Genomic DNA, 56165 nt, shown 5'->3' with positions numbered 1-56165 from the left:
GCAGGCCCATTCGGAAGAGACGGTGATCGTCGGTGATAACCTGCGCACCGACATTCTGGCCGGCTTCCAGGCCGGCCTGGAAACCATTCTGGTGCTGTCCGGCGTCTCCACGCCAAACGATATTGAAAGCATGCCGTTCCGCCCGACCTATATCTTCCCGTCGGTTGCCGATATCGACCTGTTCTGATCGTCACGACGGCGGGGTTCCCGCCGTCGTATCATGTAACCCCCGCCAGTACGTTGAGTTTTATTTATTTGACACCGATAGCCTGTTTGCGGCTTTATTTTTTCCGCTGCAGGGCGCTGCAAAAACCACCAGTAGCGCGATTTATTTAACGAATCCTCAAAAAATAGCGCTTAAATATAAATATCCGCTAATTTTCACCCCATCACCGATAACTATTTTTCTCCTGAATATGAAAACGCTTGCGCCCGACGTCGTTTTTGGCGCATTTTCATAAACACCCCGTAGCCATCGTCCCGGCTGCGTATAACAGCAAAAACAACATCACAGTCCCAGAAAAGTCGTTTAGGAGAGTTTGTATGTGTTCTATTTTCGGTGTGCTCGATCTGAAGTCCGATCCTGCTGAGCTGCGTAAAAAAGCGCTCGAGCTGTCTCGTTTGATGCGCCACCGCGGCCCGGACTGGTCCGGCATTTACGCCAGCGATAAAGCCATTCTGGCGCATGAGCGTCTGTCGATCGTCGATGTTAATAACGGTGCGCAACCGCTGTATAACGCGGCACATACTCACGTTCTGGCGGTAAACGGCGAAATCTATAACCACCAGGCGCTGCGCGACGCATTGAGCGACCGCTATCAGTTCCAGACCGGCTCCGACTGTGAAGTGATCCTGGCGCTGTATCAGGAAAAAGGCCCGGCGTTCCTCGACGATCTGCAGGGAATGTTCGCCTTCGCGCTGTATGACGCGGAAAAAGACGCCTACCTGATCGGCCGCGATCATATCGGCATTATCCCGCTGTATATGGGCTTTGATGAGCACGGCAACCTGTTCGTCGCCTCGGAAATGAAGGCGTTGGTGCCGGTCTGCCGCACTATTAAAGAATTCCCCGCCGGCAGTTACCTGTGGAGCCAGGACGGCGAGATCCGCCAATACTACCAGCGCGACTGGTTTGACTACGACAGCGTTAAAGACAGCGTCACCGACGCCAATGCGCTGCGCAATGCGTTGGAAGAATCGGTAAAAAGCCACCTGATGTCCGACGTGCCTTACGGCGTGCTGCTGTCCGGCGGCCTGGACTCGTCGGTAATTTCCGCCATCACCAAAAAATACGCCGCGCGCCGCGTGGAAGATCAGGAGCGCAGCGAAGCCTGGTGGCCTCAACTACACTCCTTTGCCGTCGGCCTGCAAGGCTCGCCGGATCTGCGCGCCGCGCAAGAGGTGGCCAACCACCTCGGCACCGTGCACCATGAAATTCACTTCACCGTGCAAGAAGGCCTGGACGCCATCCGCGACGTGATCTATCACATTGAAACCTACGACGTCACCACCATCCGCGCCTCGACGCCGATGTATCTGATGTCGCGCAAGATCAAAGCGATGGGCATCAAGATGGTGCTGTCCGGCGAAGGCGCCGACGAAGTCTTCGGCGGCTACCTCTACTTCCATAAGGCGCCGGACGCGCACGAATTCCACGACGAGACGGTGCGTAAACTGCTGGCGCTGCATATGTTTGACTGCGCGCGCGCCAACAAGGCGATGTCCGCCTGGGGCGTTGAAGCGCGCGTGCCGTTCCTCGACAAGAAATTCCTCGACGTGGCGATGCGCATCAACCCGCAGGATAAAATGTGCGGCAACGGCAAAATGGAAAAGCACATTATTCGCGAGTGTTTTGAGTCCTATCTGCCGGCCAGCGTGGCCTGGCGCCAGAAAGAGCAGTTCTCCGACGGCGTGGGCTACAGCTGGATCGATACGCTAAAAGAGGTGGCTGCACAGCAAATCAGCGACCAACAGCTTGAAAACGCACGTTTCCGTTTCCCGTACAACACGCCGACGTCAAAAGAAGGCTACCTGTACCGTGAGATTTTCGAAGAGCTGTTCCCGCTGCCAAGCGCCGCCGAGTGCGTGCCGGGCGGCCCGTCGGTGGCTTGTTCGTCAGCCAAGGCGATTGAGTGGGACGAATCATTCAAAAAAATGGACGATCCGTCCGGCCGCGCCGTCGGCGTACACCAGTCCGCTTATCAGTAAACGGCTATATATCAACATGACGGCGAACCTGCGGGTTCGCCTTTTTGTTGATGTTTTAAACCATAAATTGAATGAATTGCCGATTTTATCGCCATACTGTTCACAACCCAGACAAACGGCACCCTGCAACGCTTTTTCGGCAAAAAACTTGTTGACGCAAATCGGTCATATACGCATAATGCGCCCCGCAACGCCGATGAAGGTAGCGCGAAAAAAGATGGCTACGTAGCTCAGCTGGTTAGAGCACATCACTCATAATGATGGGGTCACAGGTTCGAATCCCGTCGTAGCCACCATCTTTTTTGCGGGAGTGGCGAAATTGGTAGACGCACCAGATTTAGGTTCTGGCGCCGCAAGGTGTGCGAGTTCAAGTCTCGCCTCCCGCACCACTCTCTTCATCGTCGTCGGCTCTGCTGATGGGGTATCGCCAAGCGGTAAGGCACCGGTTTTTGATACCGGCATTCCCTGGTTCGAATCCAGGTACCCCAGCCATCTTCTCTCTGGGAAGGCGGTCAGCAGGAAAGATTTGTAACGGTTGTTGGGGTATCGCCAAGCGGTAAGGCACCGGTTTTTGATACCGGCATTCCCTGGTTCGAATCCAGGTACCCCAGCCATACAAACAACCTGCAAGTCGATAAAGCAATATTTAGCGCGGCTACGTAGCTCAGCTGGTTAGAGCACATCACTCATAATGATGGGGTCACAGGTTCAAATCCCGTCGTAGCCACCATTGCTAAGTTTGCTTTCAACAATTGGGGTATCGCCAAGCGGTAAGGCACTGGATTCTGATTCCAGCATTCCGAGGTTCGAATCCTCGTACCCCAGCCACATTTAGAAAAGCCCACTTCGGTGGGCTTTTTGCTTTTCTGCTGCTGCCTTTAGCATGCAAACAAAGAAAAAGGCCGGGAGTCCCGACCTTCTATTTATCACGCCGTACGGTGCCTGCCCGACAGCTTATAAGCCCAGCGCATACTTCAGCGCTTTTTGTTTCAGCCCCCCGGCGCGTTCGGCGGCCATCAGCGCCAGATTGCGCGCTACGCCAAGCGGCGCCAGGCGATTGCTGAAGGCGGTATAAAACAGATCCATCCCGCTCTGCATCAGCAGGTTGTCGGCGCGGCGCCGGCGCTGATAGCGCTGCAGCACCGCCTCGCTCGACCATTCCTCACCCCGCTCGCGCGCCTCCAGCAGCACGTTCAGCAACGCGTCGACATCGCGGTAACCCAGGTTAACCCCCTGCCCGGCCAGCGGGTTGATGGTGTGCGCCGCGTCGCCGACCAACGCCAGCCCCGGCAGGACGTAACGCTGGGCATGGCGGCGCACCAGCGGGAACGAGCCGGCGGCATGCGCCTTCACCGCGCCGAGCCGCCCCGGAAACGCCGCGGCAATCTCCTGCTCCAGCTGCGCCATCGGCATGCTTTGCAACTGACGAATGCGTTGCGGGCTGTCGTACCACACCAGCGAGGCCCAGTCGTCATACAGCGGCAGAAAAGCGCGCGGCCCGGAAGGGAAGAACTGCTGCCAGGTGGCATCCTGCTGCGGCGCGCCGGTCTGCACGGTAATCAGCATGCAGGACTGACGATACTGCCAGCCGCTGACGCCGATATCCGCCAATGTGCGCACCTGCGAGTGCGCGCCGTCGGCACCGACCACCAGCCGCGCCGTCAGCGTCTCTCCGTCATCCAGCGTCAGTCGCCATGCACCCTCCCCGCGCTGCAGCGCCTGCAGCCTGGCCGGACAATGCAGCGTCAGCGTGTCGCAGTGCTGCAGCTGCTGCCACAGCGCCAGCTGCAGCAGGCGGTTTTCCACCATAAATCCGAGTTCGGGCAGGCCCAGCTCGGCCGCGTCGAACGCCACCCGCGCCGATTCCCACTCCCAGGTTTCCAGCCGGCGGTACGGCGCCGAGCGCATCTGCGCCAGCGATTGCCAGGCGCCCAGCTGTTTCAACAGAGCGACCGAGGCACAGCCAATGGCGGAAATCCGCAGATCCGGCGCGCTGTGCGGATCAAACGCCGCCGGCGCCTGATGCTCCAGCAGCGCCACGCTAAATCCGGCCTGCGCCAGCCCCAGCGCGGCGGCCGCGCCGACCATGCCGCCGCCGACCACGGCGACGTCGTACTCTGTTTGAGAAGTCTTCATGTTGGTTATGCTTGTTGGTTGGTGAGCGCCGCTCCACCCTGCGCGGCGTGTTGCCCTTAGTGTACCGGATTTTTCATCCGGCTTCAGGTCGCAGGAGCGTTTCCCCGCGCTGGTCACCGCCGCGGCAAGTGTTTACAATGCCCCTCTGCAATGTCGCTATCCCCGTCATAAGAGAGGCGCAGGCTCACGGCAGCCGCGCACGGTACGTTCCCGGGAATTCGCTGCGTTGCCGTCTCCCTGCAGCCTGAATGATTTTGGGTATAATGCAGCTTAATTTCGCTTCGCACTGATAATGGCTATTCGATGACCAAGAAACTACATATCAAAACCTGGGGCTGTCAGATGAATGAATACGATTCATCCAAAATGGCAGACTTACTGGGAAGCACGCACGGTTACCAATGGACCGAAAACGCCGAAGAGGCGGACGTGCTGCTGCTGAATACCTGCTCAATCCGCGAGAAAGCGCAGGAAAAAGTTTTCGCTATGTTGGGCCGCTGGAAGCAGCTAAAAGAAAAGAACCCGGATCTGATTATCGGCGTAGGCGGCTGCGTCGCCTCACAGGAAGGCGACCATATTCGCCAGCGCGCGCCCTGCGTCGACGTGATTTTCGGGCCGCAGACGCTGCACCGCCTGCCGGAGATGATTAACCACGTTCAGGGTACCCGCAGCCCGATCGTCGATATCAGCTTCCCGGAAATCGAGAAATTCGACCGCCTGCCGGAACCACGCGCCGAAGGCCCGACCGCCTTTGTGTCCATCATGGAAGGCTGCAACAAATACTGCACCTTCTGCGTGGTGCCTTACACCCGCGGCGAAGAAGTCAGCCGCCCGAGCGACGACGTGCTGTTTGAAGTTGCACAGCTGGCGGCGCAAGGGGTACGTGAGGTCAACCTGCTGGGCCAGAACGTCAACGCCTACCGCGGCGCCACCTACGACGGCGAGATCTGTACCTTCGCCGAACTGCTGCGCCTGGTGGCGGCCATCGACGGTATTGACCGCATCCGCTTCACCACCAGCCACCCGATCGAGTTCACCGACGATATCATCGCGGTGTATGAGGATACGCCGGAGCTGGTCAGCCACCTGCACCTGCCGGTGCAGAGCGGTTCAGACCGCGTCCTGACCATGATGAAGCGTGCGCATACTGCACTGGAATATAAGGCGATTATCCGCAAGCTGCGCAAGGCCCGGCCAAATATCCAGCTCAGCTCCGACTTTATCATCGGCTTCCCGGGCGAGTCTCAGGCCGATTTCGAGCAGACCATGAACCTGATCGCCGAGGTCAACTTCGACACCAGCTTCAGCTTTATCTACTCATCGCGCCCCGGCACGCCGGCCGCCGACATGGTGGACGACGTCAGCGAAGAAGAGAAAAAACAGCGCCTGTACATTCTGCAGGATCGTCTCAGCCAGCAGGCGCGGCAGTTCAGCCGCCGTATGCTGGGCACCGTGCAGCGCATTCTGGTCGAAGGTACCTCGCGCAAGAATGTGATGGAGCTGGCGGGCCGCACCGAGTGCAACCGAGTGGTCAACTTCGAAGGCACGCCGGACATGATCGCCCAGTTTGTCGACGTAGAAATTACCGAAGTACTGGCAAACTCGCTGCGCGGCGTCGTGGTGCGAACCGAACAGCAGATGGATCTGCGCGTGCACGAATCTCCGCAGTCGGTGATTGCCCGCACCCGCAAGGAAGACGAGCTGGGCGTCGGCACTTATCAGCCTTAATCGCCCAATGCGGTAACGGTAACCTGGCCGGGCGTTTGCCCGGCTATTTTATTGTGCATGCCGATAAGAAAGGGCGCCGCTTTCTCACCGCTCACGCGGCGAAGTGGGCCGCATTTTTCATCATTTCCCCTTGAATTCCTGCGCTGGCGCACAGATAGATCAGGGGTAAACTTGCGCGCTTGCCGCGCACCATGAATAATTCATCGTATATCCGTCTTACTTCGGCTTCGCTGCCGGAGACGTTATTCAGGATATATGTGACTCAGGCTTTGCCCTGAACGCGCGCGTCCCGTACGCGCAACGTGACATCAACAGGCCCGATGTGACCTAGAGGAATAGTTTGAACGTCGCAACACAAGAAATTCTGTTAGAGCCCGCAGACAATCAGCGTTTGCTCAGCCTGTGCGGCCCGTTTGATGACAATATCAAACAGCTCGAGCGCCGGCTGGGGATTGAAATCAGCCGCCGTGACAACCGGTTTAAACTGGTCGGTAAAAACCCCTGCGTGGTGGCCGCTGCGGATATTCTGCGTCATCTGTATGTGGATACGGCGCCGATCCGCGGCGTGATCCCCGATATCGACCCGGAACAGATTCATCTGGCGATCAAAGAAAGCCGCGTGCTGGAACAGGTCGCCGACAGCGTGCCGGATTACGGCAAAGCGGTGAACATCAAAACCAAGCGCGGTATGGTGAAACCGCGTACGCCGAATCAGGCGCAGTACATCGCCAATATTCTCGACCACGACATCACCTTCGGCATCGGCCCGGCCGGCACCGGTAAAACCTACCTGGCGGTGGCCGCCGCCGTCGATGCACTGGAGCGTCAAGAAGTGCGCCGCATTCTGCTGACGCGCCCGGCGGTCGAAGCCGGCGAGAAGCTCGGCTTCCTGCCGGGGGATCTCAGTCAGAAGGTCGACCCTTACCTGCGCCCGCTGTACGACGCCCTGTTTGAAATGCTGGGCTTTGAGCGCGTTGAAAAGCTGATCGAACGCAACGTGATCGAAGTCGCGCCGCTGGCCTATATGCGCGGCCGTACGCTGAACGATGCCTTTATCATTCTGGATGAGAGTCAGAACACCACCATCGAACAGATGAAGATGTTCCTGACGCGCATCGGCTTCAACTCCAAAGCGGTAATTACCGGCGACGTGACGCAGATCGACCTGCCGCGCAACCAGAAATCCGGCCTGCGCCACGCGGTGGAAGTGCTGTCCGCGGTGGAAGAGATCAGCTTCAACTTCTTCCACAGCGAAGACGTGGTGCGTCACCCGGTGGTGGCGCGCGTGGTCATCGCCTATGAAGCCTGGGAAGCCGAAGAGCAAAAGCGCAAAGAAGCGCTCGCCGAACAGCGCAAGCGCGAGGCGCAGCTGGCCTCCGAGCAGGAGACGCCATGAGCCAGGTGATTCTCGATTTACAGATTGCCTGTGAAAACGCCGCCGGCCTGCCGGAAGAAGCCGCTTTCCAGCGCTGGCTGGAGAGCGTGCTGCCGCAGTTTCAGCCCGAGTCAGAAGTCACCATCCGTCTGGTGGACGAAGCGGAAAGTCACGATCTGAATCTGACCTACCGCGGCAAAGATAAGCCGACCAATGTGCTCTCCTTCCCGTTTGAAGCGCCGCCGGGCATCGAACTGCCGCTGCTGGGCGATCTGATCATCTGCCGGCAGGTGGTTGAACAGGAAGCGAACGAACAGGGCAAGGCCCTGGAGGCGCACTGGGCGCATATGGTTGTTCACGGCTGCCTTCATCTGCTAGGGTATGACCACATCGACGATGATGAAGCCGAAGAAATGGAATCTTTGGAAACCGACATCATGCAGGGGCTGGGCTATCCCGACCCCTATCTGGCGGAAAAAGATCCCACTTAACGTTAGCTGCTTACCCCACAGCCTCGTGCGCGAGGCTGTCGCTAACCCCTTACTCTGACATGAGTGATATTAACTAAAACGCCATGAGCGACGACAATTCACAAAGCAACGACAGCCCCAGTAGCAAGAAGGGTTTTTTTACTCTGCTCCTTAACCAGTTATTCCACGGCGAACCGAAAAACCGTGACGATCTGGTCGAACTGATCCGCGACTCCGAACAAAACGATCTGATCGACCCCGATACCCGCGACATGCTGGAAGGGGTGATGGATATCGCCGAGCAACGGGTGCGCGATATCATGATCCCCCGCTCCCAGATGGTCACGCTCAAGCGCAACCAGCCGCTGGAGGAGTGTCTGGACGTGATCATCGAGTCCGCCCACTCGCGCTTCCCGGTGATCAGCGAAGACAAAGACCATATTGAAGGCATTCTGATGGCCAAGGATCTGCTGCCGTTTATGCGCGCAGCGTCCGAGCCGTTCAGTATCGACCGGGTGCTGCGCCCGGCGGTGGTGGTGCCGGAAAGCAAGCGGGTCGACCGCATGCTGAAGGAGTTCCGCTCCCAGCGTTACCACATGGCGATCGTCATCGACGAGTTCGGCGGCGTTTCCGGCCTGGTAACCATTGAAGACATTCTGGAACTGATTGTCGGTGAAATCGAAGACGAGTATGACGATGAGGAAGATCGTGATATCCGCCAGCTCAGCCGCCATATGTACACCGTGCGCGCGCTGACCGCGATTGAAGACTTCAACGAGGCCTTCGATACCCACTTCAGCGATGATGAGGTCGATACCATCGGCGGCCTGATCATGCAGGCCTTCGGCCATCTGCCAACCCGCGGGGAAACCATTGAAATCGAAGGTTACCTGTTTAAAGTTGCCATGGCCGACAGTCGACGTATCATCCAGGTTCATGTAAAAATTCCGGACAACGCTCCGCAACCGAAACTGGAAGACTAAATTTCACATGGCCAACGCCTCTTTATTCGATCGCCAGCGGGTTCGCGCCCTGCTGGCGCTGTTGACCGGCGCCTGCGGCACGCTGGCGTTTTCTCCTTATGATATCTGGCCGGCGGCCATCGTTTCCCTGTGCGGACTGCTGGCGGTCACGCTTAACCGCAGCGTGCGGCAGTCGGCGCTGCTCGGCTTTATCTGGGGGATGGGGCTGTTCGGCAGCGGCATCAACTGGGTGTACGTCAGCATCGCCGACTTCGGCGGGATGCCGTTCGCCGTCAATATCTTCCTGGTGGCGCTGCTTGCCGCCTACCTTTCCCTGTACACCGGGCTGTTTGCCGGCCTGCTGACGCGCCTCTGGCCGCAAACCCACTGGCTGCGGCTGGCGGTCGCCGCCCCGGCGCTGTGGCAGGTCACCGAGTTCCTGCGCGGCTGGGTGCTGACCGGCTTCCCCTGGCTGCAGTTCGGCTACAGCCAGATCAACGGCCCGCTGAAAGGCCTGGCGCCGCTGCTGGGCGTCGACAGCATCACCTTTGTGCTGATGTCGCTGAGCGGCCTGCTGGTGTACGCCGCCGCACGGCGCCGCATCCTGCCGGCGGCGATCGCCGTCGCCATGCTGCTGCTGCCGTGGCCGCTGCGTCAGCTGCACTGGTTTACCCCGCAGCCCGACAAGGCGGTCAGCGTCGCCATGGTGCAGGGCAACATTGCCCAGTCGCTGAAGTGGGATCCGCAGGCGCTGGTCAGCACACTGCAGGCCTATCTGGACGCCACCCGTCCTTACGTGGGCAAAGCGTCGATGATTATCTGGCCGGAGTCGGCCATTCCCGACGTGGAAAGCAACCAGAACGGTTTTCTGACCATGATGGACAATCTGGTGCGCGCCAAACACAGCAGCCTGATCACCGGCATTGTGGACGCCCGCGCCACCCGGCAGGGCACGGAATACTTTAACAGCGTGATTGTTCTGGGTGAAAAAGAGCCGTACCGCTACCCGGCCGCCGACCGCTACAACAAACACCACCTGGTGCCGTTCGGCGAATTCGTGCCGCTGGAAACGCTGCTGCGACCGCTGGCGCCGTTCTTCGATTTACCCATGTCCTCCTTCAGCCGTGGCAATTATGTCCAGTCGCCGCTCAAGGTGCAGGGCTACGATCTGACGGCGGCGATTTGCTATGAAATCGTGCTGGGCCAGCAGGTGCGCGACAACTTCCGTCCGAATACCAACTTCCTGCTGACCATCTCCAACGACGCCTGGTTCGGCCACTCTATCGGCCCGTGGCAGCACTTCCAGATGGCACGCATGCGCGCCCTGGAGCTGGGCCGGCCGCTGCTGCGCAGCACCAATAACGGCGTCACCGCCGCGGTTGGACCAACCGGCGACGTCATCGCCGAGCTTCCGCAGTTCACCCGCCAGGTGCTGGAGGTGAAGGTGACCCCGACCACCGGCATCACGCCGTACGCCCGCTTCGGCGGCCTGCCGCTGTGGGTGATTACCGCCCTGCTGGGCGGCCTGGCGCTGTTGTTCGGCCTGCGCCGCCGTTAATCTGCCTCACGGGGGATGCCGCCGGGCGTCCCCCCTTTCTTCAGCCCTTCCCCTCTCTCCTGGCATGCTCCTTGCTTTGTTTATTCTGCCTGCGCGTCGGCGTTACCTGAGATGACGCGGCCTGGCAAATCCGCCGCACCATAACGGTGCCGCCGGATTTTATTGCATCTATTTGGTGCGCGTGATGTCTCAAATTACGAAACATATTGGTTTCATTTTGTTCACAATCGGCTATTTTCTAACGGTAATCTGTTCTAAGACTATCTTTATAATGTGAGCAATAAACAACCATTTTCACTCTGACGCGCTTTCGTCAGAACCACCACAACAGCAAGGAGTTGGACCATGCACATGCGTAAACTGGCGTTATCGTTACTGCTGATTGGGATGGCAGGCAGCGTAGCCCACGCGGAAGAATTGACCGGTACGCTGAAGAAAATCAAAGACAACGGCGTGATCGTTGTCGGTCACCGTGAATCTTCAGTTCCTTTCTCCTATTACGACAACCAGCAGAAAGTGGTGGGCTATTCTCAGACCTACTCAAACCAAATCATCGACGCCATCAAGAAAAAGCTCAACGCTCCCGACCTGAAGGTGAAGCTGCTGCCTATCACCTCGCAAAACCGTATTCCTTTGCTGCAAAACGGCACCTATGACTTCGAGTGCGGTTCCACTACCAACAACGTCGAGCGCCAGAAACAGGCCGCCTTCTCCGATACCATCTTTATCGTCGGCACCCGCCTGCTGGCGAAAAAAGGCTCCGACGTGAAAGACTTCAAAGATCTGGCCGGCAAACCGGTGGTGGTCACCTCCGGCACCACCTCTGAAGTGCTGCTGCACAAGCTGAACGATAAGGATCAGATGAAAATGCGCATCATCAGCGCCAAAGATCACGGCGACTCTTTCCGCACGCTGGAAAGCGGCCGCGCGGTGGCGTTTATGATGGATGATGCCCTGCTGGCCGGCGAACGCGCCAAAGCCAAGAAGCCGGACCAATGGGAGATCATCGGCACGCCGCAGTCGAAAGAGGCTTACGGCTGTATGATGCGTAAAGACGATGCCGACTTCAAAAAGCTGGTTGATGACACCATCGCCCAGGCGCAAACCTCCGGTGAAGCCGCCAAATGGTTTGATAAGTGGTTCAAACAGCCTATCCCGCCAAAAAATCTGAATATGAACTTTGAACTGTCTGACGATATGAAGCAGCTGTTCAAAGCCCCTAACGATAAGGTTCTGAACTAATAACAACAAAGCGGGCACGGCGGCAACGCCGAACCCGCCCCGTTGACGGCGGGACAGACAGGTATACGGCAGGTCGTTCCCCTGCCGTATTTTCCCCCGACGCCGGACTGCCTAACTGAGCCAGACTAACTGGCCGCGGCGCCCGACGTCAGACAGCCGTCAATGTTTCATACCCCCACACGTTACCGCCCCGGTAACGCGAATGGTGACGGGTAGATCGGCTTATCGGAGTTTTTTATGTCAATAGATTGGAACTGGGGGATCTTCCTGCAGCAGGCGCCGTTCGGCAATACCACCTACCTGGGCTGGATCTGGTCCGGCTTTCAGGTGACGGTCGCCCTCTCCGTCTGCGCATGGATCATCGCTTTCTTTGTCGGTTCGCTGTTCGGTATTCTGCGCACCGTTCCCAACCGTTTCCTGTCCGGTATCGGCACCGTCTACGTTGAGCTGTTCCGCAACGTACCGCTGATCGTGCAGTTCTTTACCTGGTATCTGGTGGTGCCGGAACTGTTGCCGCCCGATCTCGGCATGTGGTTTAAAACCGAGCTTGACCCGAACGTACAGTTTTTTGTCTCCTCCATGCTGTGCCTGGGGCTGTTTACCGCCGCCCGCGTCTGCGAGCAGGTGCGCGCCGCGATTCAATCCCTGCCGCGCGGGCAACAGGCCGCCGGACTGGCGATGGGGCTGACGCTGCCGCAAACCTACCGCTACGTGCTGCTGCCGAACGCCTACCGGGTGATCGTACCGCCGATGACCTCGGAAATGCTGAACCTGGTGAAAAACTCGGCCATCGCTTCAACCATCGGCCTGGTGGATATGGCCGCACAGGCCGGCAAACTGCTGGACTACTCCGCTCACGCCTATGAATCATTTACCGCAATTACGCTGGCCTATATCGGCATCAACGCCGTCATTATGCTGATCATGCGCATGGTAGAACGTAAAGTGCAGTTGCCTGGCAATATGGGGAGTAAATAATGTACGAATTTGACTGGGCATCGATTGTGCCAAGCTTCCCCTATCTGCTGCAGGGCATGGTGATCACCCTGAAAATCACCGTGACGGCGGTTATTTTCGGCATCATCTGGGGAACGCTGCTGGCGGTCATGCGCTTATCGCCGTTTAAGCCGATAAGCTGGTTCGCCACGCTCTATGTCAACCTGTTCCGCTCAGTGCCGCTGGTGATGGTGCTGCTGTGGTTCTATCTGGTCGTGCCTAGCTTATTACAAAAGGTTCTTGGGCTGTCGCCGCAAACCGATATTCGTCTGATTTCGGCTATGGTAGCCTTTTCGCTGTTCGAGGCCGCCTACTACTCGGAGATTATCCGCGCGGGGATCCAAAGCGTATCGCGCGGCCAGTCCTCTGCCGCATTAGCGCTGGGCATGAGCCACTGGCAGTCGATGCAGCTGGTGATTTTGCCGCAGGCGTTCCGCGCCATGGTGCCGCTGCTGCTGACGCAGGGCATCGTACTGTTCCAGGATACCTCGCTGGTTTACGTGCTGAGCCTGGCTGACTTCTTCCGTACCGCGTCGACCATCGGCGAACGTGACGGCACGCAGGTGGAAATGATCCTGTTCGCCGGCTTTGTCTATTTTGTCATCAGCATTGCCGCCTCGGCGCTGGTAAGCTATTTGAAGAAAAGGACTGTTTGATGATTTCCCTGAAAAATGTTTCCAAGTGGTACGGTCACTTTCAAGTGCTGACCGACTGCTCCACAGAAGTAAAAAAAGGCGAGGTCGTCGTGGTCTGCGGTCCTTCAGGCTCAGGCAAGTCGACCTTGATCAAAACCGTTAACGGGCTGGAGCCGATCCAGCAGGGAGAAATCCGCGTCAACGACACCCAGGTGAACCTGAAATCCACCAATCTGGCGCAGCTGCGCGCCAAAGTCGGCATGGTATTTCAACATTTTGAGCTGTTCCCGCACCTGTCGATCATCGAAAACCTGATCCTGGCGCAGGTAAAAGTCCTGAAGCGCGACAAGGCGGCAGCACGTGAAAAAGGCCAGGCGCTGCTCAAACGCGTCGGGCTGACCGCCCACGCGGATAAATATCCGGCGCAGCTTTCCGGCGGCCAGCAGCAGCGCGTGGCGATTGCCCGCGCGCTGTGTATGGACCCAATCGCCATGCTGTTTGACGAACCGACGTCAGCGCTGGATCCGGAGATGATTAACGAAGTTCTGGACGTAATGGTGGAACTGGCGCAGGAAGGCATGACCATGATGGTGGTCACCCACGAAATGGGTTTCGCCCGTAAAGTAGCCAACCGGGTTATCTTTATGGATGAAGGAAAAATTGTTGAGGATCGTGATAAGGACGAGTTCTTTAACAACCCGCAATCCGATCGCGCCAAAGACTTCCTGGCGAAAATTCTGCACTGATCTCCCCCCATGCGCCCCGTCCGGGGCGCATTAAAAGTCCTTGTATCCCGCCTGGTTTGATCCGATGCTCGGAGTAAATCCAAAAGAGCAGAGAGAACACGATGCCACGCCCTATTATTATCGATTGCGACCCCGGACTTGATGACGCCATTGCGCTGGCGATGGCGCTGCGCGCGCCGCAGCTGGACATCAAGGCCATCACCACCTCCGCCGGCAACCAGACGCCGGAGAAAACCCTGCATAACGCCCTCGGCCTGCTGACGCTGATGCAGCGGGAAGATATCCCGGTCGCCGCCGGCGCCGCCAAACCGCTGCTGCGCGAGCTGGTGATCGCAGAGCACGTACACGGTAGCACCGGTATGGGCAACACCCATTTACCGACGCCGGGCATCAAACCGGCGCCACACACCGCGGTTGAACTGATCGCCAGCCTGCTGCGCACCAGCCCGGAACCGATCACGCTGGTGGTTACCGGGCCGATGACCAATATCGCCCTGCTGCTGGCGCAGTACCCCGACCTCAAGCCCCGCATCGAGCGCATCGTCTTTATGGGCGGCGCGCTTCACGGCGGCAACGCCACGCCGGTGGCCGAATTTAATATCTACGTCGATCCGGAAGCGGCGGAAATGGTGTTGCAGTCCGGCGTGCCGTTGACCATGGCGGGCCTCAACGTCACCCATCAGGCGTTTGTGCTGCCTCAGGAGGCAGAGCGCATCCGCGCCATCGCCAACCCGGTGGCACAGGCGGTAGCCGAGATGCTCGACTTCTACCTGCCGATATACCTCAACCACCCGCGCGGGCTGCCGGGCGCCGCGATGCACGACCCGTGCACCATCGCCTGGCTGCTGGCGCCAGAGCTGTTTGACAGCCGCGAACGCTGGGTCGGCGTGGAAACCAAAGGCGAATATACCCTGGGACAAACCGTGGTGGACGATCTGCAACAAACCGGCAAAACGCCCAACGTGCAGGTGCTGACCAATATCGATCGGGCCGGCTTTATTGATCTATTGCTAGACTGTCTGACGCGTTATTAATTCCTCTCGCATGACGAAGAAATAAATAGCGCTATTTAACCGGGCCAAAGATACGGCCCGGCTTGCTATTTCCGTCATAGTGATAAAAAAGTAACGCGTTCCGCTATTGACGCTATGGAGTAAAAATAGTTTTATCCGCTTTTATTCTGGACAGGGAGTCCTAGGAATGGAGCAAACAACAGAGATACAGGAAGGCATTAGCCGACCATTGACGCTCGGCGAGATAATATTGGCCCGTTCAATATTTGGCAACTCAATTATTTATAATACCGTGAGAGTTCACTGCGACAGCTACCTCCCCTTTGGCTTGCAGGCAAGCCATACGGCGATGGCGCCAAATGGTGAATTATGGTTTCGGCAAGCCTTGTATCGCCCAGATTTTTCAGCTGCGCCAATAAACAGACAACACATGTTTATCCACGAACTCGTACACGTATGGCAATATCAGCATGGTATGTGGGTACGAAGCCGTGGGTTTTTCAGCTGGATTGCGGATTACACTTACCGCCTGGATGGCAAAAGAAGGCTTAAGGACTATCCTATGGAACAGCAAGCCTCTATCATCGCGGATTATTTTTACCTTAAGAATCGTGGTTATAATGAGTGGCTATCAAAAATTGGTGATAATATAAACTTCCGTGGGGTCACCGATAAATATATTGTTCATAAGTATAAACACACCCTATCTGATTTTTTTAAACAACGGTGATAACGATGAAAAATTCATTATTTGTTTTTATTTTAACCTTCTTTCTCTGCGGGTGCTTCCACCTCGGCGATCCGCGAGCAAAGCTCTATAACGCCTCAGCAATGGTCGTTGCCAATAATATTTGCGTGTTAACTCAGCCCGAGGGAGATGAAAAAATGGTCTCCCTCAGTATTGATGAAGTAGGTAATAAGGATAACATATTCAATAAATTTTATGATGGTGACGGCTTGGCAGTTGCATCTGACAAATGCATACCGACATACAACTATCCGTTTAGAGCCGGCCATACTTACAATGTTTCCATTACCCTGCGTTCGCAAGATAAAAAGAGCAAAGGCATCGTGCCAACAGCGCGTTTATACGACGTCAGCTTCACCTTAACGGGTAAGGATGACGAGCTGGTTATAAGCTCTATAAATTAATTCGGCACCGATAAGGCGTAAGCGATGGAAAAATATAATTTTATCAACTTATTATCACAATGATAACCATGAGAAAAACGCTCACGCCGCTCACCCTTGCTTCACTCCTTAGCGGCTGTTTTCACCTCGGTGATCCACGTGTAAAGCTCTATAATGCATCCGCAGTAGTCGTCGCCAATCACGTCTGCGTATTCATTCAACCCGAGGTGGATGAAAAAATGATCACACTGAATATCGAGGAAATAGGTAACAAAGAAAACGGGTTCAACAAAGTTTTTGATGATTACGGATTAAAAGTTTCATCTGGTAAATGTATACCGACCTACAACTATCCGTTTAAAGCCGGCCATACTTACACCATTTCCATCACCCTGCAATCACGAGATAAAGAGAGGAAAGGTATCGTACCCTCAGGACGCGCATACGGCGTCGGCTTCACTTTAACAGACAAGAATGGTGAGCTGGTTGTCAGTTCTATCAATTAACTTTACGTGGATAAAGAGGTAATAGCACAGAATAAACTCCGCCAAAATAGATAAAACGCCATGGGGTGAGCAGCCCTTTGCCGCTGCGCGCTTGGTTATAGCACATGCAACGTAACGAGTTCAGCGATTGACGTAACCGTTGGGAAATACCTCTTTCTCGAAAACCTTATATCACAATGATAACTATGAAAAAGATACCTATACTGCTTACCCTTGCTTCACTCCTTAGCGGCTGTTTCCACCTTGGCGATCCACGCGCGAAAAGCTATAAAGCATCCGTGGTGGTCGTTGCCAATCACATCTGCGTGTTAATTCAGCCCGAAGGGGATGAAAAAATGGTCTCCCTGAGTATTGATGAACCCGGTAACGAAGAAAGCATATTTAACAAATATTATGATGGCGACGGCTTAACGGTTTCAGCCGATAAATGCATACCGTCATACAACTATCCGTTTAGAGCCGGTCATACTTACACCCTTTCCATCACCCTACGTTCGCAAGATAAAAAGAGAAAAGGCATCGTGCCGGCAGCCCGCTTATACGGCGTTAGCTTCACTTTAAAAGAGAGGGATGGTGAACTGGTTATAAGCTCTATCAATTAAATCCATACAGATAATAAAAAGGACTTTAATCACCGCGATATCGTTACTCTCCGGCTGCATGCACCTCAACGATCCCAGGCCAAAGCACTATAAAGCGCCAGTCACTACCGTGGCAAACAAGGTGTGCGTGATTGTTCAGCCCGAAGCGGATGAACAAATCGTAACGATACGTATTAATGAAGTCGGCAGCGATAACAATACGTTAGGAAAATACGGGCTGGCGGTGAGCGCGTCAGCAGGACGATGCGTTACTGATTTCAATTACGCATTTGCAGCGGGAAAAGCCTATAACTTTATGGTTATCCTGGAATCACCTGAGAAAAAGAAACGGGGCGTTAAACCCTCTGCCCGGATATACGGCGCGAGTTTTTCGCTATGGCGTCTCAACGGCAAGCTGCAAACCACGCCGCTTTATTAGAGGTGTTGCCAGAGCGGCCCTTCAACCTACGGGCCGCTGACGCTATCAAGGCTCAAACGGCCGGCGCTGAAACTGGTCATGCCCGCACTTCGGACAGCGCGGCAGCACTTCCGGCGTGTAAAACGCCAGATGGTGGTGGCACTGCTCACACACCAGATTACCCAGCCCGACCACCTCGCCGCTGTGGTACACGCCGTGATGGCTGACATCCTTAAACACTTCGCGCCACTCCAGCTGGGTTTTATCGGTGATGTCCGCCAGCTCCTGCCACAGGCTTTCTTTGATCACCCGCATAAACACGCTGTCGGTGAACTCCTCGCGGCTTTCCTGATAGCTGCGGGCAAACTCTTCCAGGTCGCGCCGCACCGCCTGCTTCAGCTGCGCCACTTCATCGCGCGTCAGCTCTCCGGCTTCATCCAGCCTTTTTTCGGCGCTGGCGACCAGTTGGTCAATGTCTCGTTCGCCATTTTTCAAGCGTTCGGTCAGCGACGCCAACAGTTCGCGGTAATACTGAGCAACCTTGTTCATAGCTTCTCCTCAATGAACCCAGTGACAGGATTTCCCCTTAAGCCATCTTTTCTTATTTTAGCCGTAAACGGCTGATGTCTCTTGGCTAATGGCGGGATTTTCGCGACCGGTGTCCGGATGTCGCTTTCTTTTTGCGAAATACGCGCCAACGGCGGCGCTTGGAGTTGTTGCCAACAGGTCTTATCAGCTATGCTATGCGGATCTAAATACTAAACAAAATGCTACGGACGTAGCTGCTTTCTTAACAGGACCACCAGCCGCCATGCAAGAGCAATACCGCCCCGAAGAGATAGAATCGAACGTACAGAGCCACTGGCAAGAAAAACAGACGTTTAAAGTGACCGAAGACGCCAGCAAGGAGAAATACTACTGCCTCTCCATGCTGCCTTACCCTTCCGGTCGCCTACACATGGGCCATGTGCGTAACTACACCATCGGCGACGTGATCTCCCGTTACCAGCGCATGCTGGGTAAAAACGTGCTGCAGCCTATCGGCTGGGACGCCTTCGGCCTGCCGGCGGAAGGCGCCGCGGTAAAAAACAACACCGCGCCGGCGCCGTGGACCTACGACAACATCGAATATATGAAGAACCAGCTGAAACTGCTGGGCTTCGGCTACGACTGGGATCGCGAAATCGCCACCTGCAAGCCTGACTACTACCGTTGGGAACAGTGGTTCTTCACCAAGCTGTATGAAAAAGGCCTGGTTTACAAGAAAACCTCGGCGGTGAACTGGTGCCCGAACGATATGACGGTGCTGGCCAACGAGCAGGTGATCGACGGCTGCTGCTGGCGCTGCGATACCAAAGTCGAGCGCAAAGAGATCCCACAGTGGTTTATCAAAATCACCGATTACGCCGACCAGCTGCTGAATGACCTGGACCAGCTCGAAGACTGGCCTGAGCAGGTCAAGACCATGCAGCGTAACTGGATTGGCCGCTCCGAAGGGGTGGAAATCACCTTCGACGTCGACGGCAGCGACGAAAACGTCACCGTCTACACCACCCGCCCGGACACCTTTATGGGCGCCACCTACGTCGCAGTCGCCGCCGGCCACCCGCTGGCGCAGCAGGGCGCGCTGAATAATCCGGCGCTGGGCGAATTCATCGAAGAATGCCGCAACACCAAAGTGGCGGAAGCCGATATGGCGACCATGGAGAAAAAAGGCATGGCCACCGGCCTGTATGCCATCCATCCGCTGAGCGGCGAAAAACTGCCGATCTGGGTCGCCAACTTCGTGCTGATGGAATACGGCACCGGCGCAGTGATGGCGGTACCGGCGCACGACCAGCGCGACTGGGAGTTCGCCACCAAATACAGCCTGCCGATCAAAGCGGTGATCCTGAACCTTGACGGCAGCCAGCCGGACATCAGCAGCGAAGCCATGACGGAAAAAGGCGCGCTGTTCAATTCCGGCGAATTTGACGGCCTGGATCACGACGCCGGCTTTAACGCCATCGCCGATAAACTGGTAGAAAAAGGCGTCGGCCAGCGCAAGGTCAACTACCGCCTGCGCGACTGGGGCGTATCCCGTCAGCGCTACTGGGGCGCGCCAATCCCGATGGTGACGCTGGAAGACGGCACCGTGATGCCGACGCCGGAAGATCAACTGCCGGTGCTGCTGCCGGAAGACGTCGTGATGGACGGCATCACCAGCCCGATCAAAGCCGACGCCGAGTGGGCGAAAACCACCGTCAACGGCCAGCCGGCGCTGCGTGAAACCGACACCTTCGATACCTTTATGGAATCGTCCTGGTATTACGCGCGCTATACCTGCCCGCAGTACGATCAGGGCATGCTGGATCCGGCCGCGGCCAACTACTGGCTGCCGGTCGATCAATATATCGGCGGCATCGAACACGCCATCATGCACCTGATGTACTTCCGCTTCTTCCACAAGCTGATGCGCGACGCGGGTCTGGTGGATTCTGACGAGCCGGCGAAACGCCTGCTGTGCCAGGGCATGGTGCTGGCGGATGCCTTCTACTACACCGGCAACAATGGCGAGCGCAACTGGGTTTCTCCGGTAGACGCCACCATCGAGCGCGATGAAAAAGGCCGTATTACCAAAGCGACCGATCCGCAAGGCCGTGAACTGGTCTATGCTGGCATGAGCAAAATGTCGAAGTCGAAGAACAACGGCATCGACCCGCAGGAAATGGTGGAAAAATACGGCGCCGATACCGTGCGTCTGTTTATGATGTTCGCGTCACCGGCGGAAATGACGCTGGAATGGCAGGAATCCGGCGTAGAAGGCGCAAACCGCTTCCTGAAGCGCGTGTGGAAACTGGCCTATGACCACGTGGAAAAAGGCGCGGTACAGCCGCTTGACGCGGCAGACCTGAACGACGCGCAGAAAGCGCTGCGTCGCGACGTCCACAAAACCATTGCCAAAGTCACCGACGATATCGGCCGTCGTCAGACCTTCAACACCGCGATCGCCGCCGTGATGGAGCTGATGAACAAGCTGGGCCGTGCGCCGCAGGACAGCGAACAGGATCGCGCTCTGCTGCAGGAAGCCCTGCTGGCGGTGGTGCGCATGCTGTATCCGTTCACCCCGCACGTCTGCTTCAGCCTGTGGCAGGCGCTAGGCGGCGCAGGTGATATCGACGTCGCGCCATGGCCGGTTGCCGATGACGCCGCAATGGTGGAAGATTCCAAACTGGTGGTGGTACAGGTTAACGGCAAGGTACGCGCTAAAATTACCGTGCCGGCCGATGCCAGCGAAGAACAAGTGCGTGAACGCGCCGCCGAAGAGCATCTGGTGGCTAAATATCTGGACGGAGTCACAATTCGTAAAGTGATCTACGTTCCTGGCAAATTGCTTAACCTGGTTGTGGGTTAACACAAGGAGGGGTTGTGCGACTTCGTATTACAACGTTGTTGCTGGGGCTGGTGGTGCTGATCACCGCCGGCTGCGGTTATCACCTGCGTGGCACCACGCAGGTACCATCAGAGATGAAAACGCTGATGCTGGACAGCTATGACCCATACGGTCCGCTGACCCGCGCGGTACGCGCACAGCTGCGCGCCAACGGCGTAACCATTGTGAAAGACGCGACGCGTAAAGATGTGCCGTCGCTGCGCATCGTCAGTTCCTCACAGGGGCAGGATACCGTGTCTATCTTCCAGGACGGTAAGACCGCCGAGTACCAGATGGTGATGACGGTGGATGCGCAGGTGTTGATTCCGGGCCACGATATTTATCCGCTCAAGGCCAAAGTCTTCCGTTCGTTCTTCGATAACCCGCTGACCGCGCTGGCGAAAGACTCCGAGCAGGAGATCATCCTGCAGGAAATGCGCGAGCAGGCGGCGCAACAGCTGGTGCGTAAGCTGCTGACGGTGCATGCTGCGGAAGAAGAAGCCCAGCAGCAGGCCGCGGCGGCCGATAAAAACGCGGAAAGCCGCCCAGCGCAATGACCCGTCTCTATCCTGAACAACTTGCCGCGCAGCTCCGAGAGGGGCTGCGCGCTTGTTATCTACTGTGCGGTAATGAGCCGCTGCTGCTGCAGGAAAGCCAGGACCTGATTCGTCAGGCGGCAGTGCAGCAACAGTTCAGCGAACATTACAGCATCTCCCTTGACGCCCATACCGACTGGGACGCCATCTTCAGTATCTGTCAGTCGATGAGCCTGTTCGCCAGCCGGCAAACGCTGTTGCTGATCCTGCCGGAAAACGGCCCGACCGCCCCGATCGGCGAACAGCTGGTCAAACTGGCGGCGTTGCTGCACGAGGATATCATTCTGATGCTGCGCGGCCCGCGGCTGACCAAAGCGCAGGAAAACAGCGCCTGGTTCAAGGCGCTGGGCACAAACGGCGTCTACGTCACCTGCCAGACGCCGGAACAGGCGCAGTTGCCGCGCTGGGTCGCCAAGCGCGCCAAAGCGATGCAGCTGGAACTGGACGAGCCGGCCAATCAGCTGCTGTGCTACTGCTACGAAGGTAACCTGCTGGCGCTGGCGCAGGCGCTGGAGCGTCTGGCCCTGCTGCATCCGGACGGTAAACTGACGCTGCCGCGCGTTGAGCAGGCGGTCAATGACGCCGCGCACTTTTCCCCGTATCACTGGCTCGATGCCCTGCTGGCCGGCAAAAGCAAGCGCGCCTGGCATATTCTGCAGCAGCTGCGTCAGGAAGATGTCGAACCGGTGATCCTGCTGCGCACGCTGCAGCGCGAACTGATGCAACTGCTCACCCTGCAGCGCCGGATGGCGACAACGCCGCTGCGTACGCTGTTCGACCAGCATAAGGTGTGGCAAAACCGCCGTAACCTGGTGACCCAGGCGCTGCAGCGCCTGTCGGCCGCGCAGCTGCAGCAGGCGGTACGGCTGCTGGCGCATATTGAGGTCACCCTCAAGCAGGATTACGGCCAGTCGGTCTGGCCGGAACTGGAATCCCTGTCGATGTTGATCTGCGGTAAACCGCTGGCTACGAGTTTTTCCGATGTCTACTAACACACCCGCAGCCGCCGGGCTGCACGCGCTGTTCGGCGGTACGTTCGATCCCATCCATTACGGCCACCTGCGGCCGGTCGAGGCGCTGGCCCGGGAAGTGGGGCTGGACCAGGTTGCCCTGCTGCCGAACCATGTGCCCCCGCACCGCCCGCAGCCGGAAGCCAATGCCCGGCAGCGGCTGAAAATGGTAGAGCTGGCGATCGCTGGCAACCCGCTGTTTGCCGTTGACGACCGCGAGTTGCACCGCACCACGCCGTCGTATACCGTCGAAACGCTGGAGGCGATTCGTCAGGAACGTGGCCCGGCTCAGCCGCTGGCGTTTATTATCGGCCAGGACTCGCTGCTGAGCCTGCATAAATGGCAACGCTGGCAAGACCTGCTCAGCCTGTGCCACCTGCTGGTGCTGGCCCGCCCGGGTTACAACGACCATATGGAAACACCGACGCTACAGCGCTGGCTGGAAGCCCACCGCGTCAGCGATCCGGCAGCGCTCCGCAGCCGGCCGCACGGTTCGCTGTATCTGGCGGATACGCCACTGCTGGAAATTTCCGCCACCGAAATTCGTGAGCGCCGCCACCAGGGCGCCAGCTGTGATGACTTACTGCCGCGTTCGGTGCAGCGTTATATCGAATTACAGGGTTTATATCGTTAGCGATAGGCGCATGATATACTGCGCCGCTATTTTTCAAGCTCACCATCCCAGGGGGAACCTTTGCAAGGTAAAGCGCTCCAAGACTTCGTTATCGACAAGATCGACGATCTTAAAGGCCAGGATATTATCGCTCTGAACGTTCAGGGTAAATCCAGCATCACCGACTGTATGATCATCTGCACCGGCACATCTACGCGTCACGTAATGTCGATCGCCGACCACGTGGTGCAAGAGTCCCGCGCCGCAGGTATGGATCTGCACGGCATGAAAGGCCAGGAGGCCTCCGACTGGATCGTTGTCGATCTGGGCGAAGTTATCGTGCACGTCATGCAGGAAGAAAGCCGCCGGCTGTATGAACTGGAAAAACTCTGGAGCTAAGCGGTGAAATTGCAACTGGTCGCAGTTGGCACCAAAATGCCGGACTGGGTGCAGACCGGCTTTATGGATTATCTGCACCGCTTTCCGAAAGATATGCCGTTTGAACTGACCGAAGTCCCGGCGGGCAAGCGCGGCAAAAATGCCGATATCAAACGCATTCTGGAAAAGGAAGGCGAACAAATGCTGGCGGCCGTCGGCAAAGGTAATAGAATTGTTACGCTGGATATCCCCGGTAAACCGTGGGATACGCCGCAGCTGGCGCAGCAGTTGGAACGCTGGAAGCAGGACGGCCGCAACGTCAGCCTGCTGATCGGCGGGCCTGAAGGGCTGGCTCCGGCATGCAAAGCCGCGGCGGAGCAGAGCTGGTCGCTCTCGCCGCTGACGCTGCCGCATCCGTTAGTGCGCGTTCTGGTGGCGGAAAGCCTGTACCGCGCCTGGAGCATTACCACCAATCATCCTTACCACCGGGAGTAAACCGGTGGTGATCGTGACAGAGTGAAATAAAGCAGCGGGATGAAAATAGAACGTAACCCTTTTCGCGACTATTCGGCTGAATCAGCCCTGTTTGTACGCCGCGCCCTGGTGGCGTTTTTGGTCATTCTGGTGCTGATCTGCATCCTGATTGCCAATATGTATAATTTACAAATTGTTCGCTTTGAGGATTACCGCACCCGCTCTAACGAAAACCGCATCAAACTGGTGCCCATCCCGCCCAGCCGCGGTATTATTTACGATCGCAATGGCACGCCACTGGCGCTCAACCGCACCATCTATCAGCTTGAGCTGATGCCGGAAAAAGTCGATAACCTGGAGGCCACGCTGCAGGCGCTGCGCCCGGTGGTCGATCTGACCGATGACGATATCGCCAACTTTAGAAAAGAGCGTAAACGCTCGCGCCGTTTCGTCTCTATCCCGGTGAAAACCGCGCTGACCGAAGTGCAGGTGGCGCGCTTCGCCGTCAACCAGTTCCGCTTCCCCGGCGTTGAGGTCAAAGGCTACCAGCGCCGTTACTATCCTTACGGTTCGGCCCTGACCCACGTTATCGGTTATGTATCGAAAATCAACGACCGCGACGTCGCACGCCTGAACAAAGAAGAGAAGCTGGCCAACTATGCCGCCACCCATGATATCGGTAAGCTGGGCATCGAACGCTATTATGAAGATACGCTGCACGGCAAAACCGGCTATGAAGAGGTCGAGGTCAACAACCGCGGCCGGGTGATCCGCCAGTTGCATGAGCAGCAGCCCTCCGCCGGCCAGGATATTTATCTGACGCTGGATCTCAACCTGCAGCGTTATATCGAACAACTGCTGGTCGGCAGCCGCGCCGCCGTGGTGGTCAGCGATCCGCGTACCGGCGCAATTCTGGCGATGGTATCCAACCCAAGCTACGACCCGAACATGTTTGTCGACGGCATTTCCAATAAGGAATATCAGGGGTTACTGAACGACCCGAACCGGCCGCTGATCAACCGCGCCACACAGGGCGTCTATCCGCCGGCTTCGACGGTAAAACCCTATATCGCCGTATCGGCACTGAGCGCCGGCGTCATCACCAAAAACACCATTGTGTTCGACCCGGGCTGGTGGCAGTTGCCCGGTTCGGAAAAGCGCTACCGCGACTGGAAAAAATGGGGGCACGGCCGTCTGAACGTCACCAAGGCGCTGGAAGAATCCGCCGATACCTATTTCTATCAGGTGGCTTATGATATGGGCATTGACCGCCTGTCCAGCTGGCTGACAAAATTCGGCTACGGCCAATATACCGGCATCGATCTGTCCGAAGAGCGTTCCGGCCTGATGCCGACCCGTGAATGGAAACTCAAACGCTATAAAAAACCGTGGTATCAGGGCGACACCATTCCGGTGGGCATTGGTCAGGGGTACTGGACCGCCACGCCGATCCAAATGGCAAAAGCGCAAAATACGCTGATTAATGACGGCGTGGTAAAAACGCCGCACCTGCTGCACAGCAAAAAAATAAACGGTTCACTGGTGCCGTTCCGCCAGGAAGCTCAGGCACCAATCGGAGATATCCACTCCGGCTTCTGGGAAATTGCCAAAGACGGTATGTACGGGGTTGCCAATCGCGCCAACGGCACGGCGCGCAAATTTTTTGCCGGCGCCCCTTATAAAATCGCGGCGAAATCGGGTACCGCACAGGTATTTGGTTACGAAACCTATAACGCCCACAAACTTGCGGAACATCTGCGCGACCATAAGCTGATGACCGCGTTCGCCCCTTATGACAACCCGACGGTGTCGGTGGCGATCATCCTGGAAAACGGCGGCGCCGGCCCGGCGGTCGGCACCATAACCCGCCAGATTCTCGATCATATCCTGTTGGGCGACAACAATACGCAATTACCGGACGCGCCGCCGGCGGCGCCCGGCTCAGAAGGTGACTAACAGACCATGACCGAAAGCCAAAAAAAGGGCTCGATCTGGACCAAGATCCATATAGACCCGACGTTTCTGCTGCTGATTCTCGCCCTGCTGGTGTACAGCGCCTTCGTGATGTGGAGCGCCAGCGGCCAGGATCTCGGCATGATGGAGCGCAAGATCGGCCAAATCGTGATGGGGTTGATCGTGATGGCCGTGATGGCGCAAATCCCGCCGCGCGTCTATGAAAGCTGGGCGCCCTACCTGTATATCTTCTGCGTCATCCTGCTGATACTGGTCGACGCCTTCGGCCAGATCAGTAAAGGCGCACAGCGCTGGCTTGATCTCGGCTTTGTGCGCTTTCAGCCGTCGGAAATTGCCAAGATCGCCGTGCCGCTGATGGTGGCGCGCTTTATGAACCGCGACGTCTGTCCGCCGTCGCTGAAAAATACCGGCATTGCGCTGGTGCTTATCTTCCTGCCGACCCTGCTGGTCGCCGCACAACCCGATCTGGGCACCTCGATTCTGATCGCCGCATCCGGCCTGTTTGTGCTGTTCCTCTCCGGCATGAGCTGGAAGCTGATCGCCATCGCCGCGCTGCTGCTGGCGGCATTTATTCCGATTCTATGGTTCTTCCTGATGCACGGCTATCAGCGCGACCGCGTGATGATGCTGCTCGACCCGGAAAGCGATCCGCTGGGGGCGGGCTACCACATTATTCAGTCGAAAATCGCTATCGGCTCCGGCGGCCTGTCCGGCAAAGGCTGGCTGCACGGCACCCAGTCGCAGCTTGAGTTCCTGCCGGAGCGCCATACCGACTTTATCTTCGCGGTGCTGGCCGAGGAACTGGGGCTGGTCGGCGTGCTGGTGCTGCTGGCGCTGTACCTGCTGGTGATTATCCGCGGCCTGATGATCGCCGCCAAAGCCCAGACCACCTTCGGCCGGGTGATGGTCGGCGGTCTGATGCTGATTTTGTTCGTTTATGTATTTGTTAACATTGGCATGGTGAGTGGAATTTTACCGGTAGTTGGCGTACCTTTGCCTCTGGTCAGTTACGGCGGATCGGCGCTGATCGTACTTATGGCTGGGTTCGGCATCATCATGTCGATTCACACGCACCGTAAAATGCTGTCTAAGAGTTTATAAGAGGTGAGTAATGCGTAAGGAATGGCTTTGGATCGGCGCGGCAGCGGTATTACTTTCCGCCTGTGCCACCACTGATGAGCAGCAGGCGCCGCCCGCCGCGCCCTATAACGGCCCGGTGGTCGAAATCAGCGGCGTGGAGCCTCATTATGAACCTTATAACCCAGGCACGCTGCAGGATTATAAAGTGAACGGCGACAGCTACCGCATCGTCAAAAACCCGCAGAATTTCTCACAGACCGGGCTGGCAAGCTGGTACGGCGAAGAGTCCAGCGGCAACCGCACCGCCATCGGCGAAACGTTTGATCCCTATGCCCTGAGCGCGGCGCACCCGACGCTGCCGATCCCAAGCTACGTGCGCGTCACCAACCTGGCCAACGGCCGTCAGCTGGTGGTGCGCGTCAACGATCGCGGCCCTTACGTGAAAGGGCGCATTATCGACCTGTCGAAAGCCGCCGCCGACCGCCTGAATCTGTCGAACAATACGCGGGTGAAAGTTGATTTTATCAACGTCGCTCCGGACGGTACGCTGAGCGGGCCAGGCACCGTCGGCACCACCGTCGCCAAACAGAGCTATGCCCTGCCCGCGCGGCCGAATCTGAGCAGCGGCGCCATGGGTACCCCGGTGCAACAAGACGCGCCGGCGCTGAACAACAACAATGTACGCGCCATTGATAACAGCAGCCTGACCAACGGCCAGGCCACTGCCGAAACCGGCAGCAACGGCGGCCTGATCGGCACGGCCCCCGGCGACGTTCAGGCCGGCAACAGCGCCGCGGCGTCCTCGTCGGCGCCGGTAGCCGCTGCAGCGTCCGCCACGGCCGGCGCCGCAACCGCCGCTTCCGCGTCAACCGCCGGCTATGTTGTTCAGGTGGGGGCGTTAAGCGACGCCGCACGCGCGCAGGCATGGCAGCAGAAACTCAGCCAGCAGTTCGGCGTGCCGGGCAGCGTATCCGTCAACGGCGCCGTACATCGCGTACAGCTCGGCCCGTTCAGCGATCGTCAGCAGGCGCTGGCGCTGCAGCAGCGGCTGGTCGCGGAAGCGCAACAACAATCATTTGTCACCGCCGCACCTTAAGCATGGCGTCCTGCAGGCTCGCGCCGATCCGCAGTTTTAGTTGAAATACGTTCTCGCAGCTAAAAATGTAAAAACCGCGATCGGTCAGAGGATTGGCTAATGCCTGCCGGGATCCCATCTGCTATAGTGAGGCACGTTTTTAACTTACTTTCACGGATGTTGTAGTCCAGATCATGAAAAATGTAACTTCTTTTCGCTTAATCAAGGGCATCGCGCTCAGCACCGTTATCGCCATGGGCGCCGCCAGCAGCGCGCAGGCCGAAGACGCTAATCTCAAAACCATGATCCCGGGTGTTCCGCAAATTGATGCGGAATCTTACATCCTGATTGATTACAACTCCGGTAAGGTACTGGCGGAATCCAATGCGGATGCGCGTCGCGACCCGGCCAGCCTGACCAAAATGATGACCAGCTACGTCATCGGCCAGGCGCTGAAAGCCGGTAAGATCGGCCAGGACGATCTGGTCACCGTCGGGCAAGACGCCTGGGCGACCGGCAACCCGGTGTTCAAAGGTTCTTCACTGATGTTCCTGAAGCCGGGCGATCGCGTACCGGTCTCCAAACTGACGCGCGGCATCAACCTGCAGTCCGGCAACGACGCCTGCGTGGCGATGGCTGACTACGTGGCAGGCAGCCAGGATTCGTTCGTCAACCTGATGAACAACTACGTTCAGCAGTTAGGTCTGAAAAATACCCACTTCAAGACCGTACACGGTCTGGATGCCGACGGGCAGTTCAGCTCCGCGCGCGATATGGCGCTGATCGGCCAGGCGCTGATCCGCGACGTACCGGATGAGTACGCCATCTATAAAGAAAAAGAGTTCACCTTTAATAACATTCGTCAGGTCAACCGTAACGGCCTGCTGTGGGATAAAAGCCTGAACGTCGACGGCATCAAAACCGGCCATACCAACGCTGCAGGCTACAACCTGGTGGCCTCCGCCACCGAAGGCCAGATGCGTCTGATCTCCGCCGTGCTGGGCGGCCATACCTATAAAGGCCGTGAAACCGAAAGTAAAAAACTGCTGACCTGGGGCTTCCGTTTCTTTGAAACCGTCGCACCGCTGAAGGCAGGTAAAGAGTTCGCCTCTGAGCCGGTATGGTTCGGCGACGCCGACCGCGTTGAGCTGGGCGTCGACAAAGACGTTTACCTGACCATTCCGCGCGGCCGGATGAAAGATCTGAAAGCCAGCTACGTGCTCAACACGCCGGAAATCCACGCGCCGCTGACCAAAAATCAGGTCGTGGGCAGCATCAACTTCCAGCTGGACGGCAAAACCATCGACCAGCGTCCGCTGGTGGTGCTGAATGAAGTGAAAGAAGGCGGCATCTTCGGTCGTCTGGTGGACTACATCAAGCTGATGTTCCACCACTGGTTCGGCTAACGCTTGAAACCGGCAAAAACGCCCCCATATGGTAAATAACACTAACTCCCGCTCCGGCGGGAGTTATAATTTAGAAAAGATGTCACGCTGGAGCGCCCGCACATGCAAAAAACGAAACTGAACGAACTGCTCGAATTTCCTTGCTCATTTACTTACAAGGTGATGGGGCTGGCACAGCCTGAGCTGGTTGACCAGGTAGTTGAAGTGGTGCAGCGCCACGCGCCCGGTGATTATAATCCGCAGATTAAACCGAGCAGCAAAGGTAACTACCACTCCGTCTCCATTACCATCAACGCCACCCATATCGACCAGGTGGAGAAGCTGTATGAAGAGCTGGGCAACATTGAGATTGTCCGTATGGTGCTGTAATCGCCACAGACACTACGACTGACCAACCCGGGTCCGACGCCAGTCCGCCCGGGTTGCGCATTTTTGGGGCGCTAAACGCTGGTCGTCGGCCGGAGCGCCCGATATAATGACCGCACCACTTCTGTAACCTGACGATGCCCGTGCAACACGATAAGATCATAGTCCGTCAGCTGGGGCTGCAGCCCTATGAGCCAGTCTCCCAGGCCATGCACAACTTCACCGATCGCCGCAGCGAAAACACCACGGACGAACTGTGGCTGGTACAGCACTCCCCGGTCTTCACCCAAGGCCAGGCCGGCAAAGCGGAACACGTGCTGATGCCCGGCGATATCCCGGTTATTCAAAGCGATCGCGGCGGCCAGGTCACCTACCATGGCCCCGGCCAGCAGGTGATGTACGTGATGGTCGATCTCAAGCGCAATAAAATCGGCGTCCGCCAACTGGTCAGCGCGATTGAAGACACCGTGGTGCATACCCTCACCCACTTCCATATTGATTCACGCGCGCGCCCTGACGCACCCGGCGTATACGTCGGCGACCAGAAAATCTGCTCGCTGGGGCTGCGCATCCGCAAAGGCAGCTCCTTCCACGGTCTGGCGCTCAATGTGGCAATGGATCTTGGCCCGTTCCAGCGCATCAACCCCTGCGGTTATGCCGGCATGCAGATGACCCAGGTCAGCGCGCTGGCGCCCGCTGTGTCGCTGGAGGACGTGGCGCCGGTTCTGGTGCAGGAGTTTGTCCGCCAGCTCGGCTATCGGCAGGTTGAAACGGGCAGTTGGGCTTTAGGTGATTATCTGTAGCGCTGCCCGCCCTCTTTCCCTGACCGCACGGGATGCACCCGCTTAACTACGGCAAAGCCGTAAGAACGCGTATAATGGCGCACACGCCCCAGCGCGATACAGGGGCTGAATGGATCGCGGTAAAAGTGGTATAGTATCGCCAAGTTTTTACCTACTTCTTACTACGGCTTTTTAATTTATTGATCTTAAAAGATAAAAACAAAAGTCGAGTTTCGTAACTGGAACCTGCACGACTATGAGTAAACCAATTCAGATGGAACGCGGCGTCAAATACCGCGATGCAGACAAAATGGCGTTGATCCCGGTCAAAACGGTGGTCACCGAACGGCAGGAGCTGTTACGTAAACCCGAGTGGATGAAAATCAAACTGCCCGCCGACTCAACGCGGATTCAGGGCATCAAGGCCGCAATGCGTAAGAATGGTCTGCATTCGGTCTGTGAAGAAGCCTCCTGCCCTAACCTGTCTGAATGTTTTAACCACGGTACCGCCACCTTTATGATCCTCGGCGCTATCTGTACCCGTCGCTGCCCGTTCTGCGACGTGGCTCATGGCCGTCCTGTTGCTCCCGACGCCAACGAACCGGAAAAACTGGCGCAAACCATCGCCGATATGGCGCTGCGCTATGTGGTGATCACCTCCGTTGACCGCGACGACCTGCGCGACGGCGGCGCCCAGCATTTTGCCGACTGCATCAGCGCCATTCGCGCTAAAAATCCGGACATCAAAATCGAAACCCTGGTGCCGGACTTCCGCGGCCGTATGGATCGCGCGCTGGATATCCTGACGGCGACGCCGCCGGACGTCTTCAACCACAACCTGGAAAACGTGCCGCGTGTTTACCGTCAGGTGCGCCCGGGCGCCAACTATGAGTGGTCACTGAAGCTGTTGGAGCGCTTTAAAGAAGCACACCCGGATATTCCGACCAAGTCGGGCCTGATGGTCGGTCTGGGGGAAACCAACGAAGAAATTATTGAAGTGATGCGTGATTTGCGCCGTCACGGCGTCACCATGCTGACGCTGGGTCAATACCTGCAGCCAAGCCGCCACCACCTGCCGGTACAGCGCTATGTCAGCCCGGCGGAGTTTGAAGAGATGAAAGAAGAAGCGCTGGCGATGGGCTTTACCCACGCGGCGTGCGGTCCGTTTGTCCGCTCTTCTTATCACGCCGACCTGCAGGCGAAAGGTATGGAAGTCAAATAATGCCGTAGCAGGGTAACGTTTTGTTACGCTTTGGCTGACTGACAGCACAAAAAAACGGATGCCCTACGGCATCCGTTTTTTATGCGGCCTCAGACGTCTTTCTTCTCGACGTTCTGCTGGCCTGCGGCACTGCTGTCCGCCGTATTCTGCACCGGCGGGGTATCATCACCCACCGCCTTTTTAAAGCCCTTCAGCGCCGCGCCCAAGTCAGCGCCCAGCGTACGCAGTTTGCTGGTACCGAACAATAAGACGATCAATACCGCAATCACCAACAGTTTGGTAATACTGATTCCTTCCATATTCACCTTCTTTAATACATATATGCCGCAGGACGCAGCGAAAGAGATAAACCTTGCCTGCGCCTAGTTATCCGCTTTCTGACAAATAAAACAACGGCAAGCTGTAACAGAGTAAGATCGCCGATCGTCGGCGTAATTTGCCGCCGGGGCTACAAAACCCCCTGCGCAACGTGTAACATCAACACCATCGATAGTTACAACTTATCGACCACGGAGATGACATTCCTCCAGCCCCGATAAGGGATAAACCGCCTGACCGGCTGATGATGTCTACGTAACCTCAGAGTGAGGTGCGTAGCGTTGCGCCCGTACCCTTCTGAGCATCCTACTCTTCTGTTTGAAAGGGCTTTCTGACCATGTTGAATTCTTTACTGGCCGTATTTATCGGCGGCGGCTTAGGCAGCGTACTGCGCTGGAGCATCAGTTTGCGGCTCAATCCGCTGCACCCGGCAATTCCGCTGGGCACCCTGACCGTCAACCTGCTGGGTGGCTTTATTATCGGCCTGGCGATGGCGCTGATGGCCCGCGCCAGCGCTATCGATCCCACCTGGCGCCTGCTGCTCACGACCGGTTTCTGCGGCGGCCTGACCACCTTTTCCACCTTCTCGCTGGAAGTGGTTTCCCTGCTGCAGGACGGGCGCTTTCTGTGGGCGCTGACCAACGCCATGCTGAACCTGGCCGGCTCACTGCTGATGACCATGCTGGCGTACCTGCTGGTCGCCTGGATCACCGGGCAGTAACCCGCGCTTAATGTTTTCTTAATCTTGCATGCGGATAATCCTCATCCAGTGTTATAAAAACCGGATGAGGATCGCTATGTGGAATATGCCGAAAACCGCCGCTGAAGTTGCCGCCGCCGCGCTGTGCGTCGCCACGGTTGCCTCGTTTATCCACCTTTATCTGTTCAGCTAAACGGGCCGCCGTCGGCCCGCGTAAAGACTTTCACAAATAATTACGCCTGCGCTACAATTGAGAATGAACGTTCGCACTCAAACTGCGTTTCTTCCCTTGTCAGTGATAGGATCGGGACATGTCATCCCCAACAGAAAGCAGGCAGGCGAAAGCCGAACTGCGCCGTAACCAAATCGTCGCAGCCGCGAAAGTCTGCTTTCGTCAATATGGCTTTCATGCCGCCAGCATGGCGGAGATCGCCCAGCGTTCAGCCTTGAGCGTCGGGCAGATTTACCGCTACTTCGTCAATAAAGACGCCATTATCGCCGAAATTGTTGACCGCATTATTAACGATAAAATGCGGCGTCTTGAGGATCTTAGCGACCACATCAACCTGATTGCCGGTACGCTCGCCACGCGGACGCTGTATCAATTACCTGGGCAGAGCGAAGACGACCACCTGCTGATGCTGGAAGTGACCGCCGAAGCCACGCGCAACCCGGCGGTGGCCGCCATGCTGAGCGATGCCGAAGCGCGCCTGTTCCGCCACGTCTGCCGTAATCTGCAACAGCTCTATCCGTCGTTCAGCGACGAAGAAATCGCCGCGCGCGTCGAATTTATCGCCGTGCTCAGCGAAGGCACCGGTTATCGCCTGCTTACCACGCAAAAAGCCGACCCCAAACTGCTGGAAGGTTTATACCAGCAGGCTATCTCCCATCTGTTCCGTGAGTCCGCCACACCTAATGAGTAAACAACACGCCCGTCAACGATTAGTTTATGCCGCCGTGCTTGGCCTTCTGGCCGCACTGGGGCCATTGTGCATCGATCTTTACCTGCCGGCGCTGCCGCAAATGACCGCCGAGCTCAACACTTCAACCGCCACGGCGCAGCTGAGCCTGACCGCCGGCCTGCTGGGGCTTGGACTTGGCCAACTGATCTTCGGCCCTTACAGTGACAAGCTGGGACGTATCCGTCCCTTACTGCTGTCACTGCTAATTTTACTGGCAGCCTCGCTGTGGTGCGCCTTGGCCACCAGCATCGACCAACTGTTGATCGCCCGCCTGCTGCAAGGGCTGGCCGGTTCCGGCGGCGCCGTAATCTCCCGCGCCATCGCCCGTGACATGTATTCAGGCCATGAGTTAACGCGCTTTTTTGCGCTGCTGATGCTGGTGAACGGGCTGGCGCCAATCGTCGCGCCGGTGCTGGGCGGCGCGCTGCTGAAATTTATGGACTGGCGCGGCATTTTTGACGCGCTGGCGCTGATCGCCCTGTTGCTCTTCACCCTGTCCCTGCTGAAGCTCAAAGAGTCGCTGCCACAGGAGCGGCGCAGCCAGGGCGGCTTGCTGTCGATGCTGTTGTCGCTGGGTGGCCTGTTGCGCCAACGGCAATTTATGGGGTTGTGCCTGACGCAGGGCTTCGTGATGGCCGGGATGTTTGCCTATATCGGCGCATCGCCTTTCGTCCTGCAGCAAATCTACGGTCTCAGCCCGCAGATGTTCAGCCTGTGCTTTGCGATGAACGGCATCGGGCTGGTAATTTCTGCCCAGACGGCAGCGCGTCTGAGCCGACGCTTCGGTGAACTGCGGGTTCTAAAATGCGGGCTGACGCTGGCGGCCAGCGCCTCACTGCTGCTGTTGCTGGCCGGCTGGCTGCATGCGCCGTTGCCGCTGTTGCTGGCGCCGCTGTTCTTCGCCATTGCCGCCGTCGGCAGCGTCGGCCCGACGGCTTCCTCGCTGGCAATGCAGAGCCAGGGCGACAAAGCCGGCAGCGCTTCAGCGCTGATCGGCGTCTGTATGTTCGCGCTCGGCGCCTGCAGCGTTCCGCTCACCGGGTTGGGCGGCACCTCCAGCGTCTCGATGGCACTGACGATTTTCGGCTGCTATTTCATCGCCATTGTGCTGTTCACCCTGCTGGTGCCGAAAGCCCGCCGCTGATCGATAGCCATAAAAAACCCGCTCATCAGGAGCGGGTTTTCAGCAAAGCGGCTAGTGTCGCTTAAAGCGCGGTAACGTTAGCTGCAGATGGGCCTTTAGCGCCATTGGTGATTTCAAATTCTACCTGCTGGCCTTCAGCGAGCGTTTTGAAACCATTGCTAACTATGGCAGAAAAGTGAACGAAAACGTCCTTGCTACCATCTTCCGGAGTAATGAAACCGAAACCTTTAGATTCATTAAACCACTTAACGCTACCTTTAATCTTAGACATCAAACTTACCTTTAACGTGAATGTAAGACACAAATCGTGTGTCAGATACAGTACAGCAACTGCCCGGCTTTTTGTCCACTGCTCAGATCACATAATGCGGATAAAAAGTGCAATAGCCGGCATCTGGCGGCGTAAAGTGTCCGTTCCACCCATAAAATACGCAATTTCCAGGATTATCCGCTCAGATCCCCGCCGAATAGCGATTCACGCTACACGTTGCCGCACAACCGCCGCCTGGAAACCGAATGGCTATGAAATATAACCAGATAATCTTTTTGCTTCCGCCGCCGCTGGGCTAGGGTTAAGCATAACCGCAGCTAACCGAGAGAAGCCTATGCCCTGTCAACTGGCCGAACAAATCATCACCTACCGCCGTGAACTGCATCAGCACCCCGAACTGTCCAATCAGGAATTCGCCACTACCGAACGTATTACCCGCTGGCTGCAACAGGCCGATATACGCATCCTGCCGCTGGCGCTATCCACCGGCGTCGTGGCCGAAATCGGCAGCGGCGACGGGCCGCTAATCGCCCTGCGCGGCGATATTGACGCCCTGCCGATTGCAGAGCTCGCCGATGTCCCCTTCGCCTCACGTCAGCATGGGGTGATGCACGCCTGCGGGCACGATTTCCACACCGCGGTGATGCTTGGCGCCGCCCACCTGCTTAAAGCGCGTGAGTCCTCGCTCCCGGGCCGGGTGCGTATCTTTTTCCAGCCGGCGGAAGAAACCTGCGACGGCGCGCAGCAGCTGATTGACGCCGGCGCGCTGGACGGCGTCGCGGCCGTGTTCGGCCTGCACAACGCCCCGGAATTGCCTACCGGAACCTTCGCCACCCGCGCCGGTCCCTTCTACGCCAACGTCGATCGCTTTCAGATCCGTATCACCGGCAAAGGCGCGCACGCCGCCAAACCGGAACAGGGTATTGATACCATCGTCACCGCCAGCCATATCGTGAACGCCCTGCAAACCCTGCCGAGCCGCAGTTTCAGCTCGCTGGAGGCGGTAGTGGTCAGCGTGACGCGCATCGAGGGCGGGAATACCTGGAATGTGCTGCCGCAGACGGTGGAGCTGGAAGGCACGGTGCGCACCCACAACGGTGACGTGCGCCGTCAGGTACCGGATAAAATTCGCCAGGTGATCGACGGCGTCGCCGCCTCGCTCGGCGCACAGGCCGAACTGTGCTGGCACCCCGGACCGCCGGCGCTGGTCAATCACGCCCACTGGGCGGACTTCAGCAAAACGGTGGCGGCGGAGTACGGCTATCAGGTCGAAGAAGCCGAACTGCAGATGGGCGGTGAAGATTTCGCTATTTATCTGCATCACGTTCCCGGCACTTTTGTCAGCATCGGCTCAGCCAGCGAGTTCGGCCTGCATCATCCGCGCTTTACACCCGATGAACAGGCTATTTTCCCGGCGTCGCAATACTTTGAACGCCTGGCGGAGCGCGCCTTACAGCAACTGGCGCAGGTGCCGCAACGGGCCGTCAGCCTGGCCTGAAGCCTACGTTACCCGCTTTTCGCCGCGGCAGCGCGGCGAATGCCTGACACCACCATTCGGGCGCAGCGACGCTACCCTGTTGCTGTACCGCATTACGCGCTATCATAAGCGTTGTATTGAACGAATTAACGAGAATGATGATGAACGGCAAGATAACGACTTTTTTTGCAGAGAAAGGCTTCGGCTTTATTACCGATGAAAATGGTGAAAATCGCTATTTCCACGTGGTAAAAGTGCAAAACCCCGATCTGATTAAGAAAAACGCTGCGGTAACGTTTGAGCCGACCAATAACGCCAAAGGGCCCTCCGCCTATGCGGTAAAAGTGCTGGCTCCAAGCAAATACATCATCATTGCCAATGAACGTATAAAAATCAGCAGCATCAAATCCTTCCACACCTTCACCAAAGAAGTACCGGTGCAGAACCAAGTGGACAAAGAAAACACCGTATTATCGGTTGGGCTGCTGATGAACCGTATCCGCCCGCAGACGGAGAGCGCCCCGGAGATGCAGACGCTGCGCATGCTGTCGGTGGTCACCTTCCAGAACGTGACCCATACCTTCTCCGAACATGAGATCGATCTGGACGACACGCTACAGGCGCTCCAGGGCCTGTAAACGCCATATGCGTGAGCCTCTACCCAGGCTCACGCCGCCGCTACTCTTTAAACCAGATGTGATCGACGCTGCTGCCGCTCACCACATTAAAAGACTCAACCCGGTTACGCCCCAGCGACTTGGCGCGATACAGTGCGATATCGGCCATATTCATCAGTTGCTCCCAGGATTTAACCTCCTTCATCGCCAAGCTGGCTACGCCGACGCTGATGGTGACCTTCAGCGCCTTATGACCGCTCTTCACCTCGCTCTTTTCCACCTGCTGGCGCAGAAACTCCCCTAACGCTACCGCCTGAGCCGCCAGCGCGCGCGGCAATACGACGGCAAACTCTTCACCGCCCAGCCGTCCCAGAGGCTGATCGTGGCGCAGTTCACGCCGCAATACGTGGGTAACATGGGTCAATACCCTGTCGCCGACAATATGCCCATGGGTATCATTAATCAGCTTGAAGTGGTCAATATCAATCAGCAGCAGCGATACCGCTTCTTTAGAGCGCCGCTTGTGTTCCAGCAATTCCCTCGCCTTACGCGTCAGCGCGCTACGCGTCAGCGTTCCGGTGAGAAAGTCATGATTGCCGCTATGTTCCAGGCGGCGCACCAGTTTGCGATTAGCCACCATCGAGCTGGAGAGAATCAGTGGCCCCATCACCAACATGGCGATCCCCAGACGCGCCGACATCAGGGTATCCAGTAATGCGCCGCGGGACGTCGGCGTTTCGTACAGCATCACATTGGCGGAAATGGTGCAGATCTCCACCACGCCGGTCAGCAAGGTCAACAGCGTGACGGTAAACAATTGATAGCGCACCGCGCACCACAACAGCGCCGGGATCGGGAACGCGATAGCGCCGGGGCCGCCGATATAGATGCTAAACAGCAACGACCCCAGCAGCGCCAATAGCGGCAGACCATCACTCAGGTTCCAGTGATACTGCATACGCAGCAGCGTTTTTAAGCGCGGCGCCGCCAGCAGAACGGGTAAAATCAGCAAAGTTGTGGAGAACTGTTCGCTAAACCATGCCAGCCAGGCGGTCAGCACCGTATTATTGTACAGGCTGTCATTACGCAGTATCGACAGTGTCGACGCCACGACGGCCCCGGCCAGACCGGCGGCAAACAGATACAAAATGGCCTGTGGATTCCCCATGCGCCGCTGAGACTGCGGCAACAGCCGCATCACGCAGTAGCCCGTCGCCACCAGCGACATATTGCACAGGTTGAGCCATAGCGCCAGCATCCAGCCTTCACCGGTGGTCAAATCCGCGGCAATCATGGCGATATAGGTCACCAGCCAGCCTGCCGGGCTGGCATAGGCCGGCTTACGCAATAACACGCCCAACAAAATGGCGTTAACCGGCCAGAATAAGGAGAGAGAATCAAGAGGACGGGAAAAAATGCCAACGAGAGAAAGAAAGAAAACCAGCAAAAAAAGATTAACGAGACGCACTGCGCCCGGCAGTCCATGCTTAGAAAGCATTCTGGCGTTCATAGCCTGAACCACGCAAACATCATGACCAGAACAGTTGTATGCATATCATTCCATGCCCCAGCAAAATAAGGAGAATATATAAACCAGATTGCAACGGGAAAAACCAGACGGTGCAAAGATAAAAACACATTAACCTTTATTTAACAGAATCATCCTATATCTGTCGGCGTCTAGGTCCGCTTCCCGCAGAGCAGCCTCTTTGGTTAATAGCATAGCGCAACCTACTGTATTGCGGAATAAACATATAACCACAAAAATAGTGCAAGATAATATCTTGCAAATAAACAGAAGCATCCATTCCCATTATTTTATCGGGCAAATAATCGCCTGCAATACGTTCCCCGACGCCATGGAGGCCTGCCATCAATATGACGGCTTTCACGCTGACGCCCTGATTCCGGCGAAACAGGCCCACACCACAAACAAAAAAAATCCCGCACAAGGCGGGATAAACTCAATGGGGATGGGTAATACACTACAGGAAAGGAATAACACACAACATCATCGGGTGAGTTAACACTATCAACTTGAGTGTATAGATTTGTCATCCTTGGGTAAGTTTGCTCAGGTAGATGTAACGCTGGATGGAAATAATAGACATCACAGCCGCCCCGCTTCCCTCTGGCTACCGTTGGCGATACTGCTCATCGCTGACCTGTTCCAGCCACGCCACCGGACTGCCGTCGAGCGATTCAGCAATGGCAATATGCGTCATGGCGGTATCAGCCGTAGCGCCATGCCAGTGTTTTACGCCCTGCGGGATCCATACGATATCTCCCTGATTCATTTCCTGCACCTTACCGCCCCACTCCTGCACCCAGCCACGCCCTTGCGTCACGATTAACGTTTGACCCAGCGGGTGCGTATGCCAGGCGGTGCGCGCCCCCGGCTCAAAGGTTACGGTAGCGCCGCCAACGCGGGCATCATCGCTGCCCTGGAAAGGCGCGTCGATGCGCACCTGGCCGGTAAAATAGTTCGTCGGGCCAGCCTGAGAGGGCTGAGCACCGCTGCGTTGTACTTTGACCTTATCCTCATCTTCCGCGGCAACAGAAACCGCCGGTGCGAGCATGGACAGCATCATGGTTGAAGCAGCAAGAAATTTCATAACGTCCCCTTAATCGTGCAAATATTTGCGGTGCTTTAACGGTAACGGGATTCTTTTAGCTGAAAAAGTGGGTAAATGCGCAAGGAGATATGAGTAATATTCATTAATAGACTGCACCCTCAGCACCGGAGCACTACAATGATCGCTACCCCGGAATGATCCAACGCTGACCGCAGAGATGTTAGGAGAAAACGTTAACGATTTAATCGCCTTCCTGATGGTGGCGCAGGAACGCAGCTTCACCCGCGCCGCTGCCAGGCTGGGCGTATCTCAATCAGCCCTCAGCCATGCCGTCCGCGGTCTGGAAGAGCGGCTTGAGGCATTACGCTACCCGTCTCCGGCAACAGGTAGATAGCGCTTAGCCCGTACGCGCTCTCAATCATTAATGACATGCTGGCGAGATCCGCCGGTAGCATCAAAGCGCTGTTTGAAGTCAGTACACTGATGCTTGGGCTGCACGGCCCCGACCCGCAAAGCGGAATATCACTAAATACATAATGGTTCCTGAATTGTGAGAAACGGATCGGACGCCGCGTGTGATAACCCAAATACCCTATACCGTGTAGCCCCCTGCACATCTCCTCTCCCGTGCATCACGATGCCATTCGGAGTATTATTGCCTCCTCACTGTCGCCATGGCGGCAATGTGGCCTATATATATCGTCAGAAGTTATGACCTTCTGGTGTCGTGTAGAATTTTTGGTTGAGATCAAAGGACTGCGGATAAATGCGATTCTTCATCGGTTTTCTTATCATCATGAGCCCGATACTGTGGCTTACTGATGCGCTTGGCAAGTTTGCCATTATTGCCTGGTTGGCAAACAGCGTAATTCTTACCTGTATCGTCAAATATATCGTGAACAGCAAACCCAAAGAGTATGACGAGGATCAGGATGTGTTCTAAGATCTGCCATGCAGCGGTGGCTTAATAAAAAATTGATGGGAGCAAACATATATCACTAAGATGTCTCGCCATACCTACCCATAAACAACCTAATCCGCTTATCATATTCACTACAGGGAATCCTCTGAGTTCTTTCATATCCATATCGAATTCTCCGGCCCGGGCATGACATAATAGCATGAGAATAATACTCACATTTTAATCATCCTCGCTACAATACCCGCTTATGACGACGCCTCATTCGCTCCTTCCCCTGTAAGAGGTGGGCGAGCCGACTAACCCGACCTTGGGAAGAAAAGATGTGAAACTTACCGTAGCCAGCGATGATTGTCATACACGCCAAGAAAATACTCATAATGAGAAAAACCCTTTTTCATTTATGCTTAAGTAAGCAATAGTTCGATTAATTTTTAATATACCTAACACCATATTATTTACTAATTAATGCCCCCCCCTAAAAACCTGTACATGTCAAATATTCAATTACTCCAATACAAAACAAAAAAGAAAAAACTTAAACAGACTTAAGAAAGATCCCTTTACAATAAGAAAAAAACATTTAATCTCTATGAAAATCAAACAATGAAAAATTTCTTATGGAATAATATAAAAACCAAGGTTAACATACGTCGCACTTAAGAATTGATGTTACTTTCACATAATAGTCACATCAAATAACGGATGACAAAAAATAATTTATATTTTTTGGGGTAGGGATATGCCTTTATTTTTAATAAATATAGAGTTAGCCTTTTACTTTTCGGCATCTTTATTTTTTATGTTTATTTCGTTTTTGTCTGCAACATGCCGGTCAATATCACTTGATAGGATCAATGCCTTTTTAGTGGCCATCATGATGGTTCTTTTTTATGGTCTGCGAACGGAGGGAACATCAGACATAAAAATGTACCTTGATTTCTTTGACAGAATGAGTGACTTTGAAGACTTCCCGTGGAGTTATGGGTTTTACATAATCGCCAAAACAATAAAATTAATAAATCCTTCTCATGAGTTCTACATTTTCTTCACGTCATTGTTTTTTGTTTGTGCAGTTTTAATATGCACATTTAAGTACTTAAAAAATGAACCGTACAAATCACTATTAATGCTTTCTTTTTTTAATGGCTGGTACATGTTAGACTTGGCAACAAACACCATAAGGCAAGGTATGGCGCTCCCATTTGTCATGCTTTCTTTTTACTTCTTAATCCACAAAAAAAGATCTCTTTTTTTAACATTCGCAGCATTAGGAATAAGTATACACTGGGGTGCATTGACCCCTCTGTGTTTTGGTGTTTTTTCCTATTGTATAGCTAAAAGAAGGCTTCTGCTTAAGTCTATCACAATAGCTGTCCTCCTTTTTTATACGAGTTCTTATTTCATAAACCTCGACATTGCCCGAGTCCTAGTAGAGAAAACACCCATCGACACTCTCCAAAATTTTTTTGTCGGCGTAAACCTGAAAAGCAAGGCCTATGCGTACCTTAACTCAGAAATAATCGGCGCTCAATTTTATCAACTACCGATTATTACACGACTAAAATATACGACAGAGTCATTCATCCCACTGGTTGTCAATGCCATATTTTTCCTTACCCGTAAAAAAGACGATCCGTTTTTTTATCAGAATAAATTATATCTCCCCGTGTATACGCTCTTCTTGCTACTTACCGCATATGGAGTGAGCATTATATCTATGGTGTGGTTCTTCAGGAACTTCTACTGGGGACCAATGCTCTCAATGATCAGCCTGATGATGATTATTTCTTACTATAAAAGATCAAAAAACCATAATGCATACGTATTTATTCTCACATCGTGTGTCCTGATTGTAGGCTTGCTCGCAAATTGGCCATCAGCACTTCTACAGATGTCATACCCCGCATAGCCGTCAAAAGGTTATATTTACTGTTCGCACCTCTCACCGTGCTATAAAATAGTAATAACCTGTACTCTGAAACGGATCGCATGATCTTTGAATCAATGCCGGGAATACCCGGCATCTTCACTAGTTAACCTAGTTACTATTTCTCCGCAATCTTTCGCAGATATTCGTTATTCTTAAAGGCAATAATAATCATCTCGAATGCGACGCGGACAAATACGCCGCCAATCAGGATGCCAAGCAGGCCACTAAACACCCCGCTGTACGCCATGACGCCAATACCGCTGATTATCACGCCTAACAGCGTTAACCAATAAACCACGGTGATAATTTTTGGAGTAAGCATCGAATCAAAGAATAAAACATTTCTCATTAATAACCCACCTTGCTTTTATATATACTATTCCATAGTTTCTACACTGTGTAGCTGTTCCATTCTGTCATATTAATCAGGCGTGCGGCTAGTCATATATACGCGTTGATAGGGGCTAAATCACATTTATGACATGCGGCAGGGGAATGCAATTATCGTTACTGGGACGGGGAAATATTTTTATAAAATAATAACGCCCTTGATTTATCCATATTAAGATCAATCAAGCATAAACGGAATGAAGGAAAGATGACCGTTTTGTTGCAGAAAAAAGCCCAAATCTGAAATGGCACGCCCTGTAGGACTCGAACCTACGACCTACGGCTTAGAAGGCCGTTGCTCTATCCAGCTGAGCTAAGGGCGCATTGAAGAGATGCGGCAACCCGGGGTTGCGGCTTGGATTATACGGCCCGAAGAGAGTGAGTCAATGCCTTTTCATTGTGTCGCCGCCGCCAGGACGTTTTATGCTGCTTTTTCCACCACCGTCGTGCGCTAACATCATGATCTCTGAGCGCTAATCAGGTGTTTTACTGATATGAAAACGTGCATATTGCATGGCCTCGTCCCTTTTTTCCTTCACCGTTATCGCGACATTAACACGATTCAGCGCCTGACAGCGCGCTCAGCTTCTGACAAAATAGCACCATCCCCCGCTTTTTCTTAAATGATGGATTTCCACACCGATGGCAGCAAAGATTATTGATGGTAAAACGATTGCGCAGCAGGTTAGAAGCGAAGTGGCTGAGCAAGTTAAACAACGTCTGGCCGCAGGAAAACGCGCGCCGGGTCTGGCGGTTGTGCTGGTGGGCGAAAACCCGGCCTCACAGATTTATGTCGCCAGTAAGCGCCGTGCCTGCGAAGAAGTCGGCTTTGTTTCCCGCTCTTACGATCTGCCGGCCTCCACCAGCGAAGCAGAGCTGCTCAAGCTGATCGACCAGCTGAACGCCGACGCGGAAATCGACGGTATTCTGGTGCAGCTGCCGCTGCCTGCCGGCATTGATAACGTCAAGGTGCTGGAACGCATCCATCCGGACAAAGACGTCGACGGCTTCCACCCGTACAACGTCGGCCGCCTGTGCCAGCGCGCGCCGAAGCTGCGCCCGTGCACCCCGCGCGGCATCGTCACCCTGCTGGAGCGCTATAATATCGATACCTACGGCCTGAACGCGGTAGTGGTCGGCGCATCCAACATCGTCGGACGCCCGATGAGCATGGAACTGCTGCTGGCCGGCTGCACCACCACCGTGACGCACCGTTTTACCAAAAACCTGCGCCATCACGTGGAAAATGCCGACCTGCTGGTGGTGGCCGTCGGTAAACCGGGCTTTATCCCGGGCGACTGGATCAAACCGGGCGCCATCGTGATTGATGTCGGCATCAACCGTCTGGAAAGCGGTAAAGTGGTCGGCGACGTCGACTTCGAAGCCGCCAGCGAACGCGCCGCCTATATTACGCCGGTTCCCGGCGGCGTCGGCCCGATGACCGTCGCCACGCTGATTCAAAACACCTTGCAGGCCTGCGAGGAATATCATGACGTTCAACCTAAATAAGTAAGGCAGTATGGAAATTTTTAATCTGGATAACCACCCGCACGTCGAACTCTGCGATTTGCTGAAGTTTCAGGGCTGGTGCGAAAGCGGCGGCGCGGCGAAAGAAGTCATTGCCGATGGTCTGGTCAAGGTTGATGGCCAGCAGGAAACCCGCAAACGCTGCAAAATCGTTGCCGGACAGCAGGTCAGCTTTGCCGGCCGGACGGTCACCGTTCAGGCTTAATCGCCGCGATTAAAAAACCGGGTTGCACACGCGCAACCCGGCTTTCTCAGGTTCCCCTTTTCGTCCCCCTCGTATGCAGCCTCCTGCCGTCTATTTCTCGATCATCGTCAAAGAATTACTTTTTCCTCTGGCTGAATGTAAAAATTAAGTTGCACGCCCTACCGAGTTGCCAGACGATGAGTAGAACGTTCTACTAGAACGTTCTACTTACAATAACAGCGCCATTTTCAGCGCATCCAGGGTCTCACATCGGGGGAAAACAGCATGAGTCTGTTCTCAGGGTTTGTTAAATCGTTATCCAAACTGTCCATGATTGGCCGCGCGCTGATGCTGCCGATCTCACTGTTGCCGGCCGCCGGCCTGCTGCTGGCATTCGGCGACAAATTCCATCTGCCGCTGATGATGAACGCCGGCGGGGTGATTTTCGATAACCTGCCGATGCTGTTCGCCATCGGCTCGGCGGTGGGGCTGGCGTCAGAATCAGGCATTGCCGCACTGTCCGCCGCCGTGTCGGTGTTCGTTACCAATATCACCATCGGTACGCTACTCGGCATCACGCCGGAGATGGCCGCCCAGGGCGGAAAATATGCGTTGGTGGTCGGCATTCCCACCCTGCAGATGGGCGTGTTCGGCGGCCTGATCTGCGGCATTCTCGCCGCCTGGTGCTATAACCGCTTCCACGCTATGCAACTGCCGGAATTTCTCGGCTTCTTCTCCGGCAAACGCTTTGTGGCCATCGCCACCGCTTTTTTGTCGTTCATCATGGGCCTGCTGCTGCCCTACGTCTGGCAGCATATTCAGTCGGGCATTGATGCGCTCTCGGTGGTGGTCAACGGCGATAATCAGGCGGCCTCCACCTTTATCTTCGGGCTGGTGGAGCGAGCGCTGATCCCGCTTGGCCTGCACCATATCTGGTATCCCTCCTTTTGGTATTCGTTTGGCGACTACACCACCGCCGCCGGTCAGGTGATCCACGGCGATCAGACCATCTGGTTCAAAATGTTGGAAGAAGGTGTGAAATCCTTCAGCAGCGACAGCTATCAGGACGCCGGTAAATTTATGCAGGGCGAATTCCCGCTGATGCTGTTCGCCCTGCCGGCGGCCTGCCTGGCGATGTATCATGAAGCCCAGACGGCCAACAAAAAAATCGCCGCCGGCATTCTGTTTTCCGCCGCGCTGACCTGCTTTTTGACCGGCATCACCGAGCCGGTGGAGTTCACCTTTATCTTCGTGGCGCCGATTTTGTACGTCTTTAACGCCATCATGGCCGGCCTGGCGTATATGACCATGTATCTGCTGCATGCGCATATCGCCAAGTCGTTCTCGGCCGGCTTTATCGACTACCTGTCATTCGGCATTCTGCCTTCGTTCAACGGATATCAGACCCACTTCCTCAGCGCCGTTATCGTCGGTATTCCGATGGCGCTGATCTACTACTTCACCTTCCGCTTTGTCATCCGCCGCTTCGACGTCAAAACGCCGGGCCGCACCAACGTAACCGCCAATGCGGATGACAAGACCGACACCGAGCTGGCAACGGAAATCATCGGCCTGCTGGGCGGCGCACAGAATATTGACTCCGTCGGTTCCTGCATCACCCGCCTGCGTCTTGAGGTGGCGGACAGCAAAGCGGTGGATAAAGACGGCCTGAACGGCCTCGGGGCGCGCGGCGTGGTGTTCGTCGGCGATAGCGGTATTCAGGTGATTTTTGGCGCGCGGGCGCAATTTATTGCCCAAACCATGTCGACGATGATTGGCAAATAAGCGGAAGATGGTAGGCTGTAAACGTCTCCGTCATCGTTCGGAGACGTTGTTTTATCTCGCTGATTACGGCGGATTTTTCCGGGAGCAGGTTTGAAGAAAGTCAGCATTATCGACGTGGCAAAACAGGCGGGAGTTTCCGTCTCGACGGTGTCGCTGGTTCTGCGCCAGAAGGGCAAAATCTCCGACGCCACCATCGCCAGGGTGCAGGCCGCTATCCGCCAGTTGGGCTACGTGCACAACGTGGCGGCAGCCAATTTGCGCGCCAGCACCTCAAACCTGATTGGCCTGATCCTGCGGGATTTCAGCGACAGCTTCTCCATCAAGGTGATGGCCAGCATCGTGCAGGAACTGGAAGCCCAGGGCTATATGGTGTTTCTCGGCCAGCCGCAGGATGAACAGGCGCACCTGGAACGCTGTCTGCTCTCTTTCAAGCAGCAGGGAGTGGCCGGAGTGATTTATCTGGCGTCCGATGCCGCCCGCCCGCAGCTGCCCGCGCTTATCCGCCAGTGTCCGCTGCCGCTGGTGGCGGTTTCGCAATCGCTGCTGGAGGAGGAGTGTAACCTGGTGATGCGCGATAACCGCCAGGCCGCGGGGTTGGCCACCCGCTATCTGATCGAACGCGGGCACCGCAGCATCGGCTATATTGGCGGCCGGCAGGATTCACTGATTCGCCAGCAGCGGCTACTGGGATTTCATGGCATGCTTGCCCAGCACGGCATCGCCTGCAAAGAAGAGTCCGCCCCCGCCTGCAGCGACGATACCCGCGCCGCCAGCCAGGCCACCCGTCGTTTGCTCGAGCAAAACAATACCATCACCGCCCTGCTCTGCCACTCGCCGGACGCCATGATCGGCTGTATCAACGGTATTCATCAGGTAGGCCGCACCATCGGCAAGGATGTGTTTCTGACGCAGCAGGTGGCGCTGATTGGCTTTGAAGATATGCTGCACGTCAACCTGACCTCGCCGTCGTTTACCTACGTCTCCTCCGCCAGCGAAGAAACCGGCCGTCAGGCCGCCGCGCTGATGCTGCGCCAGCTGAAGGAGCCGGCGTTACAGACCCAGCGCATCACGCTGTCCGGCCAGTTGGTCAGCCGGGAGTCGGCATAAAAAAAGCCGGGGAGTGAAACACTCGCCCGGCCTGAGAACCGCTTTATAGCGCTTACTTACGGCGCCAGGTGGTGCCCTGCGGGCCGTCTTCCAGCACGATACCCATTTCGTTCAGCCGATCGCGGGCTGAGTCCGCCAGCGCCCAATCTTTCGATTTACGCGCGTCGTTACGCTGCTTAATCAGCGCTTCAATCTCTGCCACTTCACCGTCATCGGCCTGCGCGCCGCTCTGCAGGAACGCTTCCGGCTCCTGCTGCAGCAGGCCCAGCACTTTCGCCAGTTTGCGCAGCTCGGCCGCCATGGCGTTGGCCGCCGCCATATCTTCGCTTTTCAGGCGGTTGACTTCGCGCGCCAGATCGAACAGCGCCGAATAGGCTTCCGGCGTATTGAAGTCATCGTCCATCGCCTCGCGGAAACGTGCCTCAAAGGCTTCGCCGCCGGCAGGCTGTGCCGCCGGGTCGGTGCCGCGCAGCGCGGTATACAGACGCTCCAGCGAAGCGCGCGCCTGTTTCAGGTTCTCTTCGCTGTAGTTCAGCTGGCTGCGGTAGTGGCCGGACATCAGGAAGTAACGCACGGTTTCCGCATCGTAATACCCCAACACGTCGCGAATGGTGAAGAAGTTGTTCAGCGACTTGGACATTTTCTCGCGGTCGATCATCACCATGCCGGAGTGCATCCAGTAGTTGACGTACGGGCCGTCGTGAGCGCAGCTGGACTGGGCGATTTCGTTTTCATGGTGCGGGAACATCAGATCCGAACCGCCGCCGTGAATATCAAAATGGGTGCCAAGCTGTTTGCAGTTCATCGCCGAGCACTCGATGTGCCAGCCCGGACGGCCTGCGCCCCACGGTGATTCCCAGCTCGGTTCGCCCGGCTTGGACATTTTCCACAGCACGAAGTCCATCGGGTTGCGTTTAACGTCGTCAACCTCTACCCGCGCGCCGGCCTGCAACTGTTCCAGATCCTGGCGCGACAGCAGACCGTAATCCGCATCGCTGTCGATAGAGAACATCACGTCGCCGTTGCTGGCCACGTAGGCGTGATCGCGATCCAGCAGGCGCTGGGTAATCTCGATAATCTCGGCGATATGCTGCGTGGCGCGCGGCTCCTGATCCGGACGTTCAATCAGCAGCGCGTCAAAATCGGCGTGCATCTCCGCCAGCATGCGGCCGGTCAGTTGATCGCAGGTTTCGCCGTTTTCCGCCGCCCGGCGGATGATTTTGTCGTCCACGTCGGTCACGTTGCGTACGTAGTTCAGATCGTAACCGAGGTAGCGCAGGTAGCGCGCCACTACGTCAAAGGCGACAAAGGTGCGGCCGTGGCCGATATGACACAGATCGTAAATGGTTACCCCGCACACATACATACCGACCTTTCCGGCATGAATTGGTTTGAATTCCTCTTTTTGACGACTCAGGGTATTAAAAATCTTTAGCATCGGGACATTCCGTGGTGTGCGTTGTAACAATATTAATAACAGGGATCCGCGTATTGAACCCCGAAGACCGCAGTAATGCAAGGTTAAGGCCAAGGAATGCTGACATCCTCGGCAGAAAACCCGGCGCCGCGCGCCGCCTTCCGCTGTTATCTTATAACAAAAATCAACGGGCAGACAGCGCAAGCCAAGCCCGCTGCTGACTCGCTAATAGAGATATGTTATAAGGTCGGTCTGATTGTTTACAGTCCGCTGTAACATCTCACTTCACCTTGTTAGGATTAAAACTATGGTTACTTTCCACACCAATCACGGCGACATCGTCATCAAGACCTTTGCCGACAAAGCACCGGTCACCGTTGAAAACTTCCTGAACTACTGCCGCGCAGGTTTCTACGACAACACCATTTTCCACCGTGTTATCAATGGCTTTATGATTCAAGGCGGTGGTTTTGAACCTGGCATGAACCAGAAAAGCACCCAGGCGCCAATCAAAAACGAAGCCAACAACGGCCTGCAGAACACCCGCGGCACGCTGGCAATGGCACGCACCAACGATCCGCACTCCGCCACCGCACAGTTCTTCATCAACGTGGTTGATAACGACTTCCTGAACTTCCGCGGCGAAAACGCGCAGGGCTGGGGCTACTGCGTATTTGCTGAAGTAGTCGAAGGCATGGACGTGGTCGACAAGATCAAAGGCGTGAAAACCGGCCGCAGCGGCATGCACCAGGACGTACCGGTCGAAGACGTGGTCGTCACCAGCGTTACCGTCAGCGAGTAATTGCGACGGCATGCACACGCTGTTTATCGCAGATCTGCATTTATGCGCACAGGAACCGGCAATTACTGCCGGTTTTCTGCATTTTTTGCAGCGCGACGCCGTTCACGCGGACGCGTTATATATCCTTGGCGACCTGTTTGAAGCCTGGATCGGCGACGACGATCCTGAACCGCTGCACGCCGAGATCGCCGCCGCGCTGAAGGCGCTGCAGCAGGCCGGCGTCCCCTGCTATTTCATCCACGGCAACCGCGACTTCCTGCTGGGCAAACGCTTCGCCCGCGCCAGCGGCATGACCCTGCTGCCGGAAGAGCAGGTGCTGGAACTGTACGGCCGCCGCATCCTGATCCTGCACGGCGACACGCTGTGCACCGACGATCGTGACTACCAGCACTTCCGCCGCCGCGTACATAATCCGCTGATTCAGAAACTGTTTCTGGCGCTACCGCTGCGCTGGCGTCTGAAAATCGCCGCCGGTATGCGCGCCCGCAGCCAGCAAAGCAATCAGCACAAAACGCTGGATATTATGGACGTGAATCCGCAGGCGGTTGAGCAGACGATGGCGCGCCACAACGTGCGCTGGATGATCCACGGCCATACGCATCGTCCCGCCATCCACGAACTTTCGCTGCACGGCGCAGCGGCGCATCGCGCGGTATTGGGCGCCTGGCACCAGGAAGGCTCAATGATCAAAGTCAGCCGTGACGACGTCGAGCTGATCGCCTTCCCATTCTGATACAGCGCTAACTTCCTGACTTCAGGCGCGAGTGGAAAAATTCGCGCTTTTCACGGTGAAAACCGGCCACGCAACCGTTTTCCTTACTGTGCACCCGTGGTATGCTCTACGCCCTCAAATGGCTTGCCGCCTCAGGCAATTGGCCAACGCTTGTACAATGACAGGAGCCTTACACCCATGGGAGCCAACGCCGCTTCAGCCACCACCGCTGGCGCTAAAATCGCAATTGTAATGGGATCGAAAAGTGACTGGGCCACCATGCAATTTGCGGCCGATGTCCTGACCACGCTTGATGTCCCGTTCCATGTTGAAGTCGTCTCCGCTCACCGCACGCCGGATAAACTGTTCAGCTTCGCCGAACAGGCCGACGCTAACGGTTTCGATGTGATCATCGCCGGCGCTGGCGGCGCGGCGCACCTGCCGGGTATGCTGGCGGCGAAAACGCTGGTGCCGGTGCTGGGTGTGCCGGTGCAGAGCGCGGCGCTGAGCGGCGTGGACAGCCTGTATTCCATCGTCCAGATGCCGCGCGGCATTCCGGTGGGCACGCTGGCGATTGGCAAGGCAGGCGCAGCCAATGCCGCGCTGCTGGCGGCGCAGATCCTGGCGCGCCACGATGGCGCCCTGGCGCAGCGGCTGGCCGACTGGCGTCAGGCGCAGACCGACGAGGTGCTGGGCAATCCGGATCCGCGGGAGGAAGCATGAAGCCGGTTTGCGTACTGGGCAATGGCCAGTTGGGCCGCATGCTGCGCCAGGCCGGCGAACCGCTGGGGATCGCCGTCTATCCGGTTGGTCTGGATGCCGAACCGGAAGCGGTGCCGTATCAAAACAGCGTGATTACCGCCGAGATCGAACGTTGGCCGGAAACCGCGCTGACGCGCGAACTGGCGACCCACGGCAGCTTCGTCAACCGTGATATCTTCCCGCGTCTGGCCGACCGCCTGACGCAAAAGCAACTGCTTGACCAGCTGAATCTGGCGACCGCACCGTGGCAACTGCTGGCTGACGCGGCCGAATGGCCGCAGGTGTTCGCCAAACTGGGTGAACTGGCGATCGTCAAACGCCGTGTCGGCGGCTACGATGGCCGCGGCCAGTGGCGCCTGCGCCCCGGCCAGGAAGCCGAACTGCCGGCCGACGCTTATGGCGAGTGCATCGTCGAGCAGGGCATCAATTTCTCCGGCGAAGTGTCATTGGTGGGCGCACGCGGGCACGATGGCCAATGCGTGTTTTATCCGTTGACCCATAATCTGCACGAAGAGGGCATTCTGCGCACCAGCGTGGCGCTGCCGACGCCAAACCCGGCGCTGCAGCAGCAGGCGGAACAGATGCTGTCAGCGATCCTCAACGCCCTGGACTATGTCGGCGTGATGGCGATGGAGTGCTTTATCGTCGGCGATCGGCTGCTGATCAACGAGCTGGCGCCACGGGTGCACAACAGCGGCCACTGGACGCAAAACGGCGCCTCCATCAGCCAGTTCGAGCTGCATCTGCGCGCCATTCTCGGCCTGCCGCTACCGACGCCGGTGGTCAATACTCCGTCGGTGATGGTGAACCTGATCGGCACCGACGTGGACAGCGCCTGGCTGGGACTGCCGCTGGTGCATCTGCACTGGTATGACAAAGAGGTGCGCGCCGGCCGCAAAGTCGGGCACCTGAACCTCAACGATCCCAACGCCGGTACGTTGCGGCAGGCGTTGCAGCAGCTGGAACCGCTGCTGCCCGTCGAGTACCAAAGCGGCCTGAATTGGGCACAGCAGAAACTGGCGTAATCCGCGCTGCGGCAAAAAAAGGGTTCGGCACTGCCGAACCCTTTGTTATTGGTGCTAACCGTCATAGCGGCGGAACAGCGCCTGCCCGCGCAGCAACCGCACGCCCAGCCAACCGCCGCACAGCGACAACAGCAGCGCGCTGAGCAGCGGCAGCGCCCACCACAGCACCGGCGTCGGCTGCCACGGGAAGTCAAACACCCGGCTCTGCAGCTGCCACAGCGCGGCTTCGGCTCCCAGCGCTGCCGCAAACCCCGCGGCCAGCCCCAACAGCGCAAACTCGCACCACAGCGTACGCCGCAACAGGCGCTTGCTCGCTCCCAGCGTGCGGTACACCACCAGTTCCTGACGACGTTGGCGCATGCCCACCTGCACCTGAGCCAACAGCAATAAGCCGCCGCACAACACCACCAGAATCACCATCACCTCCAGCGCGCGGCTGACCTGCTGCAGCACGCCGCCAACCTGATGCAAAATGGCGCCGATGTCCAACAGGCTGAGCGTCGGGAACTGCCGGTTCAGCTGGGTCAGCATGCTGCCGTCACCGCCGTAGCGGAAACTGGTCAGCCAGGTCTGCGGCTGGCCGTCCAGCGCCCCCGGCGGGAAGATAAAGTAGAAATTAGGCCGCAGGCTCTCCCAATCCACCTGCCGCAGGCTGGTGACTTTCGCCTGGAATGACTGGGTATCGCCGCTGAAGGTCAGCGTGTCGCCCAGTTTCACCTTCAGCCGCTCCGCAATGCCGGCATCCATCGATACTTCGCCGCGCTGCGGCGGCCACTGGCCTGCGGTCAGCGGATTGTGCTGCGGCCGCTGCGCCAGCCAGGTCAGATTCAGCTCACGGTTGACCGCCTCGCCGCCGGGATCGTCCTCACGCACCAGCTCGGTCGCCGCCTGCTGATTAATCTCCGTCAGGCGTACGCGCACAATCGGATAGAAAGTTTCCGGCGCGATCTGATGCTGCTGCAGGAAACTGCGTACCTGCGGCACCTGCTGCGCCGTCATATTCATCAGAAAGTAGTTCGGCGCCTCCGGCGGCAGCTGTTGCTGCCAGCGCTCCAGCAGATCGCCGCGCAGCACCAGCAACAGCGCCAACAGCATAAACGACATGGAAAAGGCCGCCAGTTGGCTGACGGTAACCCACGGCTGGTGCAGCAGCCGGTTGACCGCCAGCCGCAACGCCAGGTTGCGCAGCCTGATGCGGCGCAGCAGCGCGATGCAGCCCCAACCGATCGCGCCGAGCAGCAACGCCAGCACCACCGTGCCGGCCAATACTGACCACAGCAGCGTACTGCCCCCCATCAACAGGCTCAGCAACGCCACCACGATCAACAGCGCCGCCGGCAGGAAGTAACGCAGCGGCCAGACGTTGGCCACCACGTCGCGCCGCAGCACGCGCAGCGGCTGGGTCGCCAGCAGTTGCCGGTAAGGGCGCAGCCCCACCAGCAAGGAGATCATCACCAGCGCACCCAGCGCCCACAGCCACGGCCAGCCGCCAGCGGCCGGCAGCGCCTTGGGCAGCACCGGCGCTAACAGCCGGATCAGCAATGCCTCAAACGCCAGCCCCAGCAGGCTGCCCCACAGCGCCGCCAGCAGCAGCACCGCCAGCCATTGGCCGACAATCAGCCGGCGCAGCGCCTTGCGGCCGGCGCCCAGCGTTTTCAGCACCGCCATCAAATCGTGACGGCTGCGGCAATAGTGGCTCATCGCCACCGCCACCGCAGCAACGGCCAGCAACAGCGTCAGCAATGCCGACAGCAGCAGAAACTGCTGCGAACGCTGCAGCGATTTGCCCAGCGCGCCGCCGGCGTTCTCCGTATCAAACCAGCGCTGATCGGCCTTCAGCTGCGGCGTCAGCGTCGCCGCATAACGGTCCAGGTCCGCCTCGGCGCCGGCAAACATATAGCGATAGGTCAGGCGGCTGCCGGGTTGCACCGCGCCGGTTTTCTCAACGTCCGCCATATTGATCAGAATACGCGGCGCGGTCTGGAAAGGATTAAACCCGGAGTCCGGCTCCTGCAGTATTTCCCCGGCGATGCGCAGCGTGGCGTCGCCGACGTCCAGTTCATCGCCCACTTTGACGCCCAGCAGCGCCAGCAGCCGCGGCGCCACCAGCACCGTGCCCGGCTGTGGCTTGACGTTCGCCGGGCGCGTTTCCAGCTTGCCGTACAGCGGATAAGCCAGATCGGTCGCCTTAACGTTGGCCAACTGCGGCCGATCGCCGGCGTAGGTCATGGTGGTAAAAGAGAGCTGGCGGCTTATCTGCAGGTTTTGCCGGCTGGCGTCAAGCAGCCAGCCTTCCGGCACCGGATGCGCGCTGCGCAGCACCCGGTCACCGGCGATAAAATCGCGGCTCTGTTGGCTCAGGCCTTTTTCCATCCGGTCGCTGATGCTGCCGAGCGCCAGCACGCAGGCCACCGCCAGCGTCAGCGCCAGCCAGACAATCAGCAGCGACGGCGAACGCCATTCCCGCCAAAACCAGCGCCAAATCATGCTTCCTCCCACAGCTTGCCGTCACGCAAGCGCAGCCGGCGCTGGCAGCGCGCCGCCAGCGTTTCATCGTGGGTCACCAGAATCAGGGTGGTGGCGTAATCGCGATTGAGGGAAAACAACAGATCGGCGATGCGCTCGCCGGTCTGCCGGTCGAGGTTGCCGGTCGGCTCATCGGCAAACAGCACGCGCGGCCGGCCGCTGAAGGCGCGCGCCAGCGCCACCCGCTGCTGCTCGCCGCCGGACAGCTGCGCCGGCAGGTGATCCAGCCGCTGCCCCAGGCCAAGCTGCTCCAGCAGCTGCACCGCCTGTTCGCGGCTGCGGCGATCGCTCTCGCCGCGCAGCAACGCCGGCAGCTGCACATTTTCCAACGCGTTCAGCGTCGGCACCAGCATAAAGGACTGAAAAACAAAACCGACGTTGCTGGCGCGCAGCGCAGCGCGCCCTTCTTCATCCAGCGCGCTCAGCGACTTGCCCAGCAGATGCACCTCGCCGTCGCTGCCGTCATCCAGCCCGGCCAGGATCCCGAGCAGCGTCGACTTGCCGGAACCGGACTCGCCGATCAGGGCAAGAGTCTGCGCAGGTTTGACAACCAGCTCGACTCCGGTAAGGATGGTGAGCTGATGCTCACCCTGACCAACGTGCTTACTAAGATGATGAACTTCAAGAACGTTTTCCGCTGGCATTTTCCCATCCTTCTGCTGTTGGGTTTATTCTGTTTACGTGCGGCGGCTGCCGATACGTTATTGATTCTTGGCGACAGTTTAAGCGCCGGCTACCGCCTGCCGGTGGCGCAAGCCTGGCCGACGCGGCTGGCCGAACAGTGGCGGAAACAGCCCGACAGACCCGAAGTGATCAACGCCAGCATCAGCGGTGATACCGCCGCTCAGGGACTGGCGCGCCTGCCGGCACTGCTGAAACAGCATCAGCCGCGCTGGGTACTGATTGAGCTCGGCGCCA

General features: G+C 56.9%; 56 protein-coding genes, 7 tRNA genes, 1 pseudogene and 1 riboswitch (2 of these 65 running past the window's edge). Of the genes and pseudogenes, 53 read left to right on the top strand and 11 right to left on the bottom strand.

All coding sequences use genetic code 11. The features are described from left to right. The 8 genes from TAN611_RS05940 to TAN611_RS05905 form a co-directional block, all read left to right on the top strand. A protein-coding gene (locus TAN611_RS05940; RefSeq protein WP_015671317.1) for an HAD-IIA family hydrolase crosses the window boundary here: on the top strand, positions 1-187 show its 3' end. The gene continues 566 nt to the left of window position 1, outside the view; the window shows 187 of its 753 coding nt (coding positions 567-753); the start codon falls outside the window, past its left edge; it ends in the stop codon at positions 185-187. 356 nt (positions 188-543) lie between these two features. Further along, a complete protein-coding gene (asnB, locus tag TAN611_RS05935; RefSeq protein WP_105230122.1) occupies positions 544-2208 on the top strand; it encodes an asparagine synthase B in 1665 nt (554 codons plus the stop codon). A 219-nt stretch (positions 2209-2427) separates the two neighbouring features. After that, a tRNA-Met gene (locus TAN611_RS05930) sits at positions 2428-2504 on the top strand. Between the two features lie 8 nt (positions 2505-2512). After that, positions 2513-2597: transfer RNA gene (locus tag TAN611_RS05925), tRNA-Leu, on the top strand. 28 nt (positions 2598-2625) lie between these two features. Next, positions 2626-2700: transfer RNA gene (locus TAN611_RS05920), tRNA-Gln, on the top strand. A 47-nt stretch (positions 2701-2747) separates the two neighbouring features. Then, positions 2748-2822, top strand: a tRNA-Gln gene (locus tag TAN611_RS05915). Between the two features lie 39 nt (positions 2823-2861). Then, positions 2862-2938 (top strand) — tRNA-Met (locus tag TAN611_RS05910). Between the two features lie 23 nt (positions 2939-2961). Further along, positions 2962-3036 (top strand) — tRNA-Gln (locus TAN611_RS05905). Positions 3037-3162: 126 nt separating this feature from the next. Here the strand turns inward: TAN611_RS05905 and ubiF are convergent. Then, a complete protein-coding gene (gene ubiF, locus TAN611_RS05900; protein WP_203067383.1) occupies positions 3163-4344 on the bottom strand; it encodes a 3-demethoxyubiquinol 3-hydroxylase in 1182 nt (393 codons plus the stop codon). A 303-nt stretch (positions 4345-4647) separates the two neighbouring features. Here ubiF and miaB point away from each other — a divergent pair, with 303 nt between their 5' ends. The 15 genes from miaB to TAN611_RS05825 all read left to right on the top strand — a co-directional run bounded on the left by miaB (position 4648) and on the right by TAN611_RS05825 (position 17726). Next, complete coding sequence (gene miaB / locus TAN611_RS05895) at positions 4648-6072, top strand: tRNA (N6-isopentenyl adenosine(37)-C2)-methylthiotransferase MiaB (RefSeq protein WP_105230120.1); 1425 nt, start codon at positions 4648-4650, stop codon at positions 6070-6072. 340 nt (positions 6073-6412) lie between these two features. Continuing rightward, a complete protein-coding gene (locus TAN611_RS05890) occupies positions 6413-7468 on the top strand; it encodes a PhoH family protein (RefSeq protein ID WP_015671312.1) in 1056 nt (351 codons plus the stop codon). Beyond that, the gene (gene ybeY, locus TAN611_RS05885; protein WP_105230119.1) at positions 7465-7938 is read left to right on the top strand and encodes an rRNA maturation RNase YbeY; all 474 of its coding nucleotides are present in this window, start codon (positions 7465-7467) and stop codon (positions 7936-7938) included. The genes TAN611_RS05890 and ybeY overlap by 4 nt, the downstream gene beginning before the upstream one ends. A gap of 83 nt (positions 7939-8021) precedes the next feature. Further along, positions 8022-8900 carry a CNNM family magnesium/cobalt transport protein CorC gene (gene corC / locus TAN611_RS05880; RefSeq protein WP_105230118.1) on the top strand — a complete coding sequence of 293 codons (879 nt, stop codon included), beginning with the start codon at positions 8022-8024 and terminating at the stop codon, positions 8898-8900. A 7-nt stretch (positions 8901-8907) separates the two neighbouring features. Beyond that, a complete protein-coding gene (gene lnt, locus TAN611_RS05875) occupies positions 8908-10437 on the top strand; it encodes an apolipoprotein N-acyltransferase (protein ID WP_203067382.1) in 1530 nt (509 codons plus the stop codon). Between the two features lie 345 nt (positions 10438-10782). Beyond that, entirely contained in the window at positions 10783-11679 is an 897-nt protein-coding gene (locus tag TAN611_RS05870; protein WP_105230116.1) for an amino acid ABC transporter substrate-binding protein, read from the top strand. A gap of 237 nt (positions 11680-11916) precedes the next feature. After that, positions 11917-12657: an amino acid ABC transporter permease gene (locus TAN611_RS05865; RefSeq protein WP_015671307.1), complete on the top strand. Its 741-nt coding sequence runs from the start codon at positions 11917-11919 to the stop codon at positions 12655-12657. Next, complete coding sequence (gltK, locus tag TAN611_RS05860) at positions 12657-13331, top strand: glutamate/aspartate ABC transporter permease GltK (protein WP_105230115.1); 675 nt, start codon at positions 12657-12659, stop codon at positions 13329-13331. The genes TAN611_RS05865 and gltK overlap by 1 nt, the downstream gene beginning before the upstream one ends. Next, on the top strand, positions 13331-14056 hold the full coding sequence (locus TAN611_RS05855; protein ID WP_105230114.1) for an amino acid ABC transporter ATP-binding protein: 726 nt from the start codon (positions 13331-13333) through the stop codon (positions 14054-14056). Before gltK ends, TAN611_RS05855 begins: the two co-directional genes overlap by 1 nt. A 101-nt stretch (positions 14057-14157) precedes the next feature. Then, the gene (rihA, locus tag TAN611_RS05850) at positions 14158-15090 is read left to right on the top strand and encodes a pyrimidine-specific ribonucleoside hydrolase RihA (protein WP_105230113.1); all 933 of its coding nucleotides are present in this window, start codon (positions 14158-14160) and stop codon (positions 15088-15090) included. 166 nt (positions 15091-15256) lie between these two features. After that, on the top strand, positions 15257-15799 hold the full coding sequence (locus TAN611_RS05845) for a type IV secretion protein Rhs (RefSeq protein ID WP_111737594.1): 543 nt from the start codon (positions 15257-15259) through the stop codon (positions 15797-15799). Between the two features lie 5 nt (positions 15800-15804). Further along, entirely contained in the window at positions 15805-16221 is a 417-nt protein-coding gene (locus TAN611_RS05840) for a putative T6SS immunity periplasmic lipoprotein (protein ID WP_238404512.1), read from the top strand. A gap of 68 nt (positions 16222-16289) precedes the next feature. Beyond that, on the top strand, positions 16290-16706 hold the full coding sequence (locus TAN611_RS05835; RefSeq protein WP_238404511.1) for a putative T6SS immunity periplasmic lipoprotein: 417 nt from the start codon (positions 16290-16292) through the stop codon (positions 16704-16706). Between the two features lie 185 nt (positions 16707-16891). Next, a complete protein-coding gene (locus tag TAN611_RS05830) occupies positions 16892-17308 on the top strand; it encodes a putative T6SS immunity periplasmic lipoprotein (protein ID WP_238404510.1) in 417 nt (138 codons plus the stop codon). Positions 17309-17312: 4 nt separating this feature from the next. Then, complete coding sequence (locus TAN611_RS05825) at positions 17313-17726, top strand: putative T6SS immunity periplasmic lipoprotein (RefSeq protein ID WP_203067757.1); 414 nt, start codon at positions 17313-17315, stop codon at positions 17724-17726. A gap of 45 nt (positions 17727-17771) precedes the next feature. On the opposite strand, the gene TAN611_RS05820 is transcribed toward TAN611_RS05825, so the two are convergent. Continuing rightward, positions 17772-18254: a zinc ribbon-containing protein gene (locus TAN611_RS05820; protein ID WP_105230107.1), complete on the bottom strand. Its 483-nt coding sequence runs from the start codon at positions 18252-18254 to the stop codon at positions 17772-17774. 262 nt (positions 18255-18516) lie between these two features. Here TAN611_RS05820 and leuS point away from each other — a divergent pair, with 262 nt between their 5' ends. From leuS to lipA, 13 genes are all read left to right on the top strand, one after another. Then, the gene (gene leuS, locus TAN611_RS05815) at positions 18517-21099 is read left to right on the top strand and encodes a leucine--tRNA ligase (RefSeq protein ID WP_105230106.1); all 2583 of its coding nucleotides are present in this window, start codon (positions 18517-18519) and stop codon (positions 21097-21099) included. Between the two features lie 14 nt (positions 21100-21113). Next, on the top strand, positions 21114-21674 hold the full coding sequence (gene lptE, locus TAN611_RS05810) for an LPS assembly lipoprotein LptE (protein WP_187043521.1): 561 nt from the start codon (positions 21114-21116) through the stop codon (positions 21672-21674). Then, positions 21671-22705: a DNA polymerase III subunit delta gene (gene holA / locus TAN611_RS05805; protein ID WP_105230104.1), complete on the top strand. Its 1035-nt coding sequence runs from the start codon at positions 21671-21673 to the stop codon at positions 22703-22705. The genes lptE and holA overlap by 4 nt, the downstream gene beginning before the upstream one ends. After that, positions 22695-23357, top strand: a complete 663-nt coding sequence (gene nadD / locus TAN611_RS05800) for a nicotinate-nucleotide adenylyltransferase (RefSeq protein ID WP_187043522.1) — start codon at positions 22695-22697, stop codon at positions 23355-23357. The genes holA and nadD overlap by 11 nt, the downstream gene beginning before the upstream one ends. A 60-nt stretch (positions 23358-23417) precedes the next feature. Then, complete coding sequence (gene rsfS, locus TAN611_RS05795) at positions 23418-23735, top strand: ribosome silencing factor (RefSeq protein ID WP_015671294.1); 318 nt, start codon at positions 23418-23420, stop codon at positions 23733-23735. A gap of 3 nt (positions 23736-23738) precedes the next feature. Then, complete coding sequence (gene rlmH, locus TAN611_RS05790) at positions 23739-24209, top strand: 23S rRNA (pseudouridine(1915)-N(3))-methyltransferase RlmH (RefSeq protein WP_015671293.1); 471 nt, start codon at positions 23739-23741, stop codon at positions 24207-24209. 39 nt (positions 24210-24248) lie between these two features. Further along, the gene (mrdA, locus tag TAN611_RS05785) at positions 24249-26144 is read left to right on the top strand and encodes a peptidoglycan DD-transpeptidase MrdA (protein ID WP_105230102.1); all 1896 of its coding nucleotides are present in this window, start codon (positions 24249-24251) and stop codon (positions 26142-26144) included. 6 nt (positions 26145-26150) lie between these two features. Next, positions 26151-27263 (top strand): peptidoglycan glycosyltransferase MrdB, encoded by a 1113-nt coding sequence (mrdB, locus tag TAN611_RS05780; protein ID WP_105230101.1) that lies wholly within the window; start codon positions 26151-26153, stop codon positions 27261-27263. Between the two features lie 10 nt (positions 27264-27273). Further along, positions 27274-28338 carry an endolytic peptidoglycan transglycosylase RlpA gene (gene rlpA, locus TAN611_RS05775; RefSeq protein WP_105230100.1) on the top strand — a complete coding sequence of 355 codons (1065 nt, stop codon included), beginning with the start codon at positions 27274-27276 and terminating at the stop codon, positions 28336-28338. 173 nt (positions 28339-28511) lie between these two features. Further along, positions 28512-29723, top strand: a complete 1212-nt coding sequence (gene dacA, locus TAN611_RS05770) for a D-alanyl-D-alanine carboxypeptidase DacA (protein ID WP_111737601.1) — start codon at positions 28512-28514, stop codon at positions 29721-29723. A gap of 102 nt (positions 29724-29825) precedes the next feature. After that, on the top strand, positions 29826-30092 hold the full coding sequence (gene ybeD / locus TAN611_RS05765; protein ID WP_015671288.1) for a DUF493 family protein YbeD: 267 nt from the start codon (positions 29826-29828) through the stop codon (positions 30090-30092). 134 nt (positions 30093-30226) lie between these two features. After that, positions 30227-30892 (top strand): lipoyl(octanoyl) transferase LipB, encoded by a 666-nt coding sequence (gene lipB, locus TAN611_RS05760; RefSeq protein ID WP_172606306.1) that lies wholly within the window; start codon positions 30227-30229, stop codon positions 30890-30892. 235 nt (positions 30893-31127) lie between these two features. Further along, positions 31128-32093, top strand: a complete 966-nt coding sequence (gene lipA, locus TAN611_RS05755) for a lipoyl synthase (RefSeq protein ID WP_105230098.1) — start codon at positions 31128-31130, stop codon at positions 32091-32093. An 89-nt stretch (positions 32094-32182) separates the two neighbouring features. Here the strand turns inward: lipA and tatA are convergent, their stop codons facing one another. Beyond that, positions 32183-32392: a Sec-independent protein translocase subunit TatA gene (gene tatA / locus TAN611_RS05750; RefSeq protein WP_111737602.1), complete on the bottom strand. Its 210-nt coding sequence runs from the start codon at positions 32390-32392 to the stop codon at positions 32183-32185. 203 nt (positions 32393-32595) lie between these two features. Then, a riboswitch (Fluoride riboswitch) is annotated at positions 32596-32672 on the top strand. 76 nt (positions 32673-32748) lie between these two features. On the opposite strand from tatA, the gene crcB reads away from it, so the two are divergent. From crcB to TAN611_RS05735, 3 genes are all read left to right on the top strand, one after another. Beyond that, on the top strand, positions 32749-33132 hold the full coding sequence (gene crcB / locus TAN611_RS05745) for a fluoride efflux transporter CrcB (RefSeq protein WP_105230096.1): 384 nt from the start codon (positions 32749-32751) through the stop codon (positions 33130-33132). Positions 33133-33422: 290 nt separating this feature from the next. Then, positions 33423-34034, top strand: coding sequence for a TetR/AcrR family transcriptional regulator (locus tag TAN611_RS05740; protein ID WP_105230095.1), 612 nt, complete (start codon positions 33423-33425; stop codon positions 34032-34034). Next, a complete protein-coding gene (locus TAN611_RS05735; RefSeq protein ID WP_105230094.1) occupies positions 34027-35217 on the top strand; it encodes a Bcr/CflA family efflux MFS transporter in 1191 nt (396 codons plus the stop codon). Before TAN611_RS05740 ends, TAN611_RS05735 begins: the two co-directional genes overlap by 8 nt. 61 nt (positions 35218-35278) lie before the next feature. Here the strand turns inward: TAN611_RS05735 and cspE are convergent, their stop codons facing one another. After that, positions 35279-35488 (bottom strand): transcription antiterminator/RNA stability regulator CspE, encoded by a 210-nt coding sequence (gene cspE, locus TAN611_RS05730; RefSeq protein ID WP_105230093.1) that lies wholly within the window; start codon positions 35486-35488, stop codon positions 35279-35281. Between the two features lie 334 nt (positions 35489-35822). Between cspE and TAN611_RS05725 the strand changes: the two genes are divergently transcribed. After that, complete coding sequence (locus tag TAN611_RS05725; RefSeq protein ID WP_105230092.1) at positions 35823-36986, top strand: M20 peptidase aminoacylase family protein; 1164 nt, start codon at positions 35823-35825, stop codon at positions 36984-36986. Between the two features lie 140 nt (positions 36987-37126). Beyond that, positions 37127-37603, top strand: coding sequence for a cold-shock protein (locus TAN611_RS05720; RefSeq protein WP_105233225.1), 477 nt, complete (start codon positions 37127-37129; stop codon positions 37601-37603). Between the two features lie 40 nt (positions 37604-37643). On the opposite strand, the gene TAN611_RS05715 is transcribed toward TAN611_RS05720, so the two are convergent. Next, positions 37644-39092, bottom strand: coding sequence for a GGDEF domain-containing protein (locus TAN611_RS05715; RefSeq protein WP_105230091.1), 1449 nt, complete (start codon positions 39090-39092; stop codon positions 37644-37646). Positions 39093-39717: 625 nt separating this feature from the next. Continuing rightward, positions 39718-40161 carry a cupin domain-containing protein gene (locus TAN611_RS05710; protein WP_203067756.1) on the bottom strand — a complete coding sequence of 148 codons (444 nt, stop codon included), beginning with the start codon at positions 40159-40161 and terminating at the stop codon, positions 39718-39720. 214 nt (positions 40162-40375) lie between these two features. Between TAN611_RS05710 and TAN611_RS05705 the strand changes: the two are divergent. From TAN611_RS05705 to TAN611_RS23665, 3 genes and pseudogenes are all read left to right on the top strand, one after another. Next, positions 40376-40516, top strand: a pseudogene (locus TAN611_RS05705) (LysR family transcriptional regulator); the annotation flags it as partial. Between the two features lie 408 nt (positions 40517-40924). After that, positions 40925-41101 carry a hypothetical protein gene (locus TAN611_RS05700; RefSeq protein ID WP_197951422.1) on the top strand — a complete coding sequence of 59 codons (177 nt, stop codon included), beginning with the start codon at positions 40925-40927 and terminating at the stop codon, positions 41099-41101. A 718-nt stretch (positions 41102-41819) separates the two neighbouring features. After that, positions 41820-42989 carry an EpsG family protein gene (locus TAN611_RS23665; RefSeq protein ID WP_203067380.1) on the top strand — a complete coding sequence of 390 codons (1170 nt, stop codon included), beginning with the start codon at positions 41820-41822 and terminating at the stop codon, positions 42987-42989. A 136-nt stretch (positions 42990-43125) separates the two neighbouring features. On the opposite strand, the gene TAN611_RS05690 is transcribed toward TAN611_RS23665, so the two are convergent. Next, positions 43126-43359, bottom strand: coding sequence for a DUF4282 domain-containing protein (locus TAN611_RS05690; protein WP_105230090.1), 234 nt, complete (start codon positions 43357-43359; stop codon positions 43126-43128). 287 nt (positions 43360-43646) lie between these two features. Further along, positions 43647-43723, bottom strand: a tRNA-Arg gene (locus tag TAN611_RS05685). Between the two features lie 319 nt (positions 43724-44042). Between TAN611_RS05685 and folD the strand changes: the two genes are divergently transcribed. The 4 genes from folD (at position 44043) to malI (ending at position 48003) form a co-directional block, all read left to right on the top strand. Further along, positions 44043-44909 carry a bifunctional methylenetetrahydrofolate dehydrogenase/methenyltetrahydrofolate cyclohydrolase FolD gene (gene folD / locus TAN611_RS05680; protein WP_105230089.1) on the top strand — a complete coding sequence of 289 codons (867 nt, stop codon included), beginning with the start codon at positions 44043-44045 and terminating at the stop codon, positions 44907-44909. Between the two features lie 10 nt (positions 44910-44919). Beyond that, positions 44920-45132, top strand: coding sequence for a ribosome-associated protein YbcJ (gene ybcJ / locus TAN611_RS05675; protein ID WP_105230088.1), 213 nt, complete (start codon positions 44920-44922; stop codon positions 45130-45132). Between the two features lie 264 nt (positions 45133-45396). Beyond that, entirely contained in the window at positions 45397-46896 is a 1500-nt protein-coding gene (locus tag TAN611_RS05670; RefSeq protein WP_105230087.1) for a PTS transporter subunit EIIC, read from the top strand. A gap of 90 nt (positions 46897-46986) precedes the next feature. Further along, complete coding sequence (malI, locus tag TAN611_RS05665) at positions 46987-48003, top strand: Mal regulon transcriptional regulator MalI (RefSeq protein WP_111737606.1); 1017 nt, start codon at positions 46987-46989, stop codon at positions 48001-48003. Between the two features lie 52 nt (positions 48004-48055). Here the strand turns inward: malI and cysS are convergent, their stop codons facing one another. After that, entirely contained in the window at positions 48056-49441 is a 1386-nt protein-coding gene (cysS, locus tag TAN611_RS05660; protein ID WP_111737607.1) for a cysteine--tRNA ligase, read from the bottom strand. A gap of 286 nt (positions 49442-49727) precedes the next feature. Here cysS and ppiB point away from each other — a divergent pair, with 286 nt between their 5' ends. The 4 genes from ppiB to purK all read left to right on the top strand — a co-directional run bounded on the left by ppiB (position 49728) and on the right by purK (position 52721). Beyond that, positions 49728-50222 (top strand): peptidylprolyl isomerase B, encoded by a 495-nt coding sequence (gene ppiB, locus TAN611_RS05655; RefSeq protein ID WP_105230084.1) that lies wholly within the window; start codon positions 49728-49730, stop codon positions 50220-50222. A gap of 10 nt (positions 50223-50232) precedes the next feature. Then, positions 50233-50955: a UDP-2,3-diacylglucosamine diphosphatase gene (locus TAN611_RS05650; protein ID WP_111737608.1), complete on the top strand. Its 723-nt coding sequence runs from the start codon at positions 50233-50235 to the stop codon at positions 50953-50955. A gap of 177 nt (positions 50956-51132) precedes the next feature. Continuing rightward, positions 51133-51657 (top strand): 5-(carboxyamino)imidazole ribonucleotide mutase, encoded by a 525-nt coding sequence (gene purE / locus TAN611_RS05645; RefSeq protein ID WP_105230082.1) that lies wholly within the window; start codon positions 51133-51135, stop codon positions 51655-51657. Further along, on the top strand, positions 51654-52721 hold the full coding sequence (gene purK, locus TAN611_RS05640; RefSeq protein ID WP_111737609.1) for a 5-(carboxyamino)imidazole ribonucleotide synthase: 1068 nt from the start codon (positions 51654-51656) through the stop codon (positions 52719-52721). Before purE ends, purK begins: the two co-directional genes overlap by 4 nt. A 54-nt stretch (positions 52722-52775) precedes the next feature. On the opposite strand, the gene ybbP is transcribed toward purK, so the two are convergent. Together ybbP and ybbA are read right to left on the bottom strand one after the other, a co-directional pair. Continuing rightward, positions 52776-55208, bottom strand: coding sequence for a putative ABC transporter permease subunit YbbP (gene ybbP, locus TAN611_RS05635; protein ID WP_203067379.1), 2433 nt, complete (start codon positions 55206-55208; stop codon positions 52776-52778). Next, positions 55205-55891 carry a putative ABC transporter ATP-binding protein YbbA gene (ybbA, locus tag TAN611_RS05630; RefSeq protein WP_203067378.1) on the bottom strand — a complete coding sequence of 229 codons (687 nt, stop codon included), beginning with the start codon at positions 55889-55891 and terminating at the stop codon, positions 55205-55207. Before ybbA ends, ybbP begins: the two co-directional genes overlap by 4 nt. On the opposite strand from ybbA, the gene tesA reads away from it, so the two are divergent. Beyond that, positions 55862-56165: the beginning of a multifunctional acyl-CoA thioesterase I/protease I/lysophospholipase L1 gene (gene tesA, locus TAN611_RS05625; protein WP_203067755.1), read on the top strand. Its footprint extends 341 nt past the window's final position; 304 of the gene's 645 nt are visible here — the first part of the coding sequence; its start codon is at positions 55862-55864; its stop codon lies off the right edge, out of view. The genes ybbA and tesA overlap by 30 nt on opposite strands.

The organism is Serratia sp. Tan611, assembly GCF_905188235.1.
Taxonomy (GTDB): domain Bacteria; phylum Pseudomonadota; class Gammaproteobacteria; order Enterobacterales; family Enterobacteriaceae; genus Serratia_B; species Serratia_B rhizosphaerae.
The sequence above is the reverse complement of the archived record's forward strand: the minus strand, read 5'-3'. Positions and strand labels throughout refer to the sequence as shown.

Excerpts from the sequence above, each read along its gene's own strand:
- asnB (WP_105230122.1), top strand. The coding sequence starts at position 544 with ATGTGTTCTATTTTCGGTGTGCTCGATCTGAAGTCCGATCCTGCTGAG.
- ubiF (WP_203067383.1), bottom strand. The coding sequence starts at position 4,344 with ATGAAGACTTCTCAAACAGAGTACGACGTCGCCGTGGTCGGCGGCGGC.
- miaB (WP_105230120.1), top strand. The coding sequence starts at position 4,648 with ATGACCAAGAAACTACATATCAAAACCTGGGGCTGTCAGATGAATGAA.
- ybeY (WP_105230119.1), top strand. The coding sequence starts at position 7,465 with ATGAGCCAGGTGATTCTCGATTTACAGATTGCCTGTGAAAACGCCGCC.
- corC (WP_105230118.1), top strand. The coding sequence starts at position 8,022 with ATGAGCGACGACAATTCACAAAGCAACGACAGCCCCAGTAGCAAGAAG.
- lnt (WP_203067382.1), top strand. The coding sequence starts at position 8,908 with ATGGCCAACGCCTCTTTATTCGATCGCCAGCGGGTTCGCGCCCTGCTG.
- TAN611_RS05870 (WP_105230116.1), top strand. The coding sequence starts at position 10,783 with ATGCACATGCGTAAACTGGCGTTATCGTTACTGCTGATTGGGATGGCA.
- TAN611_RS05865 (WP_015671307.1), top strand. The coding sequence starts at position 11,917 with ATGTCAATAGATTGGAACTGGGGGATCTTCCTGCAGCAGGCGCCGTTC.
- gltK (WP_105230115.1), top strand. The coding sequence starts at position 12,657 with ATGTACGAATTTGACTGGGCATCGATTGTGCCAAGCTTCCCCTATCTG.
- TAN611_RS05855 (WP_105230114.1), top strand. The coding sequence starts at position 13,331 with ATGATTTCCCTGAAAAATGTTTCCAAGTGGTACGGTCACTTTCAAGTG.
- rihA (WP_105230113.1), top strand. The coding sequence starts at position 14,158 with ATGCCACGCCCTATTATTATCGATTGCGACCCCGGACTTGATGACGCC.
- TAN611_RS05845 (WP_111737594.1), top strand. The coding sequence starts at position 15,257 with ATGGAGCAAACAACAGAGATACAGGAAGGCATTAGCCGACCATTGACG.
- TAN611_RS05840 (WP_238404512.1), top strand. The coding sequence starts at position 15,805 with ATGAAAAATTCATTATTTGTTTTTATTTTAACCTTCTTTCTCTGCGGG.
- TAN611_RS05835 (WP_238404511.1), top strand. The coding sequence starts at position 16,290 with ATGAGAAAAACGCTCACGCCGCTCACCCTTGCTTCACTCCTTAGCGGC.
- TAN611_RS05830 (WP_238404510.1), top strand. The coding sequence starts at position 16,892 with ATGAAAAAGATACCTATACTGCTTACCCTTGCTTCACTCCTTAGCGGC.
- TAN611_RS05820 (WP_105230107.1), bottom strand. The coding sequence starts at position 18,254 with ATGAACAAGGTTGCTCAGTATTACCGCGAACTGTTGGCGTCGCTGACC.
- leuS (WP_105230106.1), top strand. The coding sequence starts at position 18,517 with ATGCAAGAGCAATACCGCCCCGAAGAGATAGAATCGAACGTACAGAGC.
- holA (WP_105230104.1), top strand. The coding sequence starts at position 21,671 with ATGACCCGTCTCTATCCTGAACAACTTGCCGCGCAGCTCCGAGAGGGG.
- nadD (WP_187043522.1), top strand. The coding sequence starts at position 22,695 with ATGTCTACTAACACACCCGCAGCCGCCGGGCTGCACGCGCTGTTCGGC.
- mrdA (WP_105230102.1), top strand. The coding sequence starts at position 24,249 with ATGAAAATAGAACGTAACCCTTTTCGCGACTATTCGGCTGAATCAGCC.
- mrdB (WP_105230101.1), top strand. The coding sequence starts at position 26,151 with ATGACCGAAAGCCAAAAAAAGGGCTCGATCTGGACCAAGATCCATATA.
- rlpA (WP_105230100.1), top strand. The coding sequence starts at position 27,274 with ATGCGTAAGGAATGGCTTTGGATCGGCGCGGCAGCGGTATTACTTTCC.
- dacA (WP_111737601.1), top strand. The coding sequence starts at position 28,512 with ATGAAAAATGTAACTTCTTTTCGCTTAATCAAGGGCATCGCGCTCAGC.
- ybeD (WP_015671288.1), top strand. The coding sequence starts at position 29,826 with ATGCAAAAAACGAAACTGAACGAACTGCTCGAATTTCCTTGCTCATTT.
- lipB (WP_172606306.1), top strand. The coding sequence starts at position 30,227 with ATGCCCGTGCAACACGATAAGATCATAGTCCGTCAGCTGGGGCTGCAG.
- lipA (WP_105230098.1), top strand. The coding sequence starts at position 31,128 with ATGAGTAAACCAATTCAGATGGAACGCGGCGTCAAATACCGCGATGCA.
- tatA (WP_111737602.1), bottom strand. The coding sequence starts at position 32,392 with ATGGAAGGAATCAGTATTACCAAACTGTTGGTGATTGCGGTATTGATC.
- crcB (WP_105230096.1), top strand. The coding sequence starts at position 32,749 with ATGTTGAATTCTTTACTGGCCGTATTTATCGGCGGCGGCTTAGGCAGC.
- TAN611_RS05740 (WP_105230095.1), top strand. The coding sequence starts at position 33,423 with ATGTCATCCCCAACAGAAAGCAGGCAGGCGAAAGCCGAACTGCGCCGT.
- TAN611_RS05735 (WP_105230094.1), top strand. The coding sequence starts at position 34,027 with ATGAGTAAACAACACGCCCGTCAACGATTAGTTTATGCCGCCGTGCTT.
- cspE (WP_105230093.1), bottom strand. The coding sequence starts at position 35,488 with ATGTCTAAGATTAAAGGTAGCGTTAAGTGGTTTAATGAATCTAAAGGT.
- TAN611_RS05725 (WP_105230092.1), top strand. The coding sequence starts at position 35,823 with ATGCCCTGTCAACTGGCCGAACAAATCATCACCTACCGCCGTGAACTG.
- TAN611_RS05720 (WP_105233225.1), top strand. The coding sequence starts at position 37,127 with ATGAACGGCAAGATAACGACTTTTTTTGCAGAGAAAGGCTTCGGCTTT.
- TAN611_RS05715 (WP_105230091.1), bottom strand. The coding sequence starts at position 39,092 with ATGAACGCCAGAATGCTTTCTAAGCATGGACTGCCGGGCGCAGTGCGT.
- TAN611_RS05710 (WP_203067756.1), bottom strand. The coding sequence starts at position 40,161 with ATGCTCGCACCGGCGGTTTCTGTTGCCGCGGAAGATGAGGATAAGGTC.
- TAN611_RS05700 (WP_197951422.1), top strand. The coding sequence starts at position 40,925 with ATGCGATTCTTCATCGGTTTTCTTATCATCATGAGCCCGATACTGTGG.
- TAN611_RS23665 (WP_203067380.1), top strand. The coding sequence starts at position 41,820 with ATGCCTTTATTTTTAATAAATATAGAGTTAGCCTTTTACTTTTCGGCA.
- TAN611_RS05690 (WP_105230090.1), bottom strand. The coding sequence starts at position 43,359 with ATGAGAAATGTTTTATTCTTTGATTCGATGCTTACTCCAAAAATTATC.
- folD (WP_105230089.1), top strand. The coding sequence starts at position 44,043 with ATGGCAGCAAAGATTATTGATGGTAAAACGATTGCGCAGCAGGTTAGA.
- ybcJ (WP_105230088.1), top strand. The coding sequence starts at position 44,920 with ATGGAAATTTTTAATCTGGATAACCACCCGCACGTCGAACTCTGCGAT.
- TAN611_RS05670 (WP_105230087.1), top strand. The coding sequence starts at position 45,397 with ATGAGTCTGTTCTCAGGGTTTGTTAAATCGTTATCCAAACTGTCCATG.
- cysS (WP_111737607.1), bottom strand. The coding sequence starts at position 49,441 with ATGCTAAAGATTTTTAATACCCTGAGTCGTCAAAAAGAGGAATTCAAA.
- ppiB (WP_105230084.1), top strand. The coding sequence starts at position 49,728 with ATGGTTACTTTCCACACCAATCACGGCGACATCGTCATCAAGACCTTT.
- TAN611_RS05650 (WP_111737608.1), top strand. The coding sequence starts at position 50,233 with ATGCACACGCTGTTTATCGCAGATCTGCATTTATGCGCACAGGAACCG.
- purE (WP_105230082.1), top strand. The coding sequence starts at position 51,133 with ATGGGAGCCAACGCCGCTTCAGCCACCACCGCTGGCGCTAAAATCGCA.
- purK (WP_111737609.1), top strand. The coding sequence starts at position 51,654 with ATGAAGCCGGTTTGCGTACTGGGCAATGGCCAGTTGGGCCGCATGCTG.
- ybbP (WP_203067379.1), bottom strand. The coding sequence starts at position 55,208 with ATGATTTGGCGCTGGTTTTGGCGGGAATGGCGTTCGCCGTCGCTGCTG.
- ybbA (WP_203067378.1), bottom strand. The coding sequence starts at position 55,891 with ATGCCAGCGGAAAACGTTCTTGAAGTTCATCATCTTAGTAAGCACGTT.